The sequence below is a fragment of the Mycobacterium nebraskense genome (assembly GCF_002102255.1).
GTDB lineage: Bacteria > Actinomycetota > Actinomycetes > Mycobacteriales > Mycobacteriaceae > Mycobacterium > Mycobacterium nebraskense.
On record NZ_LQPH01000037.1, the window covers coordinates 1 to 55,941 of the forward strand.

Consider the following 55,941-nt stretch of genomic DNA (forward strand, 5'->3'; position numbering starts at 1 on the left):
CGTCTGGCGGGGGCGCAGCGGCGGGCGGGGGAGCCAGCGGTGCCGGCTGACCGTTGATCCCGGGCGCATCGAGCGGAGCGTCCAGGCCGGCCGGCGCCGGAACCTCGCGCGGCGTCGGGCCCGACAGGGGGCCACCGCACACAGGCCACGCGCCGCGGCCCTGAGTGGCCAGCACGCGCTCGGCGACGGCGATCTGCTGGTCCCTGGTGGCCAATTCGGCGGACGGGGCGTACTGGCCGCCGCCGTGCGAGGCCCAGGTGCTCGAGCTGAATTGCACGCCGCCGTGGTAGCCGTTGCCGGTGTTGATTCCCCAGTTGCCGCCCGACTCGCAACGGGCTACCTGGTCCCATTCGCCGTCGGTGGCCGCGGCCGCTTGGGCGGCCAGGGCGATGCTGCCGCCACCGAGGACCGCGCCGGTGACGGCGATCTTGGCGACGCTGATGTTTGACGTGCTGGGCTTACGGTGACGTCCAGTCATAGGCCGTAAAAAATCCTCTCTCGTCACGCGCCTGCGAGGTCAGCTGTCGGGTTCGGGTTGGAGAGGCCACCCGGCCGTCATCGAACCACTGCGTATCCGCTGTGAAACGACGTCGGCTTCACCCCAAGGGGCCGCACGCGGCCCCAGTCCGATCACGGTGGACCGGTGGGTCCCCCGTCTCCATCCACGGAGGTCGGTGGGCCCCTGCCTATTGGATGGAGCTCGGCGCGATAGGGAGGGGAGGTCCGCCAATTCGGTTGTCTTGGCGAGCCTTCGGAGAAACCTAGCGGTTTATGTTGGTCCCGTCACGTTCTGCGAAACCCGGCGTTTCCCTCGCGGCCATCTGCGAAAAGGCGTGGAACACGCGGCATTCACGCAGGTCATAGCACCCGATATCGGAGCGTGATTGCGTCGTTATCATTCCGTTACGTGAGATATTTCACAGTTTCAGCCGCCGGCAAAGGGGGGTAGAACGTCGATCGTGTTGCCGGTGCGTAAAGGTGCGGTCTCGTCGCGCACCGCGACCCCGTCACACAGGTAGGAACATCTGCCCAACACCGTGGCGAGTCGAGAGCCCCGTGCGGCGATGCGGTCGACCAGCTCGGCCACCGTGGTGCCGGGGCGCACCACCACCGTCTCCGACTCCGCTCCTGCCGCCGCCCGCGCGGCCGCGAAGTAGCGCACCGTCACCTGAATCCCGTCCTGTTGGACGGAGGCCTGGCTCATGGGGCTAGCCACCGATCGCGCTCATCGGACGGTCGGGCTGGATGAAGCTCGGGTCGTTGATGCCGTGACCGGCCGGCTTGCCCCACATCGCGATGCGCCATGCGGTTTCGATCGCGTCGTCGGACGCGCCGGTGCGCAGCAGGGTCCGAAGGTCGGTCTCCTCGACCGAAAACAGGCAGCTGCGGACTTGGCCGTCGGCGGTTAGGCGCGTGCGATCACAGGCCGAACAGAAAGCGTGCGAGACCGACGCGATGACACCGAACTTGCCGCTCGGCGTGCCCGGGCCCGTGTCGACCAGCCAGAGCTCGGCGGGCGCCGATCCGCGCGGCGCCGGGTCCGGACGTAGCCGGAAGTGGGGGCGCAGGGTGTCGAGCACATCGTCGGCACTCAGCGCCGTGCCCCGGCGCCATTGGTGCCCGGCATCCAGCGGCATCTGCTCGATGACCCGCAATTGGTGACCGTGTTCGAGGCAGAACCGCAGCAGCTCGACGACGTCCTCGCGCCCGGTGACGGGGTCGAGCACGGCGTTCACCTTGACCGGCGTCAAGCCCGCGTCGTGGGCGGCGGCCAAGCCGGCGAGCACGTCGTCGAGCCGGTCCCGGCGCGTGATCGCCGCGAAGTGGTCGCGATCCACGCTGTCCATGGACACGTTGACACGGTTCAGCCCTGCCTGGGCGAGGGCGGCGGCGCGCCGCGCCAGTCCGATGCCATTGGTGGTCAGCGAGATCTCCGGACGCGGCCGCAGGCCCGCCGCCGCCGCGACCACCTCTTCGAGGTGCCGCGCCAGCAGGGGCTCGCCACCGGTGAACCGCACGCTGGTGACACCCAGCCGGGTGACGGCGATGTGCATCAGCCGTGCCAGCTCATCGGGACGGAGCAGTTGCTCGCCGGGCAGCCAATCCAACCCCTCGGCGGGCATGCAGTAATTGCACCGCAGGTTGCAGCGGTCGGTCAGTGAGACGCGCAGGTCTGTGGCGACCCGCCCGTAGGTGTCCACCAAGGGGCCCGTTGTCGGCGCGTTCTGCGAGGCGCCGCCGTCGGTGCGGCCCGGCACCGTCGGCAGACCCAGCGCGGTCAGCGTCATGCGGCCATCCCTGAGTAGTGCGACGGCGAACTGACCGGAACGATCTCCTTGCCCAGCGGCATCAACGACACCGGGATGAGTTTGAGGTTGGCCAGCGCCAACGGGATGCCGACGATGGTGATCGCCATCGCCAGCGCGCTGACTAGGTGACCGATCGCGAGCCAGATCCCGAACAGCAGCACCCAGATGATATTTCCGATGAGGGCGCCCGTCCCGGCAGTCGGCTTGTCGACGATCGTGCGGCCGAACGGCCACAACGCGTACGAGGCGATGCGCAGCGACGCGAAGCCAAAGGGGATGGTGATGATCAGCAAGAAGCTGATGAGCGCCGCGACCACGTATCCGGCGGCCATCCACAGGCCGCCGAACACGAGCCAGATGATGTTCAGGATCAGGCGCATATCTCCTCCACCGATGTTGCCCAGCGTACCGAGTAGGGAATAACGGGGGTGCTCGTTAGGCAAGCATCCGAGTAGGATCAAGGACCAAACGGCGTCCTGCGCAGGCGGGACGCCTATTGTGTTGGCCATTCTATTGATCCGTTAGACAAGCAGGTGAGACCAGTGCCGACCGGCAAGGTTAAGTGGTACGACGCCGACAAGGGGTTTGGCTTCCTGTCGCAAGAGGACGGCGAAGACGTGTACGTCCGCTCGTCGGCGTTGCCCGCTGGGGTCGAGGGGCTCAAAGCCGGCCAGCGCGTGGAGTTCGGCATCGCCTCCGGGCGGCGCGGGCCTCAGGCGCTGAGCCTCAAGCTGATTGAGCCACCGCCCAGCCTCACCAAGGCGCGCCGCGAGACGCCCGCCGAGCACAAGCACAGCCCCGACGAGCTGCACGGCATGGTCGAGGACATGATCACGTTGCTGGAGAGCGCCGTGCAGCCCGAGTTGCGCAAGGGGCGCTACCCGGACCGCAAGACGGCTCGACGGGTTTCCGAGGTCGTTCGGGCGGTCGCCCGCGAGCTCGACGCCTAGTTCGTCGGCACACCCGGCGCCCGTCGGGCCACTTGCGCGGTGAAGGTGAGGAAGTGCCGGTCACGGGGTACTCCCACCTCGCCACAGTCGTCGAGCAAGGAGGCTGCGATGGCACAGCAAGCGCACGTCACCGAGGAGCAAGCCAGGGCACTCGCCGAGGAGTCTCGCGAAACCGGTTGGGATAAACCGTCGTTCGCAAAGGAGCTTTTTCTCGGTCGTTTTCCGTTGGAGCTCATCCACCCGTTTCCCAAACCCTCGGCCGCCGACGAGGTGCGCACCCGCGCGTTTCTCGACAAATTGCGCGAATTCCTTCGCGGCGTTGATGGCAGCGTCATCGAACGCGACGCGCAAATTCCCGATGAATATGTGAAGGGTCTGGCCGAACTCGGCTGTTTCGGCATGAAAATTCCATCGGAATACGGCGGCCTGAACATGTCGCAAGTGGCCTACAACCGGGCTCTGATGATGATTTCCTCCGTTCATCCCAGCCTCGGCGCGCTGCTGTCGGCGCATCAGTCGATCGGCGTGCCGGAGCCGCTCAAACTCGCCGGAACCCCGGAGCAGAAGCAGAAGTTCTTGCCCCGGTGTGCCGCGGGCGCCATATCGGCGTTTCTGCTGACGGAACCCGACGTGGGCTCCGATCCGGCCCGACTGGCCTCGACGGCAACACCCGTCGAAGACGGGACGGCCTACGAACTCGACGGCGTGAAGTTGTGGACGACCAACGGCGTGGTCGCCGAATTGCTGGTCGTCATGGCCCGGGTGCCCCGTAGCGATGGGCACCGCGGCGGCATCAGCGCCTTCGTCGTCGAGGCCGATTCGCCCGGGATCACCGTGGAGCGTCGCAACAAATTCATGGGGCTGCGCGGCATCGAGAACGGGGTGACCAGGCTGCACCGCGTCCGGGTGCCCAACGAAAACCTGATCGGCCGCGAGGGCGACGGTTTGAAGATAGCGCTGACCACGCTCAACGCCGGGCGGCTGTCGATTCCCGCGATCGCGACGGGTTCATCGAAGTGGGGGCTGAAGGTGGCGCGCGAGTGGTCCGGGGAGCGTGTGCAGTGGGGCAAGCCGCTGGCCGAGCACGAAGCGGTGGCCCGCAAGATCTCGTTCATCGCCGCGACCAACTATGCGCTCGACGCGGTGCTCGAGCTGTCCGGGCAGATGGCCGACGAAGGGCGCAACGACATCCGGATCGAGGCGGCGTTGGCAAAGCTTTGGTCCAGCGAGATGGCCTGCATCATCGCCGACGAGGTCATGCAGATCCGCGGTGGTCGGGGCTATGAGACGGCGGAGTCCCTGGCCGCGCGCGGCGAACGCGCGGTGCCGGTCGAACAGGTATCGCGTGACCTGCGGATCAATCGCATCTTCGAAGGATCCAGCGAGATCATGAGGCTGCTGATCGCCCGAGAGGCGGTCGATGCCCACCTGTCTGCGGCCGGTGACCTCGCGAAGCCTGACGCTGGTTTGCGGCAGAAGGCCGCCGCGGCGATCGGTGCAAGCGGATTCTACGCAAAGTGGTTGCCGCAACTCGTTTTTGGAGAAGGTCAGCGGCCCAGGGCTTACAGCGAATTCGGCCTGCTGGCCTCACACCTGCGGTTGGTCGAACGCTCCAGCCGCAAGCTGGCCCGCAACACCTTCTACGGGATGGCGCGCTGGCAGGCCAAGCTGGAGCAGCGCCAGGGATTCCTCGGGCGCATCGTCGACATCGGCGCCGAGCTGTTCGCGATGTCCGCGACCTGTGTGCGGGCCGAGGCCCAGCGCGCAGCGGACCCGACGGCCGGTCAACAGGTCTACGAGTTGGCCGATACGTTCTGCCGGCAAGCATCCCTGCGGGTCGAGGCGCTGTTCGAAGCGTTGTGGACCAATACCGACAGCTGCGATGTCCGGCTGACCCGCGAGGTGATGCGGGGCCGTTACGTCTGGCTCGAGGGTGGGATCATCGACCAGTCGGAGGGCACCGGACCGTGGATCTCCCACTGGGAGCAGGGCGCGTCGACCGAGACCAACCTGGCTCGGCGCTTTCTGAGTTCCTAGCCGATGCTGAGCGAAGTATGGGAGATATGGCCACCTATGTTGCCGGGACGGGTGAATTCACTCGCGACACCAACTACATCACCACCCGCATCACCGCGGACGGGCGAGACGGCTATCCCGTAGAGCCCGGCCGGTATCGGCTGATTGTCGCCCGAGCGTGCCCCTGGGCCAACCGCGCCATCATCGTGCGACGACTGCTGGGGTTGGAACACGTTCTCTCCATTGGGTTTTGCGGGCCCACCCATGACGAACGCAGTTGGACGTTCGATCTGGATCCGGGGGGCGTCGACCCTGTGCTGCAGATCCCGCGGCTTCAGGACGCGTACTTCAAACGGTTCCCCGGCTACCCGAAAGGCATCACGGTTCCGGCGCTTGTCGATGTCCCCTCCGGCGCGGTCGTCACCAATGATTTCGCGCAGATGACCCAGGACTTCTCGACGGAATGGACCGCCTACCATCGCGCCGGTGCGCCCGAGCTATACCCCGAGCGACTGCGCGCCGAGATCGACGAGGTGAACAAGCGGGTCTACACCGAGATTAACAACGGGGTGTATCGGTGCGGCTTCGCCGGCTCGCAACAGGCGTACGAGGCGGCCTACGATCGGCTGTTCGCAGCCTTGGACTGGGTGAGCGACCGCCTGGCCAATCAGCGATATCTGGTGGGCGACACCGTAACCGAGGCCGACGTACGGCTGTTCACCACGCTGGCCCGCTTCGACCCGGTCTACCACGGGCATTTCAAGTGCAACCGAAGCAAGCTGAGCGAGATGCCGGTGTTGTGGGCGTATGCGCGTGACCTGTTCCAGACGCCGGGGTTCGGCGACACCGTCGACTTCGTCCAGATCAAGCAGCACTACTACATCGTGCACGCCGACATCAACCCCACCGGCATCGTGCCCAAGGGACCCGACCTGACGGGCTGGCTGTCACCGCATGGCCGGGAGGCGTTGGGCGGCAAGCCTTTCGGAGAGGGGACACCTCCCGGTCCGCCGGTCGAAGGGGAGCGCGTGCCCGCCGGGCACGGCGCCTAATCTCTTCGTGCCCGCATCGGGCCGGCGCGCTCAATAGGTAAGGCGCACTGACCATTCCGCGTGCGGGACATCGCGCAGTTCGCCGCCGGGGTCCATCACGAGCGTCAGCAACTGCACGACTATCCCGACCATGCGTCCACGGTGTGGGTCGACCGGGGGGATGGTGACCGCGAACCGGGTGTTGGGCCGAAAGATGGTGCTGGTGGTGTTGGTCGGGTCCTCGTACACCTGCAGCAGCCGCCACGGTGCCCGGTAGATTGCGTCGGGCACCGAGAGCTGCACCGGATAGCGCTCGCTGACCTTCAGCTCGCCCTGGGCTTGGGGCGTGTCACAGTCGTCGAGGTTGAGCACGCTGCAGTACAGGTAGGGTCCCACCCTCGCGAGGTGGCCGTGCGAGTACGCGCTGATCTCGGGGCGCTGCGGACCGGACGGGCGCACCAGCAGCCAGGTGCCGACCCCGACGGCCACGCACAACAGCATCATCAAGCCCGCGAGCAGCAGGGCCACACCGCGTTTCACTCGGGCACCACCGCCGGCCTGCCGCGACGCGTGCCCTCCTGCTCGACCATCACGGGCCGGTTACCTCCGAGGCCGGGGATCAGCGAGTTCCCTTGGAAGCTGACGAGCGTCTGCGCCAACCCGAGAATTAGTAGGGCCGTGACCGCGGTGAAGCCGACCCACAGGTCGGTGTAGACCAAGACGCCCACCGCGCCACCCAGCACCCAGGCCAGCTGCAGTGTCGACTCCGAGCGTCCGAATCCCGAGGCGCGTGATTCCTCGGGCAGATCGTCCTGCAACGAGGCGTCCAGCGAGGCCTTCGCGATAGCACTGGAGCCCGCCGTGACCAGGGTGGCAATCACGGCCGCCACGAGGGTGCCCGCCACCGAGGCCGCCAACGCGACCGCCGAGACCGCCAGCGTGCAGCGCACCACCAGCACGGCCGGCCGGCCGAGCTGCAGGCGTGCGGCGGCGAAGTTGCCGGCGAAGTTGCCGATGCCGGCCGCCGCGCCGATCATTCCGAGCATGCCCAGCTGAACCCAACCGTTGGCTTGGTGCGCCTTGGCGACAAACGCCGGGTACAAGAACAGGAAGCCGACCATGACCTTGATGGTGCAGTTGCCCCACAACGAGGTAATGATGTTGCGGCCCAGCGGTTGTCGCAGCGTTCCACCGACCTTCTTGACTGCTTGTGGCCAATGTCGCCGCAGTGGTTCGCTGTCCTGGCGGTAGCTCAAGGTCGCCGGCACCTCGCCCGCCGTCACCTCGACCCAGCGCGGGATCCGCATCGACAGTGAGGCACCGACGATCGTGACCGCGATGACGACGAACAACGCGCCGGGCAGCTTGAACAGGTGGGTGCAGACGAACTCGACGCCCGCCGCGATGGCCCCGCCGGCGATGGTGCCGCCGAGCAGACCGAACACGGTCAGCCGGGAGTTCACCCGCACCAGGTCGATGGTCGGCGGCATGACCCGCGGCGTCACGGCGCTGCGCAGCACGCTGAAGGACTTGGAGAACACCATCATGGCCAGCGCGCACGGGTAGAGCACCCACGACGGGTAGCTCCCGGTGGCGCCGTCGTAGTTCATGATCAGCACCAGCGCCAGTGCCGTCCGCAAAACGAACGATGCGGCGAGGGCGACCCGCCGGCCGTGCTGCAACCGGTCCAGCGCCGGGCCGATGAGCGGCGCGATGACCGCGAACGGCGCGATGGTGATGAGCAGATACAACGCCACCCGGCCCTTGCTCTCTCCGGTTGCCGCGGCAAAGAACAATGTGTTGGCCAGCGCCACGGCCATCGCGGCGTCCACCGCGAAGTTCGCCACCACCGGCCACGTCAGCGCCGTCAGACCGGACTTGTCGGCGCCGTCGGCGGTGGCGGCGCGTTGCACCATCCAATACATCCGCGAGCCCATCTCGCGGCTTCGCTGTGCGGCGGCGCGGGTGACGGTGATCCGTTCACCGGCGGCGGCACTAGGCGGGGGTGCGCTGTCGCTTCGATCCGGCTCCGACTGCTGGCCGATGGGCGGTAGGTAGCGATTGGCGCTCGGCATCGGCGGTGGCCGGCGCGGCCGGCGGTTGGCGGCATCATCGGCGGGGTAATTGGCCGTGCCCGGATGTTGATTGGTAGCTCCATTACGGGGCCGGCGACCCGGAGTGGAGGCCACGCGGCCCGGATCGTCACGCCACCGTCCAGACACGTTCCGATTCTCCCCTATGCCGACGACATGCGTCTGCAGGTAACGGGGCGTGGCTCGCCAACCTAGTATTGGAACCGCAATGCAGGAAGGGGACATCGTGACCGGGCCCATCGAGGAATCCGCCGTGGCGATCGTGGCCGACTGGCCAGAGGGGCTGGCGGCCGTGCTCACGGGCGCAATGGAGCAGGCCAGGGCCGCCGTCGTGGAGTTCAGCGGCGCGGAGGCGGTCGGCGATTACCTGGGCGTCAGCTACGAGGATCCGGCCGCCGCCACTCACCGGTTCCTGGCGCATTTGCCCGGTTATCAGGGCTGGCAATGGGCCGTCGTCGTCGCCGCGCATCCCGGCGCCGACCACGCCACCGTCAGCGAAGTGGTGCTGATCCCGGGTCCGACGGCGTTGCTGGCGCCCGAGTGGGTCCCGTGGGATCGGCGGGTGCGGCCGGGGGACTTGAGCCCCGGAGACCTGCTGGCCCCGGCCGCAGACGATCCGCGGTTGGTTCCCGGCTATGCAGCCAGCGGTGACGCACAGGTCGACGAGACCGCCGATGAAGTCGGACTGGGCCGCCGCTGGGTGATGAGCGCCTGGGGCCGCGCGGAGGCAGCCGAGCGATGGCACACCGGAGAGCACGGTCCCGACTCGCCGATGGCGCGCTCGACCAAACGGGTGTGCCGCGACTGCGGGTTCTTCCTCCCGTTGGCGGGATCGCTCGGCGCGATGTTCGGCGTCTGCGGCAACGAACTGTCGGCCGACGGGCAGATCGTCGACAAGCAGTACGGTTGCGGCGCGCATTCGGATACCCAGGCGCAGGCGGGTACCGGTTCGCCCATGTACGAGCCATACGACGATGGCGTGCTCGACGTCGTGGAGGCGCCGCCTGAGCCGGCCGAGACATCCGAGGCGCAGCCGGAGGCTCCCGAGTCGCCGACCGAGCCACCCGAATCCCACACCCAGGACGTCCAGCCAGACGGCAGCCCGGAGGAGTCGGCATCAGCGCCCGAGACGCCGGAGCCGCGGTCAGAGGTGCCGCAGTCAGAAGCGCCGGAGTCGCAGCCCGAGCAGCTCGAGGCGGATTAGCCCTTTTCGGCGGCGGCCTTGATCTTGGCCAACGAGGTGTTCATTCCCTCGAGCAATTCGCGTTCGAAGTTGGTGGTCCCACCCAAGAGCGCATTCACCGTCAGGTTCGAGACCGCGGTCACGCCGTTCTCGGCGTGACGGCTTTCAATCAGCCGGGTGCCCTCGCCGGTGGGTTGGAGCTCGTAACTCCAGATCGTGTGGTTGGCGTCGACTCGGAACGCAAGCTTGGTCTCGGGGATGACCTCGACGACCGTGGACGTGGTCGGCCAGAACATTCGGTTACGGCGATTGATGTTGATGCTGCGCATGCCCTGGCGCAGCGGACCGAAGGTCTTCATCCAACGGCATTGTGGGCTCCATTCCGGCATCCGCCGAAGATCGGATATCAACCCCCACACCGTGGAAACCGGTGCGTCGATATCGATTTGCGCTTGCAGTAGTGGAGCTACCATCGGTCCTCCCGGGTCCGTGATGGGTGCGAAACCTAGCCGTGGTCGAGATAGTTTTCGAGTCCGTCTTGCGCGCCGCGTGCGCCTCGACGGGCCTCCGCGAGTTGTAACACGAAGATGCTCGTGCCGAGCACTCCCACTCCGAGCCCCGCCAGGGTCACCGGGCGCCAGCACTGGAGGGCCGGCACGAGAAATGCGGCGGCCGCCGCGACCAGCCAGCCGAGCGCGCCAAGGGCGATGAAGGGCCACGCGTTGAGCAGTGCGGGCGGCAGCGGCGGCGCCTCGCGGTTCTGGCCGGGTTCGACAGACATCGCGATTAACATAGCCGCCGGTGCGGTCCGCCGGTACACCCACGTGCGCGGCGGGGACCAACCGAAAAGGCCTGGGCAGCCGGGTTTACGCGCCCACGCAAGCGGTTCGGCGATATTCGGGGCGCACAGCGCTGCGGATGAGCCCGTCGTTCACCGGTTCGTATCCCTATTCCTTGAGGTTCCGTGTAACCTCGCGCCATGCCTGACAGCGATGCGCGGCTGGCCAGCGACCTGTCGCTGGCGGTCATGCGGCTGGCCCGCCAACTCCGGTTCCGAAACCCGTCATCGCCGGTGTCGTTGTCCCAGCTGTCGGCGCTGGCCACGCTGGCCAACGAGGGCCCGATGACGCCCGGCGCGCTCGCGATCCGCGAACGGGTCCGTCCGCCGTCGATGACCCGCGTGATTGCCTCACTGGCCGACATGGGCCTGGTGGACCGTGCCCCGCATCCGATCGACGGCCGGCAGGTGCTGGTCTCGGTTTCCCAATCCGGTGCCGAGTTGGTCAAGGCGACCCGGCGCGCCCGTCAGGAGTGGCTGGCCAAACGGCTGGCGACGCTCGACAGCGAGCAACGTGACACCCTGCGCAACGCGGCCGACTTGATGTTGGCCTTGGTCGACGAAGGCCCGTGAGCGACGGAACCGATGGCCTGAACGTTCAGGACGTTGACGATCCCGAGGACCCGCGGCTCGACGATTTCCGCGACCTCAACAGTGTCGATCGTCGTCCTGATCTGCCCTCCGGCAAAGGCCTGGTGATCGCGGAAGGCGTGCTGGTCGTCCAGCGCATGCTGGCCTCCCGATTCACCCCGCATGCCCTGCTGGGGACCGAGCGCCGGCTCGCCGAGCTCGCCGACGACCTGGCGGGCAGCGCCGTGCCGTTCTACCGGGCCTCCGCCGACGTGATGGCGCAAGTGGTGGGCTTTCACCTCAATCGTGGCGTGCTGGCGGCCGCCCGCAGGGTGCCGGAACCCAGCGTGGCCGAGCTGGTCGAGCGCGCCCGGACCGTCGCGGTGCTCGAGGGCGTCAACGATCACGAGAACCTGGGCTCGATCTTTCGCAACGCGGCCGGGCTGGGCGTGGACGCGGTGGTGTTCGGCAGCGGCTGCGCCGACCCGCTGTACCGTCGCGCCGTGCGGGTCTCCATGGGCCACGCCTTGCTGGTCCCGTACGCCCGAGCGACGGACTGGCCCGCCGAGCTGGCAGTGCTGAAAGAGAACGGATTTCGGCTGCTGGCGATGACCCCGCACAGCAAGGCCTGCGCCCTGCCGGAGGCCATGGCGGCCGTGCGTGACGAACGCGTCGCGGTGGTGGTGGGCGCCGAGGGACCGGGCCTCACGCCGGCGACGCTGCGCGCGAGCGACGTGCGTGTGCGCATCCCGATGTCGCGCGGCACCGACTCGCTCAATGTCGCCACTGCGGCCGCTTTGGCGTTCTACGAACGGGCTAGGCTCGGCTCGTGACCGACGATTCCGTGCCCTGGGCAACGGGTTTGACGGTCGCCGGGTTCGTCGCCGCAGTCACCGGCGCCGCCATTGTGGTGCTCAGTCTGGGACTGATCCGGGTGCATCCACTGCTGGCGGTCGGGCTCAACGTCGTCGCGGCCGGCGGGCTGGCGCCGACGCTGTGGGGTTGGCGGCACAAGCTGGTGCTGCGCTGGTTCCTACTGGGCGCGGGAATCGGGGTCGCGGGAGCGTGGCTGACGCTGCTCGCGCTGACGGTGGCGCGGTAGCGGCTAGCGCTGTCCGCCCGAGCGCACGCCGAGCAGCACGTCCTCCCAAGCCGGAATGACCGGCTTACCCCGTCGGGTGTGCACCGGTTGCTCTTGCGGAGCGGGCTGCTCTTGCGCAGCGGGGGCGGCGGGCTTCACCGGCTCCTCGAAGTCGACGTGGGACACCCGCGCGAGCGGCCGCAGCGGACGCTCGAAGTTCGGGTCGATCAGCTCCTTGGCCCCATCATCGATTGCGGCGACCGTTCCGCCGTGCGCGCCGGGTGCGAAACAGAAGTGCGCGATGTTGTCGGAGCGGCCAGCCTTCCACGCAAGCTGCACTGTCCAGCGGCTGTCTTCGTTGCGCCAGGCATCCCAGCTGAGCCTGTCGGGTTCCAGACCGCGCGTCACCAGGGCGGCGCTCACGGTTTCCAGCAGGGTGAGCACCGCGGGGCCATCCGCGAGCACCGGATGCGCGGCCGTTGCCAGCTCCGCGGCGCGAGCACGTTCCAGCAGCACCGGGTGAGCGAACCGGCGGACCCGCGAGATGTCGGAGCCCGACGCCGCGGCCACTTGCTCGACGGAGGCGCCGGCCCGGATCTTGGCCTGAATCTCTTTGGGGCTCAGCATGTTGGTGACCTGGATGTCGAGCTGCGGTTGCTCCGGCGGCGCGGCGTCGCCGCGCACGGCGGCCTTCAGCTGATCGTCGACCGCGAGCTTGAACGGTTCGCCAGGATCGTCGGCCTCACAGATGATGTGTTTGCCGTCGGCATCGACCCCTACCATTTTGAGTTCCCGCATGGTTTCTCCTCGCAGGCTCCGTGCAGGTCGACGGACCCGTCTCGTGCGCACTCTAGTGCAGCTAACGCCCACAACCTGTGCTGACACGCTGGGCGGTTGCGTGCTGATTGCGAGACGGTTACAGCCGCTCGACGACCCAGTCGACGCATTGCGTCAGGGCGCTGACGTCGTCGGGGTCGACCGCCGGGAACATCCCGACCCGCAATTGGTTGCGGCCGAGTTTGCGGTACGGCTCGACGTCGACGATGCCGTTTGCCCGCAAAATCTTTGCGACGGCCGCGGCGTCGACGTCGTCGACGAAATCGATGGTGCCGACCACCTGGGAACGCAAGGCGGGGTCGGCGACGAACGGCGTGGTGTACGGCCGCTCCTGGGCCCAGGAGTACAACCGCTGCGACGAGTCGGCCGTGCGCTTGACGGCCCAGTCCAGTCCGCCGTTGCCCAGCATCCAGTCGATCTGCTCGGCCATCAGCGCCAGGGTGCCGATCGCCGGGGTGTTGTACGTCTGGTTCTTCAGGCTGTTGTCCACCGCGATGGGCAGCGACAGGAAGTCGGGAACCCAGCGGCCGGACCCGGCGATGGACTCGACCCGCGCCAGCGCTGCCGGGCTCATGATGGCCAGCCACAGGCCGCCATCGCTGGCGAAATTCTTCTGTGGCGAGAAGTAGTAGGCATCGGTCTCGGTGATCTCGACCGGAAGGCCACCGGCGCCCGAGGTGGCGTCGATGACGACCAGCGCGTCGCCCGAGTCGGCGGGACGGCGGATGGGCACCGCCACCCCGGTCGACGTCTCGTTGTGCGCCCAGGCGATCACATCGACCGAGGGATCGCTCTGCGGCTCGGGTGCGCTGCCGGCATCCGCCTTGATGACGATGGGATCGCCGATGAAGGGGTTGTTGGCGACCGCCGAGGCGAACTTCGCGCTGAACTCGCCGAAGGACAGGTGCAGCGAGCGCTTGTCGATCAACCCGAACGCCGCGGCGTCCCAGAACGCCGTCGCGCCGCCGTTGCCGAGGATGACCTCGTAACCGTCTGGCACCGAGAACAGCTCGGCCACCCCCGACCGGACTCGGCCAACGAGATTCTTGACGGGCGCCTGGCGGTGCGACGTGCCGAACAGCGAGGCCGCGGTGGTCGTCAGCGCCTGCAACTGTTCGGGCCGGACCTTGGAAGGGCCGCATCCGAAGCGGCCGTCGCGGGGTTTGATGTCAGCGGGAACCTCGAGCGAGTCAGCCATGCCCATCAGGGTAGTGAGCGCATGTGACCGGCGGCGCGGCGGTCCGATTGCCGGCGCCCGGGCCCCGTGCAAAACGCCTGGCCGCGCCGCGCGCGGTGTTTGACCCGCTGTGAGGCAGGGCACACCAAAACCCTGACCACTGGTCAGCCCACAGGACCCGCAAGGGGTCTAGAAGATATCCGGTACCTGCGGTACTGTCTGGACACAGCACGTCCAAATGTAAACCTCTTTGGGGAGGCGTGGATATGGCCAGGACACGTATGGTTCGGCGCTGGCGCCGCAACATGGAAGTGCGCGACGACACCGAATACGTCGACATGCTCGCTACCCTGTCCGAGGGGTCGGTGCGGCGAAACTTCAACCCCTACACCGACATCGACTGGGACTCAGCGGAATTCGCCGTCACTGAGAACGATCCTCGATGGATCCTGCCGACGACCGATCCGTTGGGGCGCCACCCCTGGTACCTGGCGCAGTCCGACGAACGCAAGATCAAGATCGGCATGTGGCGCCAGGCCAACGTCGCCAAGGTCGGGCTGCACTTCGAATCGATCCTGATCCGCGGCCTGATGAACTACACGTTCTGGGTGCCGAACGGATCCCCCGAATACCGGTACTGCTTGCACGAATCGGTCGAAGAGTGCAACCACACCATGATGTTTCAGGAGATGGTCAACCGCGTCGGCGCCGATGTCCCCGGCATGCCGCGGCTGCTTAGGTGGCTCTCGCCGTTGGTTCCGCTGGTGGCCGGCCCCTTGCCGGTGGCGTTCTTCATCGGGGTGCTCGCCGGGGAGGAGCCGATCGACCACACGCAGAAAAACGTTCTCCGCGAGGGCAAGTCGTTACACCCGATCATGGAGCGGGTGATGGCCATTCACGTGGCTGAGGAAGCGCGCCACATTTCCTTTGCCCACGAGTTCCTGCGCAGGCGCGTGCCGCAATTGACGCGCCGACAGCGGTTTTGGACGGCGCTGTACCTGCCGCTGACAATGAAGGCCTTGTGCCGGGCAATCGTGGTGCCGCCCAAGGCGTTCTGGCAGGAGTTCGATATCCCGCGCGAGGTGAAGAAGGAGCTCTTCTTCCGGTCGCCGGAATCGCGAAAGTGGCTGAGCGACATGTTCGGTGACGTCCGGATGCTGGCCCACGACACCGGCCTGATGGAGACGCGCTCCGCGCGCCTCATGTGGCGGGTCTGCAAAATCGACGGCAAGCCGTCGCGCTACCGCAGCGAGCCGCAGCGCCAGCAGTTGGCCGCGTAGGACCGCACGGGTAATCGTCTATGCCGCACGTTATTACCCAGTCGTGCTGTAACGACGGGTCCTGCGTCTTCGCGTGTCCGGTGAACTGCATTCACCCCACGCCAGACGAGCCCGGCTTCGCCACCTCGGAGATGCTCTACATCGATCCGGTGGCCTGTGTGGACTGCGGCGCGTGCGTGAGCGCGTGCCCCGTCGGCGCGATCGCGCCGGACACCCGGCTGGACGCCAAGCAGCTGCCGTTCGTCGAGATCAACGCATCCTTCTACCCGGAGCGGCCCGAGGGTGAGAAGTTGCCGCCGACGTCGAAGCTGGCCCCGGTGATTCCGGCTGCCCAGGTGCGTGCCCGCCGCCAGCCGCTGACCGTGGCAATCGTGGGGTCCGGGCCGGCTGCGATGTATGCCGCCGACGAACTGCTCACCCAGCATGGCGTGCGGGTCAACGTCTTTGAGAAGCTGCCCACCCCCTACGGGCTGGTGCGCGCCGGTGTGGCGCCCGATCACCAGAACACCAAACGGGTCACCCGGCTGTTCGACCGAGTCGCCGGTGATCGCCGCTTCCGGTTCTACCTCAACGTTGAGGTCGGCAGGCACCTGAGTCACGCCGATCTTCTGGCTCACCACCACGCCGTGGTGTACGCCGTCGGGGCCCCTGACGACCGTCGCCTGGACATCCAGGGCATGGGCCTGCCTGGCACCGGAACCGCTACCGAATTGGTTGCCTGGATCAACGGGCACCCCGACTTGGCGGATCTGCCAGTCGATCTCAGCCACGAGCGGGTGGTGATCGTCGGCAACGGAAACGTCGCCCTCGACGTGGCCCGTGTGCTCACCGCGAATCCTGACGACCTGGCCCGCACCGACATCTCCGATCGTGCGTTGGCGGCGCTTCGCGCTTCCGCGGTCCGCGAAGTGGTGGTCGCCGCCCGGCGCGGCCCCGCCCAGTCGGCGTTCACGCTGCCCGAACTGATCGGGCTCACGGAGTCGTCCGACGTTGTGCTCAGCGCGGCCGACCAGGAGCTGGTGGCGGCCGATCTCGCGACCGGGACGGACCATGTGACGAAGCGCAAGCTGGAAGTCCTGAACAATCTCCGTGACGATTCGGCGCCGGCCCAAGAGCTCGGGCGTCCCCGAATCCGGCTGGCCTATCAGCTCACCCCGAAGCGCGTACTGGGTGATCAACGCGCCACCGGCGTGGAGTTCGCCGTCACCGGCACCGACGAGCTCCGCCAACAGGACGCGGGCCTGGTGCTGACGTCAATTGGCTACCGCGGCAAACCGATTCGCGATCTGCCGTTTGACCAGTCGGCGGCCGTTGTTCCCAACGACAGCGGTCGTGTCGTTGATCCCGGCTCCGGCGCACCGGTTGGCGGAGCGTATGTCGCGGGCTGGATCAAGCGGGGTCCGAGCGGGTTCATCGGCACGAACAAATCGTGTTCCTTGCAGACCGTTGGGGCCCTGGTAGCCGACTTCAACGCCGGCAGGCTGAGCGATCCGGTGGCCGACGCAGAGGCGCTGGCCAAGTTGGTACAGGCCCGGCAGCCCGACGCCGTCGATGCCCGCGGCTGGCGAGCCATCAACGCCGCCGAGATCGCGCGCGGCGGCGCCGACGGCCGGCCGCGGAGCAAATTCACTGAGGTCGCCGACATGCTCGCCGCCGCCGCCGCCGCCGAGCCGGCGCCACCGCCGCGGCGCCGGCTGCTGGACCGGCTGCTTGGCTAGCTGGTGCCCTGCCCGGACATCGCGGCCTGGATCTCGTCGTAGCCGACCTCGCGGACCGGCTGCCCCAACGACCAGTGGTGGCCGAACGGGTCGGCGACCACGCCGTAGCGGTCACCCCAGAACTGATCGTCCAACGGAGCGACCACGGTGGCGCCCGCGTCCAGCGCCCGCTGGAATTTGGCGTCGACGTCGGTGACGGTCAGGTGGATGGTGACCGGGGTGCCGCCCAATGACTTGGGCGTCATCGACTTGCCACCACACATCTCGGGGAAATCGTCGTTGAGCATGACCAAAAAGCCGTTGATGCGCACCGCGGCGTGGACGAGTTTTCCGTCTGGACGAGGCACGCGCCCCAGCTCTTCAGCGCTGAAAGCCTTGACGTAGAAGTCGATTGCGGCGGCGGCGTCGTCCACCACCAGGTGGGGGGACAGGGCGGGTTCGATGTTGAGCGCCATTGTGATTCTCCTTGCTGTCGGTTCCCAGGCCGGCCCGGGACGGGCAGGCTCGCGAGTTATGACCGCGCCCGCGACGCAAACTCATCGCGGCGACACTCATTCAATCGCCGGGCACCGACAACCCGGTCCGCCTCAGGCGTTGGTGAGGCTGCGGTCCCAACCTTCGACCGATTCCGGGCTGCGCGGGGCCGGCCCCACATAGATGGCCGACGGGCGCACCAGCTTGCCGAGCCGTTTCTGCTCGAGGATGTGCGCGCACCAGCCCGCGGTGCGCCCGCAGGTGAACATCGCCGGCATCATGTTGGCCGGTACCTGCGCGAAGTCCAGGATCACCGCTGCCCAGAACTCGACGTTGGTCTCGATGGCGCGGTCCGGGCGGCGCTCGCGCAACTCGGTCAGGGCGGCCTGCTCCAGCGCGACCGCAACCTCGTGGCGCGGCGCGCCCAGCCGCTCGGCGGTCGCGCGCAGCACCCGCGCCCGCGGGTCCTCCGCGCGGTAGACCCGGTGTCCGAAGCCCATCAGCTTGTCGCCGCTATCCAAGATCCTCTTGACCAGGCCGCGGGCGTCGCCGGTGCGCTCGACCTCTTCGATCATCGGCAGGACCCGCGCCGGCGCTCCGCCGTGCAGCGGCCCGCTCATGGCCCCGATCGCCCCGGACAACGCTGCGGCCACGTCGGCGCCGGTCGAGGCGATCACCCGCGCGGTGAACGTGGAGGCGTTCATGCCGTGTTCGGCGGCCGAGACCCAGTAGGCGTCAATCGCCTCGACGTGCCGCGGGTCCGGCTCGCCCTGCCAGCGCGTCATGAAACGGGCTGTGACAGTTGAGCATTCGTCGATGACGCGCTGAGGTACCGCGGGCTGGTAGATGCCACGCGCCGACTGCGCGACGTAGGACAGCGCCATCACCGATGCCCGGGCCAGTTGGTCGCGGGCGGTGGCGTCGTCGGTGTCGAGCAGGGGCCGGTAGCCCCAGATCGGCGCCAGCATCGCCAGGCCCGCCTGCACGTCGACGCGCACGTCGCCGGTGTGGATGGGTAGCGGGAAGGGCTCGGCGGGGGGCAAACCGTGGCCGAACTTGCCGTCGACCAGCAGGCCCCACACGTCGCCGAAGGTGACCTGCTGATTCACCAGGTCTTGTATGTCGACGCCGCGGTAGCGCAGCGCACCGCCGTCTTTATCCGGTTCGGCGATCTCGGTGGTGAAGGCCACCACACCTTCGAGGCCGGGGACAAAGTCTTCGGGGACCACAGTCATACGAAAATTCTCGCACCCCACCTTCGGGCCGACGCTACCGGCCGGTAGGCAGCCCCGGTAGCGTTGGCGCGATGGCAGGACCAGACAGTGAGCACCTGCAGCGGATGCGTGTGGAATACGGATCGGCGGAAAAGGACGGCAGTCCCGATCTCGACGCGGATTGGCTCGACGACGGTTGGGTTGCCTTGCTGCGCAAATGGATCGACGATGCCGAGCGGTCCGGCGTCGCCGAGCCCAACGCCATGGTGCTGGCCACCGTGGCCGACGGCTGGCCAACGAGCCGATCGGTGTTGTGCAAGAGCGTGGACGAGTCCGGGATCACATTTTTCACCAACTATGACTCGGCCAAGGGCGCCGACCTGGCGGCGACGCCGTACGCGTCGGTGACGTTTCCCTGGTACCAGCTGGGGCGGCAGGTCCACCTCCGCGGGCCGGTGAGCAAGGTCACCCCGGAGGTCACCGAGGACTACTGGTCCAAACGGCCGCGCGGCTCGCAGCTGGGCGCGTGGGCATCGCACCAGTCCCGCCCGATCGCGTCGCGCGCGGTGCTGCTCGACCAGCTGGCAGAGGTGAGCGCGCGCTTCGCCGACCGGGAGCAGGTTCCACTGCCACCGGGCTGGGGCGGCTATCTGCTTGCTCCGGAGTCGGTCGAATTTTGGCAGGGCCGGGAGAACCGGTTGCATAACCGGATCCGGGTCACCGGCGCTCTGGTCGAGCGCCTCCAGCCCTAGCCCGCTCCGAGGGTCGGTACGACGCAACCGACCCGACCCCGGGCAGGCACGCGAACGCGACAACGACTACCTTCACCTATAAGCACCAAGTCAGGGCAGCCATACCAGCCAGAGCGCAAAGGGGTTCTCGTGGCCGACACCGACGACACCGCAACTCTGAAGTACCCGGGGGGCGAGATCAATCTGGAGATCGTTCGCGCCACCGAAGGTGCTGACGGGATTGCGCTCGGTTCCCTGTTGTCCAAAACCGGGCACACCACGTTCGACAACGGCTTCGTCAACACCGCCGCGTGCAAGAGCTCCATCACCTACATCGACGGCGACGCCGGAATTCTGCGTTACCGCGGCTACCCGATCGAGCAGCTCGCCGAGAAGTCGACCTTCATCGAGGTGAGCTACCTACTGATCTACGGCGAGCTGCCCAACAAGGACCAGCTCGCGGAATTCACCAAGCGGATCCAGCTGCACACCATGCTGCACGAGGACCTGAAGCGCTTCTTCGACGGTTTCCCGCGTAATGCGCACCCCATGCCGGTGTTGTCCAGCGTGGTGAACGCGTTGAGCGCCTACTATCCCGACGCGCTCGACCCGATGGACAACAACCAGGTCGAGCTGTCGACCATCCGCCTGCTCGCAAAATTGCCCACCATCGCCGCGTACGCCTACAAGAAGTCCGTCGGCCAGCCGTTCCTCTACCCGGACAACAAGCTGTCGTTGGTGGAGAACTTCCTGCGGATGACGTTCGGGTTGCCGGCCGAGCCCTATCAGGCCGATCCCGAGGTGGTCCGGGCGCTGGACATGCTGCTCATCCTGCACGCCGACCACGAGCAGAACTGCTCGACGTCGACGGTGCGGCTGGTCGGGTCGTCGCGCGCCAACCTGTTCACCTCGATCTCCGGCGGCATCAACGCGCTGTGGGGGCCGCTGCACGGCGGCGCCAACCAGGCGGTGCTCGAGATGCTCGACCAGATCCGCGAAAGTGGCGATGACGTCAGCGAGTTCGTCCGCAAGGTGAAGAACCGCGAAGAGGGCGTCAAGCTGATGGGCTTCGGCCACCGCGTCTACAAGAACTACGACCCGCGCGCCCGGATCGTCAAGGAACAGGCCGACAAGATCCTGGCGAAGCTCGGCGGCGACCCGCTACTGGACATCGCCAAGGAACTGGAAGAGGCGGCGCTGACCGACGACTACTTCATCGAGCGCAAGCTGTACCCGAACGTCGACTTCTACACGGGGCTGATCTACCGGGCCCTCGGCTTCCCGGTCCGGATGTTCACCGTGCTGTTCGCGTTGGGCCGGCTGCCCGGCTGGGTTGCGCACTGGCGCGAGATGCACGACGAGGGTGACAGCAAGATCGGCCGTCCGCGCCAGATCTACACCGGTTACACCGAGCGCGACTACACCACCATCGACGCTCGGTAGTGGCGATCGCGAGCGCGGCGTAGCCGGGTGAAGCGGGTCGCCACCATCACGTAGTGGCGATCGCGAGCGCGGCGTAGCCGGGTGAAGCGGGTCGCCAGCATCAGGTAGTGGCGATCGCGAGCGCGGCGTAGCCGGGTGAAGCGGGTCGCCACCGTCAGGTAGTCACAGCGTGGCCAGCACCGCCATGGCGGCGTTGTGCCCGCCGACGCCCGACACCGCACCGCCGCGGCGGGCGCCGGAGCCGCACAGCATGATCCGCTCGTGCTCGGTGGCCACCCCCCATTGCCGCGCCGGGGTGTCCAGCGGGTCGTCGTCGTCCGCGAACGGCCACGACAGTCCGCCGTGGAAGATGTTGCCGGCAGTCATCCGCAGTGTGCGATGCAAGTCAAGGGTGGTCGTCGTCTCGATGCAGGGGCGGTCCTTTGCGTCGCTCATCAATACTTCCTGAATCGGCTCGGCCAGAACGGAATTCAGTGACGCCAGTACCGACTGGGTCAGCCGGTCACGCAGGGCGCCGGAGTAGGTGCCGTCGTACAGCGAGTGCGGGGTGTGCAGGCCGAACACCGTCATCGTGTGGGCGCCCGACGCGCGCAGGTCGGCCGACAAGATGGTCGGGTCGGTCAGCGAATGGCAATAGGCTTCGCAGGGCAGCGGATTCGGGATATGCCCGGTGGCCGCGCGCGAATACCCGCTGTCCAGTTGGGTCCAGGTCTCGTTCACATGGAACGTCCCGGCGAAGGCCTGTTCGGGTGTAACGCCGTCGTCGCGCAACCGAGGCAGGCGCCGCAGCACCATGTTCACCTTGACTTGTGCGCCCTGGGCGGGGGTCGGCGGTCGTTCGCCGAGCAGGCCGGCCAGTACCGTCGGTGTGACTCCCGCAAGGACGAACCGGGCCCGGATCAGCCGCTCCTTGTCGCCGGTGCGGTATCGCACCACGCCGTCGGGCTCGACGGCGTAAACCTCTGCGCCGGTGATGATTTGGGCACCGTGGCCGACGGCGGCTGCCGCCAGGGCATCGGTCAGCGCGCCCATCCCGCCGACGGGGACATCCCAGTCCCCGGTCCCACCGCCGAGCACGTGATACAGGAAGCAGACATTCTGGATCAGCGACGGGTCACCGAGGCGCGCGAACGTTCCGATCAGCGCGTCGGTCGCGATCACGCCGCGGACCACGTCGTTGCCGACGGCGGAAGTGATGGCATGGCCGATAGGCTCGTCGACCAAGGCGCGCCACGCGCCCGCCGCCTCGTGATCACCGCCTTTCAGGACGTGCCGCCGGGCCTGCTCGCGGGTGCGCAGCGGTTCGAGCAGCGTCGGCCAGAGCCGTTCGGTCACCAGCCTGCAGCGTTGATAGAAGGCGGCGAACCCGTGCTCATCGGGGCCGGCGCCGATCGCGGCGAACGTCTCACCGGCCGACCCGATCAATAGCCCCCTGCGGCCGTCGGTGCCAGGGTCGGGCGTGTACGAGGAATACCGCCGCCGGGCCAGCCGCACCGCGGCGCCCAGGTCGTCGACGATGCGGGGCGGTAACAAGCTGACCAGGTAGGAGTACCGCGACAGCCGAACCCCCAGACCGTCGAAGGCCTCCGCAGAGACGGCGGCTCCGCCGATGTGTCCCAGCCGCTCCAGCAACCGCACCCGAAGACCGGCTCGAGCCAGGTAAGCCGCCGCGACCAGGGCGTTGTGACCGCCACCTACGACGACGACGTCGACATCTGCCGCGTGTTGGCTCAGCTCAGGTAACCCTCGACCTCGTCGGGAGGACGCACCTCGGCCTCGCGCGGGTCCCCGCCGCTTTCACGCAGCGCCCGACGCTGCCGCAGCAGGTCCCAACACTGGTCGAGCTCGACCTCGAGGCGCCGCAGGCGATCATGCTCGTCCGATTCGGAGATGTCGCGCTGTTGCAGCTGTGCCCGCAGGGCTTTCTCCTCGGCGACCAGATCGCGGATGCGTGCCAGGGTTTCGTTGTCGGTCGGTTTCTTGCCGTCGGCCATCGCTCCAGTGTGCCCGACCCGGCAAAGGCCGACTCCGCAGACGCCAGAGGCGCTAGCTCGGCCCGGGGAGGCGCAGCACCAGCCGCGCGCCGCCCAGCGGGCTGCTTTCCAGTGCAGCGGTCCCGCCGTGCAGGTGGGCCTGTTGGGCCACCAACGCCAGCCCCAGCCCCGACCCCGAATGCGAGGCGGTCGACCCGCGGGAGAACCGCTCGAACACCACGTTGCGTTCGTCTTCGGGCACGCCGCTGCCGTTGTCGTCGATGGCGATTTCGACCCCGGCGCGCGAGCTGACCGCCGAGAGCCGGACCCGGGTCGCGCCACCATGCTTGACGGCATTGGCGATCGCGTTGTCCACCGCCAGGCGCAGTCCGGCCGGCAATCCGACGATGATGCACGTCGGGGATGGCACCAGTGACACGTCGAGGTCGGGGTAGATCCGCATCGCGTCGTGGGCGGCGCGGTCGAGCAGCTCGGTGATGTCGACGGGCACGTGATCGTCGGATGTCGACAGTTCGCCCTGGGCCAACCGCTCGAGGGCGCTCAGGGTGGCCTCGATCCGCGACTGGGTGCGGATGACGTCGTTGATCACCTCTTTGCGTTGGTCGTCGGGCATGTCCAGGGTGGACAGCACCTCGAGGTTGGTGCGCATCGCGGTCAAGGGAGTGCGCAGCTCGTGCGACGACACGGCGGCGAAGTCGCGGGCCGAAGCCAGCGCCTCCTTGGTCCGGTTCTGCTCGTTCCAGATGCGCTGCAGCATGCCCCGCATGGCTTCGGCGATCTCGACGGCCTCAGTGGCGCCGTGCACTTCCACCCGCGGTGCCTCGTCGCCGGCGTCGATCGATCGGGTCTGCTGCGCAAGCTGTTTGAACGGGCGCACCGCGAACGCGGCCAGCAACCAGGCGAATACGGCCGCCGCGCCGATGGCGAAGCCACAGATCAGCAGCACCCGCCGGTGCAGGTTGTTGGTTTCGGCGAGGGTCGCGTCATAGGTTGCGCCCACGGCCAGCGAGGTGGGCTCCGGTGCGGGAATCTCCACCGTCCGCACCCGGTAGCGCACGCCTTTGACGTAAGCGTCGGCGTAGTCGACGTCCAGCTTGGGCAGCGTCACGTTGGAGTTCGACTTGACCTGGTCGCCGCGGCGGACCGTCATGATGGCGTCGTTGTCGTTGGGGGAGCGCGGAATTTCGCCGAGACCGCGCGGCAGGAAAGGGATCGCGAAGCCGGCGGCCTCGTCGAGGCGGCGGTCCAGCCGCTCCTTGCGGTCGTTGGTGATGCCCACCCAGACGACGATGCCGACGATGAGCACGGGGATCGCCGCGCCGATGACCGTCGCGACCACAACCCGGGCGCGTAGCGACGGCGTACGGGTCAGGATTCGGGACAGAAAATTCATTGGTCGCTCGACCTGGTTACTGCATGCGCAGCACGAACCCTACTCCGCGGACGGTGTGCAGCAGCCGGGGACCGCCATTGGCCTCCAGCTTGCGGCGCAGATACCCGATGAACACGTCGACGACGTTGGTGTCGGCGGCGAAGTCGTAACCCCACACCAGTTCCAGCAGTTGCGCGCGGGACAGCACCGCGGTCTTGTGCTCGGCCAACACCGCCAGCAGGTCGAACTCCCGCTTGGTGAGGTCGACGTCGACGCCGTTGACGCGGGCGCGCCGGCCGGGGATGTCCACCTCCAGCGGGCCCACCGTGATGGTTTCGGAGGAGGAGGTCGCGGTCGCGCCACGGCGGCGCAGCAGCGCCTTCACCCGCGCGACAAGCTCGGCCAACACGAACGGTTTGACCAAGTAATCGTCGGCACCGGCCTCGAGCCCGGCGACCCGGTCGTCGACCGAGCTGCGGGCGGACAGCACGCAGACCGGGACGTCGTTGTCCATCGCCCTGAGCGCCGTGACGACGCTGACGCCGTCCAGCACGGGCATGTTGATGTCGAGCACGATCGCGTCCGGCCGGGTCTCGGTGGCGCTGCGCAAGGCTTCCGCGCCGTCGACCGCGGTCGACACCTCGAATCCGGACAGCCGCAGGCCGCGTTCCAGCGAGGCGAGCACATCAGAGTCGTCGTCGACGACCAAGACGCGGGGCGAGGTCCCACCAGTGTCCATGCCGCCCATCTTGCCTGATTGTTGATCGCGGCGGTGCGCTGGCTGGGCCGCTGATGTCCAAAAGGTTACGTTTTCGACGCTGCGCCGCAACTACTCGTTGATATCGACGTGCCAGTGACGAAATCTGTTGGCGAGCTTCGGTATTCGCTCCCTGGGTGACGGGTGTCTAGTTGGGGGCGAGGTCAGCGGCCGAGCGATTTATGTTGGCGCCGTGGGAGTTTCGATCACTCCGCTGAGAGCCCGCTCAGCTGCACCGCTAGCTGCCGTCGCACCGCCGGAACCCCTGCGGCCAGGCGCATTCCGGTGTTGCGCAGTGGGCGCAACGGGCGCGGCAGCGTCGCCACCCGGGTCAGCCGACCCGTCAGTTTCAGCACCCGCTCGGCGCGTCGGCGCTGCGCGGTGCTGTAGGCATCCAGCGCGGCGTCCGAGCCGCCCGCCAGGACCTCGGCGAGCGCCCCGGCCAGCGCCACCGCGTCGGTGATCCCGAGGTTCATGCCCTGGCCCCCGGCCGGGCTGTGCACATGGGCAGCGTCACCGGCCAGCAACAACCGGCCGGCCCGGTAGCTGTCCGCGACGCGGTGATGGATGTGGAACCGCGACCCCCACACCAGCTCGGTGACGATCGTTTGCCGCGGCCCGAAGCCCCGGGCGTCCAACAGCGCCTGCACAAACTCTGCCGACGGCAGCTGCGGCGCGTCGGTGGTCGGCGCGACGACGCGGAAGATGTCACCGGGCAGCGGCGCCAGCACCGTCAGGCCGTCTTTGGCGTAGAACAGGATCACCTCGTTGCGGGGCGCTTCACCGGTCACTCGCACGTCGGCGAGCGCGAAGGACTCGGCGAATTCCCCACCGGCGAAGCCGATTCCGGCTTGCGCGCGAACCGTGCTATGCATGCCGTCGGTCCCGACGGCGTAGCCGGCGCTGATCGTGTCGCCGTCGTCGAACGTGGCCGTGACGCCGTTCGCGTCCTGGGTAATTGCGCCCAGCGCCTTGGGACGGACCACGTCACCGCCGAGTTCGTGGAGTCGCTCGAGCAGCAGCCGCTCGGTGTCGGCCTGGGACAGCATCAGGGTGTACGGATGTTCCGTCGGTAGCTCGCTGAAGTCGACGGGGATCAAAATGCGCCGGCCCTGCCGCATGGTGAATCGCGGCGCGATCAGGCCGGCCTTGACCATTCGCCGGGCCACGTCGAGCTCCTCGAGCACCTCGAGGGTGCGGGCGTTGACGGCGGCGGCTCGGGACGTGTTTGCGCCCGCCGCCAATTTGTCGACCACCGCCACCCGAATCCCGCGGCTGATCAGTGCGGCGGCGAGCGTGAGGCCGGTGGGGCCTGCGCCTACCACCAGGACATCGGTGTCTTTCATGGCCCGCTCCTCTCCCTAGTGAGTTAGTCAACGCTTGTTGGCATAACCCAATGCTGGCGCGTCGATGGCGCTATGTCAACAGTTGTTGGCCTACACTTGTTGGCATGAGACGGTCGTCGGACGAGACCAAGGCGGTGATCCTGGCGGCGGCCCGCGAGCGGTTCGGCGCGGTCGGATTTCAGGGCGCGACGATTCGGGCCATTGCCGCCGACGCAGGGATCGATCCCGCGATGGTCATGCGGTACTACGGGAGCAAAGACAAGCTGTTCGCGGCGGCGGCCGAGTTCGACTTGCGGTTTCCCGACTTCGCGACGGGTGACCCGGCGCAGGTCGGGCGGTCGCTGGTTCGGCACTTTCTCGAACGCTGGGAGGGCGACGAGGCGCTGGTGATCTTGCTGCGGTCCAGCGCCACCAACGGCGAAGCGGCGCAACGGATGCAGGAGATTTTCGTAACCCAGATCCGGCCGCTGGTGGCCTCCTTCGTACCGCAGTCAGATGCCGGTGTGCGGGCCGGACTGATCGCAACCCAGATCCTGGGGATGGCGTTGTGCCGGTTCGTTTTACGGCTGCCCCCGGTCGTTGAGATGAGCCGAGACGAGATCGTCGACTGGCTCGGCCCGACCATTCAGCGCTACCTCGGGCTGCCGGAAGGATGACTCGCGAGACCTAAACCACGTTTGGCGGCGTGTCGTCGCAACGGGTTATGTGTCGCGAGTCGTGGGTGTCTCGCTGGGCAATCCAATGCGGCGGTAGCGCTGCAATCGGCTGGCCAGCCGCTCGCCGGCGGGTAGCGCGCGCAGCCCGTGCACCTCGGCGGCGATGGCGCGGGAGAGTCGCTCGCAGAACTCGACCGGCTCGTCGGCGGCGTCGGGATGTTCCGGCACGACGGCGTCGACAATGCCCGACGCCAGTAGATCGGTCGACCGGATACCTTGCACCGCAGCAAGTTCGGAGGCGTGGGCGGTGTCGCGGAAGACGATCGCACTGGCGCCTTCGGGCGGGAGCGGCGCCAGCCAGCCGTGCAACGCGGACAACACCCGATCGGCGGGCACCATCGCCAACGCCGGCCCGCCGCTGCCCTGACCAAGCAGCACCGACACCGTCGGGGTATCGAGAGTCACCAGCTCGGCCAGGCACTGGGCGATCTGGCCCGCCAGCCCGCCCTGCTCGGCCTCGGCCGACAGCGCGGGACCGGCGGTGTCGATCACCAGCACCAGCGGCAGGCGCAGCTCGGCGGCCAGTGCCATACCGCGCCGAGCCTCGCGCAGCGACGCGGGCCCCACCATCCCGCCCGTCACCCGCTGCTGCCCGAGCACCACCGCGGGCTGACCGGCGAAGCGCGCGAGCGCCAACAGCGTCGTCGCCGCTTCTCCCTGCCCGGTGCCCGACAGCAACACCCGATCGGTGGCGCCGTGGCGCAACAGCAGCCCGACACCCGGCCGGTCCGGGCGACGGGACGCCACCACCGAGTCCCACGCCGGCACGTCGGGTATCGGTTCGGGCGGCGGCGCCGCCGGCAGGGGCCCGGGTGGGTCGGCGATGACGGTCAGCGCGCGGTCCAGCGTCCGGCGCAGCTGGCCAACCGCGACGACGCCGTCGATCACGCCGTGGCGCTGCAGGTTCTCCGCCGTCTGGACGCCTTCGGGGAACGGTTCGCCGTAGAGCAGCTGGTACACCCGGGGCCCCAGGAAGCCGATCAGGGCCCCCGGCTCGGCGACCGTGACGTGCCCCAGCGAACCCCACGACGCGAACACCCCGCCGGTGGTCGGGTTGCGCAGGTAGACCAGGTACGGCAGGTGGGCCTGCTTGTGCAGGCGGACGGCGGCGGCGATCTTCACCATCTGCAGAAAGGCGACCGTGCCCTCCTGCATGCGGGTGCCGCCGGAGCTCGGCGAGGCCAGCAGCGGTAGGCCCTCGGCGGTCGCCCGCTGCACCGCGGCGGTGATCCGTTCGGCCGCCGCCACCCCGATCGAGCCGCCGAGGAAGCCGAACTCGCAAACCACGACCGCCACTCTGCGCCCGAAGATGCGGCCTTCACCGGTCAGCACCGATTCGTCCAGACCGGTGGCCGCCCGCGCGTCGGCCAGTTCCCGCGAATACGCCTGGCTGACCGGCACGGCGAGCGGCTCGCTGTCCCAGCGGATGAAGGAACCCTCGTCCAGCACCGCGTCGCGCAGCTGAGCAGCCGTGATACGACTCACGACACGAGGCTATATAGGGTGGCTGCCATGATCGGTGTTACCCAGGCCGAAGCCGTGCTGACCATTGAGCTGCAGCGGCCCGAGCGCCGCAATGCCCTCAATTCACAGCTCGTTGAGGAGCTGCGGGAAGCCTTCCAAAAGGCGAGCGACGGCTCCGTCCGGGCCATCGTGCTGACTGGCCAGGGCACGGCGTTCTGCGCGGGCGCTGACCTGAGCGGCGACGCGTTCGCCGCCGACTATCCCGACCGGCTCATCGAGCTGCACAAGGTGATGGACACAACGCTGATCCCGGTCATCGGTGCCATCAACGGGCCCGCCATCGGCGCGGGCCTGCAGCTGGCCATGCAATGCGATCTGCGGGTCGTCGCACCGGAGGCGTTCTTCCAGTTCCCGACGTCGAAATATGGCCTCGCGCTTGATAACTGGAGTATCCGTCGGCTGTCTTCGCTGGTCGGTCATGGGCGGGCCCGCGCGATGCTGCTGGCGGCGGAGAAGCTGACCGCCGACGTGGCGCTGCAGACCGGGATGGCCAACCGCATCGGGACACTGGCCGACGCCCAGGCCTGGGCCGCCGAGATCGCCGGCCTGGCACCGCTGGCGATCCAGCACGCCAAGCGGGTGCTGAACGACGACGGTGCCATCGAGGAGGCCGGGCCGATGCACAAGGAGCTCTTCGACAAAGCGTGGGGGAGCCAGGACGTCATAGAAGCCCAGGTCGCCCGCATCGAGAAGCGGCCGCCTAAGTTCCAGGGGGCCTGACCGTCATGTTGCGGGGGGCGCTGCGGCTGGTCGCCGGTACGGCGTCGCTGGCGGCCGGCAGCTGGTTGGTGCGGGCGCTGCATGGCGCACCGGCAGCCCTCGGCGCCCACCCCGCTGCGATCAGGGCGGTGGCGCAGGGGTCACCGAACTACCGAGACGGCGTATTCGTCAACCTCGACCCCGCCTCCAATTTCACGATGGATCGCGAAGAACTGCGGCTGATCGCGTGGGAGCTGATCGGTAACCGGGGGGTGAGCAGGCCGGCTGCACCGATCCCGTTGGCCGCGCCGGCGACCTCCGATGGTGATCCCGGCCGGCTGGCCGTCAGCTGGTTCGGTCACTCGACGGCGCTGCTGGAGATCGACGGTTACCGGGTGCTCACCGACCCGGTGTGGAGCGACCGGTGCTCACCGTCGGACATCGTCGGACCGCAGCGGCTGCATCCGCCGCCGGTGCAACTGGAAGGGCTGCCCGCCGTCGACGTGGTGGTGATCAGCCATGACCACTATGACCACCTCGATATCGACACGGTGATGGGCTTGGCCCGCACGCAGCGGGCCCCGTTCTTCGTGCCGCTCGGTGTCGGCGCCCACCTGCGCGCGTGGGGAATACCGGAGCACCGCATCGTCGAGCTCGACTGGCATCAGAGCGCCCTCGTCGACCAACTCACCGTGACTTGCATGCCTGCGCGGCACTTTTCGGGCCGCTTCCTGGACCGCAACACCACGCTGTGGGCGTCGTGGGCGTTCACCGGGCCGAACCATCGCGCGTATTTCGGGGGAGACACCGGATACACCAAGAGCTTCGAGCGGATCGGCGCCGACCACGGGCCGTTCGACCTGACCCTGCTGCCCATCGGCGCCTACAACACCGCATGGCCGGACGTCCACATGAACCCCGAGGAGGCGGTCCGGGCGCATCTGGACCTCACCGACGATGGACTGCTCGTGCCGATCCACTGGGGCACGTTCCGGCTGGCCCCCCACCCCTGGGCTGAGCCGGTTGAGCGCCTGCTCACCGCCGCGGGACCGGAACAGGTCAAAGTGGCGGTTCCCGCCCCGGGCCAGCGCATCGATCCCGCCGCGCCGGCGAAATCCAACCCCTGGTGGCGGCTTTGATTCGGAGGCCCGGCAACCTCCCCACGCTACAGTTCCGCCATGACGAAACGCGCGGCCGCGGCCGCTGTCACGGTGCTGCTCGGCATGACCGGATGTGGACCCGCGCAACCGGTATCCAGCCCGCCCGCACTTTCTGACGCACCGCCCAACGAGGTGTCCGGTCTCGCGATCCCCGCCGGCCGCATCGACGACGCCGTCGCAAAGGTCGACGGCCTCGTCGGCGACTTGATGAAGAACACCGGCGTCCCGGGAATGGCAGTGGCCGTCGTTCACGGTGGAAAAGTGCTGTACGCCAAGGGATTCGGCGTCAAGGATGTGAGTAAGGGGCAGGGACAAGACAACAAGGTGGACGCCGACACGGTCTTCCAGTTGGCCTCGGTGTCCAAATCGGTGGGCTCTACGGTGGTCGCGCACGAAGTCAGCGACAACGTGGTCGCCTGGGACACCACGGTGGCGTCCAAGCTGCCCTGGTTCACGTTGAGCGATCCCTACGTCACCAGCCATGCGACCGTCGCCGATCTGTATTCGCACCGTTCCGGGCTGCCCGACCACGCCGGTGACAAACTTGAAGACCTGGGCTACGACCGTCGACAGACCCTCGAACGGCTGAAGTACCTGCCGCTGGCCCCGTTTCGAATCAGCTACGCCTACACCAACTACGGAGTGACCGCCGCCGCCGAGGCGGTGGCCGCCGCGGCGGGCAAGTCATGGGAGGACCTGTCCGACGAGGCGCTCTACCGCCCCCTGGGAATGACGTCGACCAGCTCGCGCTTCGCCGACTTCATCGCAAGGCCCAATCATGCGGTCAACCACATCAAGATCGCCGACAAGTGGGAGGCCCGCTTTCAGCGGGACCCCGATGCTCAGTCGCCCGCGGGTGGGGTGAGTTCATCGGTCAACGACATGGCCCGCTGGCTGACGATGTTGCTGGGCAACGGAACTTACAACGGTCAGCGGATCACATCGCCGGAAGCCTTGCTGCCCGCGACCAGTCCGCAGATGGTTTCGGCGCCCGCGAAGACGCCCAAGGCGCGCTCCGGGTTCTACGGATACGGCTTCAACGCCTCGGTTGATTCCTCGGGGCGCACCGAATACAGCCATTCCGGGGCTTTCGATCTGGGAGCGGCGACAAACTTCGTGGTGATGCCCGCGGAGGACTTGGGCATCGTCGCGCTGACGAATGGCGCGCCCTACGGCATTCCGGAAACGCTGACCGCCGAATTCATGGATCTCGTTCAATACGGCCAAATCCGCGAGGATTGGGGAGCGCTGTACAAGAAGGCAATCGGCTGGCTGAACAATCCGGAAGGGTCGTTGGTCGGCAAGCAGCCACCGGCCAACCCCGCCCCGGCCAGACCGCTCAGCGACTACGCCGGCGTCTACGCCAGCGACTACTGGGGCCCGGCCGTCGTCACCGAACACGACGGCGCCCTGCAACTGGCGATGGGGCCGAAGAACCGGATGGTCACCCTGACGCACTGGGACGGTGACACCTTCACCTTCCCATTGACCAACGAAAACGCCCCGCCCGGAACGCTTTCCAAAGCGGTGTTCTCCGGCAACACACTCAACCTGGAGTACTACGACTCGGACAAGCTGGGAACGTTTACCCGATGATTGCCGGCCTGACCGATGCCGAGGTGGCGCAGCGGGTCGCCGACGGCAAGAGCAACGCGGTCCGGGAACGCGCCACCCGCAGCATCACGGACATCGTCCGGGCCAACGTCTTCACCCGTATCAACGCGATCCTGGGGGTGTTGCTGCTGATCGTGCTGGCGACGGGCTCGCTGATCAACGGAATGTTCGGCCTGCTCATCGTCGCCAACAGCGTCGTCGGCATGGTCCAGGAAATCCGGGCCAAGCAGACGCTGGACACTCTGGCCATCGTCGGGCAGGCGAAACCGTTGGTGCGCAGGAAATCCGGGACCCGTACCCTGCTGCCCGCCGAGGTGGTGCTCGACGACATCATCGAACTCGGACCTGGCGACCAAGTCGTCGTCGACGGCCAGATCGTCGAAGAGGCGAACCTGGAGGTCGATGAGTCGCTGCTGACCGGGGAGGCTGATCCGATTGGCAAGGCCACCGGCGACGCGGTGATGTCGGGCAGCTTCGTGGTCGCCGGAGCGGGCGCCTACCGCGCCACGAAGGTCGGGCCGGAGGCCTACGCCGCCAAGCTCGCCGAGGAGGCCAGCAAGTTCACCTTGGTCAAATCCGAACTGCGCAACGGCATTAACCGGATCCTGCAGTTCATCACCTACCTGTTGGTGCCGGCCGGCCTGCTGACGATCTATACCCAGATGTTCACCACCCATGCGAGCTGGCGGCAGTCCGTGCTGCGGACGGTCGGCGCGCTGGTGCCGATGGTGCCCGAAGGCCTGGTCCTGCTGACGTCGGTCGCGTTTGCCGTCGGGGTGATCCGGCTCGGCCAGCGCCGCTGCCTGGTGCAGGAGCTGCCCGCCATCGAGGGGCTCGCCCGGGTCGACGTGGTCTGCGCGGACAAGACGGGCACCCTGACCGAAAACGGCATGCGCGTCGCAGGGGTCGAGGGGCTTGGTGAATCCCAGGAGCGAGATCAGGTCGCGGACGCACTCGCGGCGTTGGCCGCCGCCGACCCGCGCCCCAACGCCAGCATGCAGGCGATCGCCGAGACCTATCAACGGCCACCCGACTGGATCGTTACGGCGACTGCGCCTTTCAAGTCCGCCACCAAGTGGAGCGGGGTGTCCTACGCTGACCATGGGAATTGGGTGATCGGGGCGCCGGATGTGCTGCTCGATCCGGCATCGGCGGCGGCCGAGCAGGCCGAACGGATCGGCGCGCAGGGGTTGCGGGTGCTGCTCGTCGGCACCGGCGACGTGGCCGTCGACCATCCGGACGCGCCGGGCTGCGTCACCCCCGTCGCGCTGGTGGTTCTCGAGCAGAGGGTGCGCCCGGACGCCGCGGAGACGTTGGATTATTTTGCTGAGCAAGGCGTTTCGGTCAAGGTGATTTCCGGCGACAACGCGGTGTCGGTCGGTGCCGTGGCCGACAAGCTCGGGCTGCGCGGTGAGACGGTGGACGCGCGCCGCCTACCGTCGGAACCCGCGCAATTGGCCGACACGCTGGACACGTACACCACGTTCGGGCGGGTGCGGCCCGACCAGAAGCGGGCGATGGTGCACGCCCTGCAATCGCACGGACACACCGTCGCGATGACCGGTGACGGCGTCAACGACGTGCTGGCCCTCAAGGATGCCGACATCGGCGTCGCGATGGGCGCCGGCAGCCCGGCATCGCGAGCGGTCGCACAGATCGTGTTGCTGGACAACAGGTTTGCCACCCTGCCGTATGTCGTCGGTGAGGGCCGGCGGGTGATCGGCAACGTCGAGCGCGTCGCCAACCTGTTCTTGACCAAGACCGTCTACTCGGTGCTGCTGGCGCTGCTGGTCGGGATCGAATGCCTGTTCTCCAAAGCGCTCAAAGCCGATCCCTTGCTGTACCCGTTTCAGCCCATCCACGTCACCGTCGCGGCGTGGTTCACCATCGGAATCCCGTCGTTCATCCTGTCGCTCGCCCCCAACAACGAACGCGCCTACCCGGGCTTCGTGCGGCGGGTGCTGACTTCGGCGCTGCCGTCCGGGCTGATCGTCGGCACCGCGACGTTCGCGTCTTACCTGGTGGCGTACCACGGCCGGCACGCGACGTTCCAGCAACAGGAGCAGGCATCGACCGCGGCCCTGATCACGCTGCTGATGACGGCGCTGTGGGTCCTCGCGGTGGTGGCGCGCCCCTACCAGTGGTGGCGGGTCGCGCTGGTCGTCGGCTCCGGCCTGGCCTACGTGGTGATCTTCAGCATTCCGCTGGCCCGCAAGACGTTCCTGCTCGATCCGTCGGATGTCGTGGTGACGTCGACCGCCGTGGGGATCGGTGTACTCGGCGCCGCCGCCGTCGAGGCGATGTGGTGGATTCGGGCCCGGATGCTGGGCGTACAGCCGAGGTTGTGGCACTAACCACCCCGACGCCCCCAAGTACGGTTCCACCGGGCAAGTAGGATTTCGGCGGGGAAAGGACGGGTACATGGGATTCCTGGACAAAGCCAAAGACCTGCTGTCGCAGAACGCCGACAAGGTCGAGACGGCGATCGACAAGGCCGGCGAATTCGTCGACGACAAGACACAGGGCAAGTACTCGGACACCATTCACAAAGTGCAAGAAGAGGCCAAGAAGGCGGCCGAGGCCGCGGCAAAAGGCGATAACCAGAACTGAGCTCATGGCGAAACTCTCCGGATCCATCGACGTCCCGCTGCCACCCGAGGTGGCCTGGAAGCATGCCTCCGACCTGTCCCGGTTCAAGGACTGGCTGACCATCCACCGGGTGTGGCGCAGCAAACTGCCCGACGACATCGACAAGGGCACGGTCGTGGAGTCGATCGTCGAAGTCAAGGGCATGTACAACCGCATCAAGTGGACGGTCGTGCGGTACAAGCCGCCGGAGGGCATGACGCTCAACGGCGATGGCGTCGGCGGCGTCAAGGTCAAGCTGATGGCCAAAGTTCAGGCGGCGGAAGAGGGCTCCATCGTCAGCTTCGACGTCCACCTCGGTGGCCCGGCGCTGTTCGGGCCGATCGGCATGATCGTCGCTGCGGCGCTGCGGGGCGACATCAACACGTCGCTGCACAACTTCGTCACGGTGTTCACCAGGCCCGACCCCGGCATGAACGGAGCCGGCGGCGGTCATCGCTGACGTTCGGGGGCGATGAGTTTTCTCGGCCGCGGCGGTCTATAGGTCTGAACCCCGGTTTCGGGGGCGGACTACGAGGAGGTCAACGTGCCCATCCGTGACGACGCGCCGCTTGGCGCCCCCTGCTGGATCGACCTGACGACGTCGGACCTCGACGGTGCCCGGGACTTCTATGGCCGGGTTTTCGGCTGGACGTTCGAGTCCGCCGGGCCGGACTATGGCGGATACGTCAACGCCGCCAAGGACGGCCGAAGCGTCGCCGGCCTGATGGCTAATCGGCCCGAATCTCAGTCTCCGGACAATTGGGCCACCTACTTCCGGACCGCCGACGTCGAGGCGACGATGTCGGCGGTCACGGCGGCGGAGGGTTCAGTGTGCATGGGACCGATGGAGGTGCCCGCCAAGGGATTCATGGGCCTGTGCGCCGACCGGTCGGGCGCCGTCTTCGGGCTCTGGCAGCCACTGGAGCACCACGGCTTTGAGATCGTCGGGGAGGCCGGCTCACCGGTGTGGCATCAACTGACCACCCGCGACCATCGTGCCGCGGTGGACTTCTACCGTGAGGTCTTCGGCTGGCGCACCGAGCAGACGGCCGACACCGACGAGTTCCGCTACACCACAGCATGTTCGGCGACCAGCAATTGCTCGGTGTGATGGACGGTTCCACGTGCCTGCCCGACGGCGTCCCGTCGAACTGGACCGTCTTCTTCGGGTCCGACGACGTCGATACGACCCTCCGGGTCATCGGGGAAAGCGGAGGCGCGGTGGTGCGTGACGCCGAGGGCACCCCGTACGGACGATTGGCCGCGGCGACCGATCCGACCGGCGTCATCTTCAACCTGTCGTCCCTGCAGCATTAGCGAACGGGCGCCACGCTAGCGTGACGTCCACGGGGCCGGTCCCCAGTCGGCTAATCTCGCTAGCATGACTCGCCGGCTGCGCCCTGGTTGGCTGGTGGCGCTTTTCGCGTTGGTGATTTCAGCCAGCGCGTGGCTGCCATGGCTGACGACGGCGGTCAACGGCGGGGGCTGGGCCAACGCGATCGGAGGCGCGCACGGGAACCTGGAACTCCCGCGGGGGTTCGGTGCGGGCCAGCTCATCGTGCTGCTGTCCTCGGCGCTGCTGGTGACCGGGGCGATGGTCGGCCGCGGCCTGTCGGTGCGGCTCGCTTCGCTTGGTGCGCTGGTGATTTCGCTGCTGATCGTCGCGCTCACGGCCTGGTACTACAAGCTCAACGTCAACCCGCCGGTATCGGCCCAGTACGGCCTTTATGTTGGTGCGGTAGCGGCGGTCTGTGCGGTGGTGTGTTCGATTGCGGCCGTCATCGCGGCCTTGGCTTCCGGCCGGTCCGGCCGCTGAGGTTTCAGTCCGTCGGGAATTCGTGCGTCCCCGAGGCGGAGCTGTCGCTCGGCTCGTTGACGCCGAATACGAAGGGCGCGAACACGATTTCGCGGCCGTCCGGGTCGCGGTAGGTGACCGCGTCCGTCGCCTCCCAGTACGGATGCTGTTCGACGGGTTCGATGCCCGCCGCTCGCAGGCGGGCGATCGCCGCGTGCTGCGCCTGTTGGTCCGGGAAGTACAGGCACAGCTGTTCGTGGTGGTCCACCGCGACGGGCTCGACGGATTCCACGATCTCCAGGGTCAGGTTCCAGCTGGGCAGGCCGAAGATCGCGCCGTTGCTGCCGTAACTCTCACCAAACGTCTCAAATAGGGGCAACCCCACCAGCTCGCGGTAAAACCGCACCGCTTCTTGAAAGTTCGACGAGCGGCGCGCGAAACGAAGGCCGCCGATCGACGCCAGCTGTATCGGCCAGTGCGTGGTGCGGCGGGGCTTGTCGGCGGCCATCACAGCCCAACGGCGCTTGCCGCCGACTCCGCGGTATCCCAGCGCCGCAGCTGTTCACCGGGCGCCCACGTCGAATGGGTGCCGCTGGAAATACGCTCCGGCAGTTGGAGTTTGCACACCGGGCCATCGCCCATGCGGCCGGCGTCGAAGACTACGCAATAGGAGGCGTCGGTGTTCATGTCGGTGGTGAGGGTGATCAGGTAGCCGTCGTCCTCACCGGTGGCACCGACTCGGGGCGCCATGGCCGTTTCGCTTCCGTAGACGCCTTCGCCGAAGGAGAATTCCTGCTGGCTTCCGGTGCGCAGGTCGTGTTTGACCAGCCCGTCGAACAAGAACCAGCCCGGCTTGCCGGTGGCGGCATAGGCGTAGCGGTAGTTGCCGGCAGCGTAATCCTGGTTGATGGTGCCGAACTCGGTGATGGACTCCGACAGCCGCTCCTCCCGCACGGCGCCGGTGGTCAGGTTGAAACGCCACCGGTGCAGCCGGGACTGCAGACGATCGAGCGCCAGGAAGCGGAACATCTTGTCCCACTTCGATCCACCGGTGTCAGCCGGGGAGGGATCGCCCTCGAAGAAGCCGTCCAGCACGATCTCGTCACCGTCCTCGTAGGCGTTGACGAAGTGCAGCACGAACGTCGGGTCCGCCTCGAACCATCGAATGTCGTCGGTTCCGCCGCGGCGGGGGAGGATCGCGAAGCGCGACGGAATATCGGGATAGAAGCGCGGCAGGTGCACGTCGTGCTCGAGCAGGGTGGGGTCCCAGAACAACGGAAAGTCGTTGAGAATCACATAGTTTTCGGTGAACGCCATATCGTGCGGTAGCCGGGGCCCGGGCAGCGGGATGTCGACATAGTGGACCAGCTCGCTGTCCTCGTCGACTACGCCGTACCGCATGTACGGGTCCCGCTTGCTGTAGTTGAAGAACAGCAGTTCACCGGTTTTGCTGTCGACCTTCGGATGCGCGGACACGCCCCAATCGGCCGGGAAGCGCCCGTTCCAGCTCTCCTTGCCCAGCGTTTCACCCGAGTACGGATTAACCCGGTACAGGTCGCCGCACTGGTAGAAGCTGGTCAGCGCGACGCCCCGGTGCACGATGACGTCGGTGCTCGACGCGTCCTTCATCCGGGTGCGAGCGCCCCAGCCGTCCTCGCGCTTGGCCAACTGCACCGGCTCGGTGAGCCCCGGCCAGAGCGGCTCGCCGGCTTCGTTCTCGGCCAGGAAGCCATCGGTGCGGATAAAGCGGTTGCGGTAGAAGGCTTTTCCATCACGGAAGCCAACCAAGTGCAGCATGCCATCCCCGTCGAATGGGTGATAGGCCTTCAGCGCCGGGTGCAGCGGGTTTTCGGTGTTGCGCAAGTAGATGCCATCCAGGTCGCGTGGTATCTCCCCTTCCACGGCGGTGAGGTCGTCGGCGTCCCACTCGGTGGTCTGGGGACGCCACGGTCCGGTCCGGTACGGGTGATCGTCGTCTTCGGGAAGTGTGGACAGGAACTTGCCGACGATCTCAACATCCATGTCACGCACCTTCTGCTGTGCTGACAACGAAACTCACGGTGGTGGCGGTGCTGCCGCCGAAATTGAGGGTGCCGAACGTCTTGGCCCCCTCGACCTGATACTCGCCGGCCGCCCCGCTGACCTGTTTAGCCGCGTCGAGCAGCATGCGCACGCCCGAGGCGCCGACCGGGTGGCCGCCGCCGATCAGCCCCCCACTGGGGTTGATCGGCAGCCGGCCGCCGATTTCGATCTCGCCGTTTTCGATGGCCTTCCATGACTCACCGGGGCCGGTCAACCCGATGTGGTCGATGGCCAGATACTCGCTGGGGGTGAAGCAATCGTGCACCTCGTAGCCGTCGAGGTGGTCGAGGGTCAGCCGAGCGCGCGCCAATGCGTCGTGCACCGCGGCCCGCACATGCGGCAGCACGTACGGGTCGTCCGCCGCGCGGTCCAGCTTCTGTCGCAGACCCAGCCCTACCGTGCGGTGCCCCCAACCCTCGATGCGGCCGATCGGGCGCGCGTCGGGATGCCCGCGCAGATAAGCGTCGCCGACCAGAATCAATCCCGCGGCGCCGTCGGTCATTTGGCTGCAGTCGAAGCGCCGCAACCGACCCTCGGTGATGGGGTTGGTCGCGTCGTCGTCCGTGATGGGGTCGGGGACCGTCCATGCGCGCGTCTGCGCGTTGGGGTTCCTCCGCGCGTTGGCGAAGTTCAGCTGCGCGATGGCCCGCAGGTGTGCGTTGTCCAAGCCGTAGCGCCGGTCGTACTCGTCGGCGACTTGAGCGAACATCGACGGCCACAGGTAACGCGCGTCGGCCCCCTCATGCCCTGTCCACGCGGCCGCACCGAGGTGCTGGGCAGCGGTGTCACCGGGCACCGTCTTCTCGAGCTCGATCCCCACCACCAGTGCGGTGTAATAGGAGCCCGACCGCAGATCGGCCATCGCCGACAGCGCCGCGATGCTGCCCGACGCGCACGCCGCCTCATGCCGGGAGGCGGGGGTGTCCCAGAGGTCGGCGCAGACCGTGGCCGGCATCGCCCCGAGGTGGCCCTGGCTGGCGAACATTTCACCGAAGGCATTCGCAACGTGGACCACTTCGATGTCGGCGGCGTTCACGTTGGCCGAGGCGAGCGTGCCCTCGACGACCTCGGCGGTCAGGGCGGCGAAGTCGCGGCCCTCTTTGGTGAGGTTGCGGGCGAAATCGGTTTGCCAGCCGCCCAGGATCCACACATTCGCCGAGCCATCCATACGCCGCACGGTACTCCTGGATGGCCTCGTCGTTGAGGTGTATCCGCGAGCGGTCGTGGTTAACCAGGTGACCAAAAAAGGGCGGCCCCGTCGGCTCTCGGGCTGAACCGACGGGACCTAGGCGGACGCGAAGGCCGGCCGACGCGTGCGCCTCTTAAGGAACATTGCCCCGTACGGCGGCAGACAAACATGCGGCTTGTGTGTGACAGTCGCCGCGCGCGGGTTTAGACGGCGCCCTCTACGAGCTCGGTGGGCCCGGGCCCCTCCGATACGACCCGCCGATTGCGGGCGTCGGCCAGGTCGATTGCCGCCAAGTCGATGCCCTTTGTCTCAGCGGCGGCGAGAACGGCTATGGCGCTTACCGCGGCGGTGGCCGCAAGGTACCAGGAGATGGGCACCGCGGATTTGTAGGTCTCGAGCAAGCGAACCGCGATGATCGGTGCGAGCGAGCCGGCCACGATCGAGGTGACCTGGTAGCCCAGGGACACCCCCGAATACCGCATCCGGGTGGGGAACATTTCGGCCATGGCCGCCGGTTGGACCGCGTACATGAGGCCGTGGATGACCAGGCCGATGACGATCGCCGACAAGATGATCGCATTGCGGCCGCTGTTCATCATCGGGAACGCGAAGAAGCCCCACGTGCAGGCGCTGATCGCACCGATGAAATAGATTGGGCGCCTGCCAAATCGGTCACTGAGATGCCCGGCCAGCGGAATGACCACGAAGTGCACGGCATGCGCGACCAGCAGCCACCACAGGATGGTCTTGGTGTCGGCGTGCACGTGGACTTTCAAATAGGTGATGGAGAAGGTGACGACAAGGTAGTACAGGGTGTTCTCGCCGAGCCGCATGCCCATGGCGGTGAAAACGCCACGTGGATAACGCTTTATCACCTCGACAACACCTATCCGGGTGGTATTGATCTGCTCGGACTGTTGCTGCGCTTCGTAGAAGATCGGTGCGTCCGTCACCTTGGTGCGGATGTAGTAACCGATCAAAACGACGACTGCGGACAGCCAGAAGCCGACGCGCCAGCCCCAGCTCAGGAATGCCGCATCCGAGAGCGTCGAGGTGAGAACCAGCAGCACCACGGTGGCCAACATGTTCCCGCCGGGCACGCCGGCCTGCGGCCAGCTGGCCCAAAAGCCGCGACTGGACTTTGGGCTGTGCTCGGCAACCAGCAGGATCGCCCCGCCCCACTCGCCGCCGACGGCGAAGCCCTGCACGAACCGCAGCATGACCAGCAACGCGGGGGCCCAGTAACCGATCTGGGGGTAGGTGGGTAGACAGCCCATCGCGAAGGTGGAGATGCCGACCAGTAGCAGGCTGAGCTGCAGCAGCTTTTTGCGGCCGTATCGGTCGCCGAGTTGGCCGAAGACGACGCCGCCGACCGGGCGGGCGGCAAAGCCCACGGCGTAGGTCACGAAGGCGGCGAGGATTGCGTCGAGTTCGTTACCGCCGCGGGGAAAGAACACCTTGCTGAAGACCAGGGTTGCCGCGGTGCCGTAGAGGAAGAATTCGTACCATTCCACGACCGTGCCGGCCATGGACGCGGCGACCACGCGGCGGAGATAAGCCTGGCTTCGGGACAGGTTGCCGCGCAGGTCGTTACGCAGACTCATCGGTCGCCCCTCCTTGGCGGGCCGCCCACCCCTCTCCGCCAGACCGCGGCGATGGTGGGTGTGTTGGCGGATGGCAGCGTACCTGGCTCGAGCGACCCGTGCACGGTGTCCCCGCCTGTGCTCCACGGGGGCTGGCCGCGGCCGATAGGCCCAGGCGCCCAGCCGTCACGGCGAACGGGCACACGCGGCCGTGGCCGCCTCACAGCGACAACTTGGGGTTCGTGGGCATCGCGGCGTTCGAAACCCGGCGAGCAAAGGCACCCTAGGCGCGAACTATCGGAAACGGGCCCAGTGCAAGGCGCCCATGCTGTTGCCTAGCCGGGGTAGAGCAAACCCGCGAGGCGCGGGATCGGGCTGGGTTTCGACACGATCACGGATACATACCTATCGTCGCATCACTAGTCACAACAGCCGCGCTGATCACTATCGTCACATGAGCCAACTGCGGACGTCCACGCGGTGTCCCGCTGCTCGAAAGGTGTTACATGTCGGCGATTCTTCGAAGTGTGTCGCTCTCGATGGCGTCGGCGGCCGCGGTCGGACTCGTCTACGTGGTCGGCCCCGCGCCGTCGGCCAATGCCACCCCGTGCGGGGCACCGGAAGCGAACGTGGAGCCGCCGGCCGCGCAGCCGGCGATGCCCGCACCCCAGCCGGTTGTCCAACCACCCACCGGTCGCAGGCCCACCCATACGAATGACCAGGCGCCGCTGCCCAGGCTGGGACCGCTGATCTCCTCTTTCCTCAAGCCGACGGTCCCTCGGGCTGCCCCGATGAGACCGCAAGCGGAGGTACTTCCGCCCGGGCCGAATCCTCCTGTTCCCGGCCTCCCGCAGCCGCCGAACGCTGGTCAGTTGCAGCCCAACGCCGCCCCGGTCCCGCCGCCGCAGCCGGCGCCGGCGCCACCGCCCTCGATCGCGGGGGCGCCGACGTCGCTCGTCGACTGGGTGACCGGACCCGACGGCCCGAACAAGACCCTGCAGCGTTTCAGCATCTCGGGTACCGACCTCGGGATCGCCTGGGACAACGGCGATCCCATGAACCGTCAGGTCCTGATGGCCTTTGGCGACACCTTCGGCTATTGCAAAGTCAAGGGCCAACAGTGGCGCTACAACACGCTCTTCCGCAGCTCGGACCATGATCTGTCGCACGGAATCCACATAGCGGATGGCATCCCCAACGACCGGTATTCCGGTTCGCCGGTGTGGGCGACGAGCCTTTCCAAGCAGGTCGTCAACACCATTCACAAGGCAGCGCACGAGACGGGCATCATTCCGACCGCCGGCATCTCGCTCGGCAGGACGCAGTACATGAGCTACATGTCCATCCGGCAGTGGGGCCGCGACGGCGAATGGTCGACGAACTACTCGGCGATCGCGCGGTCCAATGACAACGGCCAGAATTGGGGGATTTTTCCCACCTCGATCCGCACGGCCTCCGCGGACGTCATCCCGGGAGCCGGGTTCACCCCCGGCAATGAGAACTTCCAGATGGGTGCGTTCATGAAGGGCAACGACGGTTACCTCTATCAGTTCGGCACCCCGTCGGGACGCGGTGGTGCGGCATTCCTGTCCCGAGTCCCACCGGGTCAGTTGCCCGACCTCACCAAGTACCAGTACTGGAACGGCGACAACGGCGGCCGCTGGGTTCCCAACAACCCGGGTGCGGCGACGCCGATCTTCCCGGGCCCGGTCGGCGAAATGTCGGCCCAATACAACAGCTACCTCAAGCAATACCTGGTGCTCTACACCAACGGCGGCAGCAATGACGTGGTCGCGCGCACCGCGCCGGCCCCGCAGGGGCCGTGGAGCCCCGAGCAACCGCTCGTGTCGTCATTCCAGATGCCCGGCGGCATCTACGCGCCGATGATCCATCCCTGGTCGTCGGGCCGAGACCTGTACTTCAACCTGTCGCTGTGGTCGGCATACGACGTGATGCTGATGCACACCGTCTTGCCCTAATCGTGATCGTGTCGCACCCCGAATAGTCGGTAAACCAGGCGCACCCTGGATAAAGCGGGGGCGTAGTGAGAGAGGAGATCGGCGATGATCACCTTCGAGAACCCGGCAACGTCGACCGCCAGTAAGCCACGGCGGCCAGACATCGAGGTGCGCATCGAGGGCGTGCGCCGCAGGGACGGCGCCCTCAGGCTGGGCATCATGCTCGACGGGCGGATGGCGACATAGCCGAACGCGTCGGCGCCGGCTGCAATGGCCCGGGCAATATATAGGCGTGAGTTGGGCGAAGCGGGAAGCAAAGGCGCTCGCGGATACGACTCTGACAGGCGACGCGTTACTCGCCGAGCTGGAAGACTATGTCCGCGCGCATAATCCGCAACTGACGGACGTGCGGCTGGAGCGGGCAACCGCGACCGAGGAGTACGACACCGGCGCTCAACCGCCTCGACGCTGGTACGTAGTCGCCTACTTGGCTGACGACGGCGAAGGCTACGGGGTTAGACCGTGAGCCACGGCACCCGAATTAGTGCCCCCGGCAGGATTCGACCTGACGGATAGTTCCGGCGTGGCTGGTTTCTCTACGTGCGGTCTTTGCGCTTTACCTGTGGTTTCGGCGCTACCACAGCGGAACTCACGCACCGACTCGGGCACACCACACCGCAGATGGCATTGCGGTATCAGCACGTCGCCGAAGGCCGTGACGCCGAAATAGCCGAACGGCTGTCAAAACTCGTCAAGAGGGGCCGATGAACTCAGACGCGATCATCAACCAGTACAAGGCGTTCTCCGATACGGACCTACGTAAAGTCCTACTCGTCGAATACCGTTGCGCCCGAGGGTGTTTACTCCACACGTCTACGCATCCCCGGCCGGTCCACTGTATTACCGCCCCCCGGTGCGCATCTCAAAGAAGATGCAATTACGGACCGGCAGCGCGCTAGTGGGTATCGTGCCGGAGGCGGCCAGGCGATCTGGTGAGGGAGTTGTGGGTCTTGTCCCGAGCCCATGAGTTCGCCGGGCGATGAGCGCCGAGCGTGACGCGCTGGCCGCCGACATCGCGGTGTGCCGCCGCTGCCCCGACCTCAACCACCCTGGGCCGCACCGGCTCGCCCGGCTACGGGTCCGAGACCTCGCCGGTAATGATCGTCGGACAGTCCCTCTGCAAGTTGTGCATGAAGTACGGCGAGCCGTTCCGCGGCGGGTCCGGATGGTTCCCGACAAAACGTTCTTGGCCGTCCTCTACCAATGGCCACGTCCATGTCCGGGCCAATGTCCGGGTACTGGTCCACCATGGCCGGGCGGCGGAAAGGGAAACCGTCCAGGTGGGAATGGGCCTGGGACCCATGGGTCCCATGGATCCCACCAATCGTCAGTAGGCATACCCGCAGCCCAATCGTCGGAAGCCATACCCGCAGCCCAATCGTCAGTAGGCATACCCGCAGCCCAATCGTCGGTAGCCATACCCGGAGCCCAATCGTCGGTAGCCGCCCCCGCACACCAATCGTCGGTAGCCATACCCGCACCTAATGCACCGGTAAGCCCTATTACGCCGGTAACCGCAACCGCCGCCGCGGCAATCGTTAGCTTCACTTTCGCCCCTCCGAGGGGTCTCGACCGTTGCCTCCAATGTGTGCCTTTGGTCCGGCGACGAACAGGGACTTTCGACCTGCGAGCGCAGTGCCGTAATACCCGAGATTCCCGGCCAGCCACGGCTCGGCTAGCTGAGGGACTCGACTGGGCTCCGCTGGGATTAGAGGGGTGCTGCCGGAGGCCGCAATGGCAGTGCGCCGGTTTCCGATGCGTGGCGCCCCGGCGTCGGCGGTGGTGAGCCTCAGTTGCACGAATCTCGCACGGACTTGTATCTACGCTGGTCAGATAGTGCCCCTGTGCAGAGCCGGTTGATGGTTGACAGATTTATGTCGGTTGATCCTTGACACTCTGTGTTGTGGTTTAGGTGCCTGCGCTGGTGCGCATGGCCCGTTTGATTCGTACCTCGCCGTTGGTGCGGCGGGGGGCGGTTTTGACGAGGTTGTCGCCAATCCAAAACCGCAGGAGGTCGCCGTCGACGTGGACATCACAGCGTTGTCCGGCGTAGTAGCGGCCGATGCTGACTTGCTGCCAGGACACGCACACCACGCCGTTGGTGGTGACTCGACGGCTGATCCAGTCATCGCCGCTGCGGTCGGGACTGGCGTGGGCCACCGCGGAGGCGCCGGCCGCGACGGTGGTGCCCGCGGCGAACCGCTGGGCTGGTGTGGCCATCTTCAGTGATTGGTGCGGCCGGTTGGTGTTGTAGTCGTCGACCCACTCATCGAGGGCCTGCTGAGCCGTTTTCAGATTGGTGAAAGGCGTTCGGCTACTGAGGAACTCGGCGCGCAGGCTGCGGTGGAACCGCTCGATCTTGCCGGTGGTGGTGGGGCTTCTGGGTTGGGTCAACAGGTGCTCGATGCCGTGTTCACGGCAGATCGCCTCGAAAAGCACCTCGGTGGGCGGATGGTTGAACCGACCCGTGAACACCTTGCCGTTATCGGTCAGAATCTGCTCGGGCACCCCATAGGCCGCTAGGGCGCCGCGCAGACCGCCCGGGTGCGCTCGCGGGCCATCAACCGCGCACAGACACACATCCTGGAGTGGTCATCGATTCCCGTCAACGCCTTGGCGCTGGTGCCATCCGCCAAAGGAAAACCGCCCACCACATCCATCTGCCACAACTCCATCGGCGCTCCACGCTCCCAGCGTTTCCACTTCCGAGAGCGCCGATCCCGCACCGTCGGGTCGACCATCCCCGCCCGCAGCAGCGCCCGATACACCGCCGAGGCCGACGGCACCGGCGACACCTGCCGCTTGATCAATTCGAACACCAGCCGCCGCGGCCCCCAATACGGCCGCGACCGCCGCAGCTCCAACACCGCCGCTTCCACCGCTGCGGGCATCTGATGCGGACAACTCACCGGCCGATGCGACCGGTCCACCAACCCCTCGAGGCCCTCGGACTCATACCGGGCTAACCACGAGTGCAGCGTCTGACGCGACACTCCCACCTTCTGGGCGACCTGCGAAATCGACAACCCGTCACTGATCACCGCCAACACGGCCTGATACCGCTGCTCGGCCACGCTCAACTCCCTCATCGAAGGAGTGTCAAGGATCAGCCGAAACCACTGTCAAGCATCAGCCGAAACACTGTCAGGCATCACCCGGAACTGAAATGTCAAACATCAGCCGAGGTCATACATCATAAGAGTGCCCCCGGCAGGATTCGAACCTGCGACACCGGCTTTAGGAGAGCCGTGCTCTATCCCCTGAGCTACGAGGGCGAGGGACGTCTTTGAATGCCTGACTAAAACCTAGCTGGGCGGGGTTTCAGTGGCGTTCGCGGCGTCCTTGGTGCCATTCGGACGATTGGCCTGGTCGTGGTGATGTGGCGGGTGTGAGTGTAGCTGGTATGGCGATAACCACGTGACGCCTGGGCTCCGCGGCCAGCGACGGCGAGCCTCGTCGTGGTGGCTGGCGTTAAGCAGCTCGCTCTGCGGGGTGTCGTCGTCGGTATGGGTAGGCCGCTATTGCGTTGCGGCCCAAGACTGAATCCGAGCATGACGGTCAGCTGCCTAACAGCAGCGTTGGCGATCGTGCAGCCCCCGTAGGAGGTGTTGTCGGCGCGCTGCCGTTGTCGGCACGTGCCGCGTTAGGGTTGGCCATGGCCGTAAGCGAGGAACCGGTGACCGTCCTCGGTGAGGATGAGAGCTGGGAGCTGCTGTCCGGCGCGGCGTTGGGCCGATTGGTGACATGCGCGGGCTCGCGCCCCGAAATCTTTCCCGTTAACTTCGTCGCCCAGCGCCCCACCGTGCTGTTTCGGACCGCCGAAGGCACCAAGCTGTTGAGCGTGCTCATCGACAAACACGTGGCGTTCGAAGCCGACAGCCACTCACTGGAAGAAGGCTGGAGCGTCATAATCCAGGGCACCGCCGAAGTGTTGTCGAGCAGCGCGGAGATCACTGAGGCGGATCGTGCCGGGCTGCGGCCCTGGGTTGCAACGCTCAAACTTCGTTATGTTCGTATACACGCCGCAAGCATTAGTGGCCGACGATTCCGTTTCGGCCCCGAACCCGATCGCGACGACACCTTCGCCTGACCATCTCGAGTCCCACACGGCAATCATGGGCCTGCTGGTTGAACGACGTCCCCACCGGAATCCGCTCCGGTGAGGCCGCGCGTGATGGTGCGGCCGCGGAAGAAACCCGGGGCTATCGCCCACCAGACCACCATCAGGATCAATCCGAGCACCAGCGCGCCGATCCCGACCGCCGCGACGGCACCGAACCCGAGGATCGTGATGTTGTTGCCATCGTCATCGGTCAGCCAGTCGGGCCTGGCGTACTGGATGAGCCCGTAGATGAGAACGAGCAGTAAGCCCACGCCGCCCAGCAACGGGAAGACGCCGCGCATCACAAAATCCCGCACCGATGCCGTAAGGGTATGGCGGTAGTACCAGGCGCACGCAAACCCGGTAAGCCCGTAGTAGAACGCGATCATCAACCCGACCGATCCGATCAGCGCGGCCAGCAGGTTCTGGCTGATGAGCGTGAACAGGACGTAGAAGAGAATGGAGACTACGCCGACAGCGATCGTGGATGTGGTCGGTGTCAGGTAGCGACCGTGGGTCTTCGCGAACGAGTCAGGCAGCGCCTTGTACGTCCCCATCGACAGGGTGGTGCGCGTTGTCTTCAAGATCGTCGTCTGCGTCGACGCGGAGGCAGACGTCAGGATCGATGCCGCCAGGAACAGCAATGCAATCTTTCCGAGGACGCCGTTGCCGAACAATTCCGGGCCGATGGATGCAAAAACGTCTTTCGAGTTGTGCGGGTTGCCCAGTCCGATGCCCGCCGTCCCGACACCGGCGAACGCCACGGCCGACACGGTCACCAGGGTGAAGGTCGCCAGCAGCAGGAAAGTCGAGATGACGGCGGCGCGGCCCGGCGTGCGGCTGGGGTCGTTGGACTCCTCGTTGCACGACACAGCGGTGTCCCAGCCCCAGTACATGAAGATGGCCATGAGGATTGCTGGGGCGGTGGTCGTCCCGAAATCAAGACCGCCCGGCCAGAACCAGGACAGCGACGGATGCAGCGAAAAAGCTTGGGCGCTACGGGTATACGTCTTGACCAGCGCGACGATCGAAAAGGCAATCAGTACCACGATTTGAATGGACAGCAGAGCGTACAGCAGTCTGGCCGAGACCGCGATGCCGCGATAACAGACACACGTCATCACGACAATCCAGAAGACGCCCGCGACCGTCGACCAGAACCTGCTGTTGGCCAGGTCCGCGACCGAATGCCAACCCATCTCGCCGACGAGCCTGAACGAGTACTTCCCGGCGATATCGACCAGGTTGGCCATCACAATCACTTCTGCGGCGATGATGCCCCAGCCGCCGAGCCATCCGGCGACGGGTCCAAATGCCCGCGCCGCCCACTTGAACGTGGTGCCACAGTCCGGTTCGGCCTCGTTCAGTTCCCGGTAGGCGACGGCGATCAGGTACATCGGGATGAATGAAATGAGCACGACCGCCGGGGCTTTGACGCCGGAGAGCTGCCCACCACCACTGGCCACGATGAGACCCAAAGTCGCGGCAAGGCTGTAGGCGGGCGCCATTGACGCCAAGCCGACCACGACGCCGGAGAGCAGGCCGAGTGCGCCGGCCCTGAGGCCTTTGCTGTTGGCGGTCGTCGCCGCGGCATCGCCATCCGGACCGGCCGTGACCCCACCTTTGCTCATCGCACCCCTCTGCTTGGGCATTATCTAAGCGAAGACGTCGTTGAGGGTCACGGTTTGCAGGTTGCGGCTGTGGACGATGTCGAGCAGCTGGGGGAAACAGTGGGTGACGGTGGGGCGGTTGGCGTGGCCCAGCACAATTTGTTGGGGCCACAACGATTTTTGCGCCGCAGCGATCAGGCCGGCGTCGCTGATGGGCACGTCATCGCCCATGCTGCCGCTCCACAGCGTGATGGTGGCGTAGCCTTCATCGGCCGCTATCCGGTCGGTGGCGGGTGTGTGCCGCCCGTAGGGCGGCCGGAAATAGGGGGTTCCGTCAACCCCATAGGTGTTGCGTAAGAAATCAGCGTTGCGACGGATCTGGCTGGCGACTGCGGCTGAACTGATGCGGGTGATGTCGGGATGCGACCAGGTGTGGTTTCCCATCTGGATTTGACCGGAATCGACCATCGGCCGCAGTGCGGGTGCATTCACCGACCAGGAACTGTTGGCGCCGTTGACGAAGAACGTCAACCGGATCCCACTGTCGCGACAAAAGTCAGCGAACGCACCCACCACCTGTACGCTGACGCCGTCGTCGATAGTCAGCGCCAACCGGTTATCGTCCCCAGGCAGCCGGGTGAGCACACCGACAGGGTGCGGCACTTTCTGGGTCGGAAATCCTCGGGAAGCCGGGGACCGACTGGCCATCGCCAGCAAGACGATCGCGGTGCCGCACAGCACTGTGCGGCGATCCATGTTCTTCATGTGCCAACGCTATTGCCTGCGACAAAACAGGGGAAGATGCTTGAACTGACGCCAATGTCGCCGGGTGACAAGCGACCATCGCGCTGCGGCGATCATTGCCATCTGAGATCTTCGTCGAGTCGTTGGGCTCGTTCGTCGGGTTCAGCCGCGGGGCCGGTATCAATCGTGACCTCTTGCCAGTACGCCGGACTGTAGAGGTGAATATCGGTGCCGCTATTGACCTTCAGCACGCCGCCCGTGAGTACTTCATAGGTGGCGCCGTCCGGATATTCGTCATCCTCATCCTGGCCGTCAATTTGGATCCACATTTTCATGCTGAAAAATCCTCCGCGTCGGCCGATCGAATTCTTGAGGCTACCGCCGCGACGGCGCGCCGGGGAGTCGGCGGTCCTGGGAGCGACTACGGAAGTTCGTCGCCAAGGGGCGTCGCTGATGGCCGTCGGACTCGCCGGTTCAGTCAGTCTTCGTCCTCGATGATGTGCATGGCGGCTTCCTCGGCGGATGCTGCGCCTCCGCCAATTCCGACGTCTGTAGCGAACAACTCCTCGTCAGCATCTTCGCCAAATCCCATGTCCGGCGCGATAAGCCGGCCGGCTCGGGCGCCACCAACCTCACGCCGCTGGGGGAATTCGGACTCGCGCTCAGATGCATCGGAGCGTTGCTGCTCGGCTTCGTCGAGCAGGACATTTATGCGTGCTGCGGGATCCGGCTCTTCCTCCGCGAGCATCTGATCCATGCTCTCGGCCGGGCCGAATGCGCCGGGCCCGTAAAGCTGCTCGGGCGGTGAATACCCCTCGTCGAGCATGTCGTCCACACCGCGATCGATCAGGGTGTCCTCTTGCTGAAGCTGGTTCTCGTCCTCGACGCTGTATTCGCCTGCCGCAGGGCCGGACTCATAGTGTGGGCTCATAATTCTCCTGCCAGATTCTCGCCGTTACCGGCCGTGGTCATTGTTCGCTGCGAACGTGTTGCGTTGCATAGGTTAGGCGCTCGATCTCGTCGGCCGCGTCGGTCAGTGCCGCCGCGAGTTCACGCGCCGTCGGCGCGTCCAGCGCGTCCAGGTGGCGTGTCTGCACGCTGATCCACCGCCGTGTCGAGCCGTCGACCTGCTGCCGGCCGTAGATTTGAACGCGGACGCGCCCGACTCGGCGCGAGGTGCCCTCGAAGTCGCGGAACCAGTTGCTGTCGAGCTGCCAATCGAATGTGCGAACGGAACCATCGGGCGGCGCGACGGCGTCGAACGGCATCCCAGCGGTCACATTCTTGGCTGCCCACTGTCGTGCCATTTCCAGCAGCGTCTGCGGTTCGTCATGTTCGAGGCGCTCGAGCTGAGCGATCTGCGCAGCAGTGAGCCGGTCGGCCACGTCGCGCCAGGTTCGGGCGGTGTCGTCAGATGTGCTCATGGTAGACAGTCTGTGCCCCCGAGCCACCGATGGTGAGAGTCGAAAGTCATGTCTTTGAATCCGTTCGTTGATGAAAGCTGCTGTGGCACCGCGGTCACCGAGACTCAGCGCGGCGTCTGACAACCGCTGCGCCAAAGCCATTGCCGCACTATGGCTTCGGGGTGACATCTACCGGGCTCATATGGTCGATGAACCAGTCGCGGGCCAGGGCCGCGACCCGCTCGAGTGTCCCAGGTTCTTCGAAGAGATGGGTGGCGCCGGGCACGACGGTGAGGTCGCACTTGCCGGGGATTGCCGCTCGCGCCTGTCGATTCAATTCCAGCACCACGTCGTCATTGCCGCCCACTATGAGCAGCGTCGGCGCGTGGACCCTGGCCAAGAACGGACCTGCAAGATCCGGCCGCCCGCCGCGGGACACCACCGCCGCGACGTTTACGCGCGGGTCGGAGGCGGCGACCAGGGCCGCGCCCGCGCCGGTGCTGGCACCGAAGTAGCCGACCGGCAGCGCGGCCGTGTCTTGCTGGCGGCCCAGCCAGCCGGTGACGTCGACCAGCCGTCGCGCCAACAGCTCAATGTCGAACACGTTGGCGCGGTTTCGTTCCTCCGCCGGGGTGAGGAGGTCGAACAGCAGCGTGGCGAGACCGGCGCCGTTCAGCACGTCGGCCACGTAGCGGTTGCGGGGGCTGTGCCGGCTGCTCCCACTACCGTGTGCGAACACCACCACGCCGACTGGATGCTCGGGGATCGTCAGATGCCCTGCTACCGACACTGAACCGGCGCTGACCCTGACTTCCTCGTCGCGCAACGGCGGGTCGGCCGAGGCGGCATCGGCCGACGGCTCGCGAGAACCGTTTCGGGCGCGATCGAGGAGCGCGACCACTTCGTCGTCGGAAGTCTGGGTGAAGTTGCGGTAACCCTGGCCGACGGCGAAGAAGAACTCGGGACTGTGCAAGCAGACCACTTCGTCGGCGTACCCGGCGAATCTTGCAAAGACGTCGCTTCCGCCGATCGGAACGGCCAACACGACCCTGCTCGCGCCCTGGGCTCGGGCCACCTGGCAGGCGGCTTTCGCCGTCGCGCCGGTCGCGAGGCCGTCATCGACGATCACCGCGGTCCGTCCCGCCAGGGGGATCGGGTCATGCCCACTGCGGAACCTTTCCGAGCGACGAGCCAACTCGGCCCGCTGCTTCGTCTCGACGGCGGCCATTTCGTCGGCGGACAGGTGGGCTTCACGCACCACGGCGTCGTTGATCACTCGTGCCCCGCCCTCACCGATCGCACCGAAGGCCAATTCGGGCTGAAACGGGACCCCGAGCTTGCGTACCACCAATACATCGAGCGGGGCCTGCAGTGCCTTGGCGACCTCGAAGGCCACCGGCACCCCGCCGCGCGGTAGGCCCAGCACCACAACGTCTTGGCCGCGCAAGGATTCCAGGCTCTCGGCCAGATGTCGTCCGGCGTCAACACGATCGTCGAACAGCCTCGGGTCGCCGCGCAACGAAGCCAGCCGTTGCACCAGCGGCCTCCCGTAATCACCACCGCGGTCCATCTGTGCCATCTCCTGAGTGTGTCGCGACCCGCCGGCGCACCGAAGGGCCGGAAGGCCACTCCCGCGGGGACCAACGCCTCCTGACTGGCGACTTCCGGCCACCTAGCGTCGGCGCAGTGGAGACGGACCACTCACCGGGCTCCTCGCGTAACTCCGGCGCGGTGACGGTGCTATTGGGTGGTGACGTCATGCTCGGGCGAGGCGTCGATCAGATCCTGCCCCATCCCGGTGATCCGGAATTGCGCGAGCGGTATTTGCGCGATGCCGGGGGGTATGTCCGGCTGGCCGAGCGAGCCAATGGGCCGATTCCACGTCCGGTCGATTGGCGTTGGCCCTGGGGCGAGGTGCTGACGCTCCTCGACGAGGCCGCTCCGGACATTCGGCTGATCAACCTGGAGACAACGATCACCGGCTGTGGCGAATTCGCCGACGGCAAAGCGGTTTGCTATCGAATGCACCCGGACAACCTGCCGGCGCTGACGGCGTTGCGGCCGGACGTTTGCGCACTGGCCAACAACCACATTCTCGATTTCGGTTACCAGGGGCTGGCCGAGACCGTATCGGCCCTCGCTGGGGTGGGAATCCACGGCGTTGGAGCCGGCGCCGACTTGCTTACCGCACGCCAACCGGCGGTGGTCGACGTTCGCGACGAATACCGGGTAACGGTGGGCTCGGTGGCGATGCAGTCGGCAGGCGTTCCTGCGTCGTGGGCGGCGCACCACGATAAGCCCGGGGTGTGGCTGATTCGGGATGCCCCGGTGCGGGACGTCGCCGACGAGGTGGCGGCGGAGGTGCTGGCCCAGAAACGCGACGGCGATGTCGCCATCGTTTCGGTGCACTGGGGATCCAATTGGGGTTACGGGATAGGGCAAAGTGAAATCGCCTTCGCGCACCGGCTGATCGATGCCGGCGTCGACATCGTGCACGGTCACTCCTCGCACCACGCCAGGCCGATCGAGATCTACCGCGGCAGACCCATCCTGTATGGCTGCGGCGACGTCATCGACGACTACGAAGGCATCGGCGGGCACGAGTCATTCCGCGGCGAACTCAGGCTTCTCTATTTGACTCGGACGGATCCCGCCAACGGTGAACTGGTCTCGTTGACGATGATTCCGTTGCGCGTGCGCCAGATGCGACTCGAGCGTGCATCCCATAATGACGCCGCATGGCTCCGCTCAACGATCGAGCACGCCAGCCGCCGGTTTGGGATTCGTGTTGTTGCGCGGGCAGATGACTTTCTCGAGATCGACTTGGCCGGCAATCATCGCCGGATGATTGGGACCGGCTGAGCTCGCCGACGTCAGAGCGACGCTGCAGCGAGTCGATCAGCGCAGCTCCGCGATGACCTTCGCGAAGTTGCCGATGTGGTTGTCCTGGACGGTAATGAACGTCACGCCGTACTTCTCGCGGTACTCCGACAGCGTGTCGGCCATTTCACGGGGTGACCCGGTCAGCACGGAGTGCATGGCCAGGATTTCCTCGTCGGACAATCCCGGCGCGTACCTACGGGTCATCGTCAGGTCGGGCAGGCTCTGGCCCTCGGTGGGCACCGCCGTGATCGCGAGGTTCAATTCGAGCGCATCGAATCGGTCGCCGGCAGCGTTGCGGACGAACTCGACGCGTTCGGTCAGCGGGTCGTCGGCCTCTTTCACCCTCGAACCCGTCAGCCCGATGATGTCGGCGTGCTGGGCGGCGATGGTCAGCACCCGGTCGCCGTTGCCGGCTATGAGGATCGGTGTCGTCGGGTGATGTTCTTTCAGGTAGTTCGTCATGTGGTTGAGGTAGTCGACCCGGGCGCCGGCGCTGGGGTAGGGGAGCTCGGCGGCATCGAACTCTTCCTTGACGTAGCCAGTGCCGAGCCCGATCTCGAGACGGCCGTCACTGAGCTTGTCGAGGTCGCCCAGGTCCCGGCTGAGGAGGGCCGGCTTGTAGAAGGCGGCGTTGAGCACATACATGCTCAGCTTGAGCTTGTCGGTAACCATGGCGGCCGCCGTCAGTGCCGGAATAGGGGCCACTGCGCCGAGATGGTCTGGCACGCACAGAACATCGAATCCGATATCTTCCGCCTGCTTCACCTTGTCGACGAATGCTGCGCGCGATTTGATGAAGCGCATGCTCATTCCGAAGCGAAAATCCTTGGCCACCAACAACTCCATTCAACAGATCAGGACAATTACCAGGTACGAGCCGCGGCCACCAGGCCGTGCACAAGGGCGCTGGTGACCGGTGACAGGCCGTCGTCGCCGGGCAGCGGGCTGCGCGGGCTGATGCCGCGCACGCGGGGGGACAGCTCCAGCTGGGTCCCGCCGCCGCGCACGCGGTTCACTGGGTTGCCCGGATGTAGACCCCGCAGCTCCGGCGGGATGTCCTCGAGGTCGGTGATCACCCGATAGCCGGTCAACCGAATGTGCCGGGCCAGGTGCGTGGCCAAAGCGCGGTTGCGGCCGCCGGCCAGCAGTTGCGTGCTGCGCCCGATGCGGCCGTAGCCGTGTAGCGACACGGCAACGTCGACATGGTCGAGGAATTCGGCGAGCCGCGGCGACTCGGCCGGGTCGAACAATGCCGACGGTAGATGGTGCGGGTACTGGTCGGGATGACGCAGCACATACAGCGACGCGTTGGCGGCGTCGGCGGCGCGTTCGGCGATCACGTCGGTCATCTCTTCCAGCCCGCCGCCGTGGATGGCGAGAAAGCCGAAACGCGAACGCAATTGGCTGGCCTCGGTCACCCCGGGCTCGCTCAGCAACGCTGATAGCGATTGCGGTGCTGGCCCCGACGCCGACGCCGACGCCGACGTCCGCCGTGGCCAGCGGGAGGGATCCCAGCGCCGCAAGAAGTCGATCCAGCGCTGCGGCAACCCGTGCTGCACGGCGCCGTCGATGATCTTGGGCAGGTAGCCCGGTCGGGGCGGACCCGGTGTCACCCGATGATCGATGTAGACCCAGGCCGGCGACGGCCCGTCGTCGGTGTGCACGGTCAGCCGGTCGCGCCGGTAGCGGACCGGCACGCCCTCGGCGCTATCGAGGGTGGCCAGGTCGCCATCGGAGATCTGCCAGACCACGCCATGCACCTGATTACCGGCCCACG

General features: G+C 66.8%; 53 protein-coding genes, 1 tRNA gene, 5 pseudogenes and 1 riboswitch (1 of these 60 only partly in view). Of the genes and pseudogenes, 26 read left to right on the forward strand and 33 right to left on the reverse strand.

What is annotated here, in order from left to right; translation table 11 throughout:
* The 4 genes from AWC17_RS04130 to AWC17_RS04145 all read right to left on the reverse strand — a co-directional run.
* Positions 1 to 478 (reverse strand): transglycosylase family protein (locus AWC17_RS04130; RefSeq protein ID WP_141224476.1); only part of this gene is annotated, 478 nt, incomplete at its 3' end.
* Positions 479 to 490: 12 nt separating this feature from the next.
* Positions 491 to 687: riboswitch (cyclic di-AMP (ydaO/yuaA leader) on the reverse strand.
* Between the two features lie 238 nt (positions 688 to 925).
* Positions 926 to 1,204: a MoaD/ThiS family protein gene (locus AWC17_RS04135; protein ID WP_046184973.1), complete on the reverse strand. Its 279-nt coding sequence runs from the start codon at positions 1,202 to 1,204 to the stop codon at positions 926 to 928.
* A gap of 4 nt (positions 1,205 to 1,208) precedes the next feature.
* Positions 1,209 to 2,288, reverse strand: a complete 1,080-nt coding sequence (gene moaA / locus AWC17_RS04140) for a GTP 3',8-cyclase MoaA (RefSeq protein WP_046184972.1) — start codon at positions 2,286 to 2,288, stop codon at positions 1,209 to 1,211.
* Entirely contained in the window at positions 2,285 to 2,689 is a 405-nt protein-coding gene (locus AWC17_RS04145) for a YccF domain-containing protein (protein ID WP_046184971.1), read from the reverse strand. The genes moaA and AWC17_RS04145 overlap by 4 nt, the downstream gene beginning before the upstream one ends.
* A gap of 162 nt (positions 2,690 to 2,851) precedes the next feature.
* Between AWC17_RS04145 and AWC17_RS04150 the strand changes: the two genes are divergently transcribed.
* The 3 genes from AWC17_RS04150 (at position 2,852) to AWC17_RS04160 (ending at position 6,327) form a co-directional block, all read left to right on the forward strand.
* Complete coding sequence (locus tag AWC17_RS04150) at positions 2,852 to 3,259, forward strand: cold-shock protein (RefSeq protein WP_046184970.1); 408 nt, start codon at positions 2,852 to 2,854, stop codon at positions 3,257 to 3,259.
* Between the two features lie 108 nt (positions 3,260 to 3,367).
* Complete coding sequence (locus AWC17_RS04155) at positions 3,368 to 5,296, forward strand: acyl-CoA dehydrogenase family protein (protein WP_046184969.1); 1,929 nt, start codon at positions 3,368 to 3,370, stop codon at positions 5,294 to 5,296.
* Between the two features lie 26 nt (positions 5,297 to 5,322).
* Positions 5,323 to 6,327: a glutathione S-transferase family protein gene (locus AWC17_RS04160; protein ID WP_046184968.1), complete on the forward strand. Its 1,005-nt coding sequence runs from the start codon at positions 5,323 to 5,325 to the stop codon at positions 6,325 to 6,327.
* A gap of 30 nt (positions 6,328 to 6,357) precedes the next feature.
* Here AWC17_RS04160 and AWC17_RS04165 read toward each other — a convergent pair whose 3' ends face one another.
* The gene (locus AWC17_RS04165; protein WP_082123077.1) at positions 6,358 to 6,846 is read right to left on the reverse strand and encodes a DUF2771 domain-containing protein; all 489 of its coding nucleotides are present in this window, start codon (positions 6,844 to 6,846) and stop codon (positions 6,358 to 6,360) included.
* On the reverse strand, positions 6,843 to 8,495 hold the full coding sequence (locus AWC17_RS04170) for an MFS transporter (RefSeq protein WP_046184975.1): 1,653 nt from the start codon (positions 8,493 to 8,495) through the stop codon (positions 6,843 to 6,845). The genes AWC17_RS04165 and AWC17_RS04170 overlap by 4 nt, the downstream gene beginning before the upstream one ends.
* 130 nt (positions 8,496 to 8,625) lie before the next feature.
* On the opposite strand from AWC17_RS04170, the pseudogene AWC17_RS04175 reads away from it, so the two are divergent.
* A pseudogene (locus AWC17_RS04175) lies at positions 8,626 to 9,408 on the forward strand (DUF3027 domain-containing protein); the annotation flags it as partial.
* Between the two features lie 191 nt (positions 9,409 to 9,599).
* On the opposite strand, the gene AWC17_RS04180 reads toward AWC17_RS04175, so the two are convergent.
* Positions 9,600 to 10,055 (reverse strand): SRPBCC family protein, encoded by a 456-nt coding sequence (locus tag AWC17_RS04180; RefSeq protein ID WP_046184966.1) that lies wholly within the window; start codon positions 10,053 to 10,055, stop codon positions 9,600 to 9,602.
* 32 nt (positions 10,056 to 10,087) lie between these two features.
* Positions 10,088 to 10,363 (reverse strand): DUF2530 domain-containing protein, encoded by a 276-nt coding sequence (locus tag AWC17_RS04185; protein ID WP_046184965.1) that lies wholly within the window; start codon positions 10,361 to 10,363, stop codon positions 10,088 to 10,090.
* 198 nt (positions 10,364 to 10,561) lie between these two features.
* On the opposite strand from AWC17_RS04185, the gene AWC17_RS04190 reads away from it, so the two are divergent.
* The 3 genes from AWC17_RS04190 to AWC17_RS04200 are packed head-to-tail and all read left to right on the forward strand — an operon-like array spanning position 10,562 to position 12,092.
* Complete coding sequence (locus AWC17_RS04190; protein WP_046184964.1) at positions 10,562 to 10,993, forward strand: Rv0880 family HTH-type transcriptional regulator; 432 nt, start codon at positions 10,562 to 10,564, stop codon at positions 10,991 to 10,993.
* A complete protein-coding gene (locus tag AWC17_RS04195) occupies positions 10,990 to 11,823 on the forward strand; it encodes a TrmH family RNA methyltransferase (RefSeq protein WP_085164315.1) in 834 nt (277 codons plus the stop codon). The genes AWC17_RS04190 and AWC17_RS04195 overlap by 4 nt, the downstream gene beginning before the upstream one ends.
* On the forward strand, positions 11,820 to 12,092 hold the full coding sequence (locus AWC17_RS04200) for a DUF2537 domain-containing protein (RefSeq protein ID WP_046186513.1): 273 nt from the start codon (positions 11,820 to 11,822) through the stop codon (positions 12,090 to 12,092). Before AWC17_RS04195 ends, AWC17_RS04200 begins: the two co-directional genes overlap by 4 nt.
* A 3-nt stretch (positions 12,093 to 12,095) precedes the next feature.
* Here AWC17_RS04200 and sepH read toward each other — a convergent pair whose 3' ends face one another.
* A complete protein-coding gene (gene sepH / locus AWC17_RS04205) occupies positions 12,096 to 12,869 on the reverse strand; it encodes a septation protein SepH (protein WP_046186514.1) in 774 nt (257 codons plus the stop codon).
* A gap of 118 nt (positions 12,870 to 12,987) precedes the next feature.
* Positions 12,988 to 14,112, reverse strand: a complete 1,125-nt coding sequence (gene serC / locus AWC17_RS04210; protein WP_372517408.1) for a phosphoserine transaminase — start codon at positions 14,110 to 14,112, stop codon at positions 12,988 to 12,990.
* Positions 14,113 to 14,351: 239 nt separating this feature from the next.
* Here serC and AWC17_RS04215 point away from each other — a divergent pair, with 239 nt between their 5' ends.
* Positions 14,352 to 15,365, forward strand: a complete 1,014-nt coding sequence (locus tag AWC17_RS04215; RefSeq protein ID WP_046186515.1) for an AurF N-oxygenase family protein — start codon at positions 14,352 to 14,354, stop codon at positions 15,363 to 15,365.
* Between the two features lie 20 nt (positions 15,366 to 15,385).
* On the forward strand, positions 15,386 to 17,083 hold the full coding sequence (locus tag AWC17_RS04220) for an FAD-dependent oxidoreductase (RefSeq protein WP_085164317.1): 1,698 nt from the start codon (positions 15,386 to 15,388) through the stop codon (positions 17,081 to 17,083).
* Here AWC17_RS04220 and AWC17_RS04225 read toward each other — a convergent pair.
* Positions 17,080 to 17,538, reverse strand: coding sequence for a VOC family protein (locus AWC17_RS04225; protein WP_046184842.1), 459 nt, complete (start codon positions 17,536 to 17,538; stop codon positions 17,080 to 17,082). The two genes, AWC17_RS04220 and AWC17_RS04225, sit on opposite strands and share 4 nt — an antisense overlap.
* A gap of 132 nt (positions 17,539 to 17,670) precedes the next feature.
* Positions 17,671 to 18,792: a citrate synthase 2 gene (locus AWC17_RS04230; protein ID WP_046184841.1), complete on the reverse strand. Its 1,122-nt coding sequence runs from the start codon at positions 18,790 to 18,792 to the stop codon at positions 17,671 to 17,673.
* A gap of 71 nt (positions 18,793 to 18,863) precedes the next feature.
* On the opposite strand from AWC17_RS04230, the gene pdxH reads away from it, so the two are divergent.
* Both pdxH and AWC17_RS04240 read left to right on the forward strand, forming a co-directional pair.
* Positions 18,864 to 19,523, forward strand: a complete 660-nt coding sequence (gene pdxH / locus AWC17_RS04235; protein WP_046184840.1) for a pyridoxamine 5'-phosphate oxidase — start codon at positions 18,864 to 18,866, stop codon at positions 19,521 to 19,523.
* Between the two features lie 129 nt (positions 19,524 to 19,652).
* Positions 19,653 to 20,945: a citrate synthase gene (locus AWC17_RS04240; RefSeq protein ID WP_046184839.1), complete on the forward strand. Its 1,293-nt coding sequence runs from the start codon at positions 19,653 to 19,655 to the stop codon at positions 20,943 to 20,945.
* Here the strand turns inward: AWC17_RS04240 and AWC17_RS32500 are convergent.
* From AWC17_RS32500 to AWC17_RS04270, 6 genes are all read right to left on the reverse strand, one after another.
* Entirely contained in the window at positions 20,921 to 21,097 is a 177-nt protein-coding gene (locus AWC17_RS32500; RefSeq protein ID WP_156174165.1) for a hypothetical protein, read from the reverse strand. The genes AWC17_RS04240 and AWC17_RS32500 overlap by 25 nt on opposite strands.
* Before the next feature lie 10 nt (positions 21,098 to 21,107).
* Complete coding sequence (locus tag AWC17_RS04250) at positions 21,108 to 22,679, reverse strand: phytoene desaturase family protein (RefSeq protein WP_046184838.1); 1,572 nt, start codon at positions 22,677 to 22,679, stop codon at positions 21,108 to 21,110.
* A complete protein-coding gene (locus AWC17_RS04255) occupies positions 22,676 to 22,939 on the reverse strand; it encodes a DUF2630 family protein (RefSeq protein WP_046184837.1) in 264 nt (87 codons plus the stop codon). Before AWC17_RS04255 ends, AWC17_RS04250 begins: the two co-directional genes overlap by 4 nt.
* Positions 22,940 to 22,991: 52 nt before the next feature.
* Positions 22,992 to 24,332, reverse strand: coding sequence for a HAMP domain-containing sensor histidine kinase (locus AWC17_RS04260; protein ID WP_046184836.1), 1,341 nt, complete (start codon positions 24,330 to 24,332; stop codon positions 22,992 to 22,994).
* A 16-nt stretch (positions 24,333 to 24,348) separates the two neighbouring features.
* A complete protein-coding gene (prrA, locus tag AWC17_RS04265; protein WP_007168707.1) occupies positions 24,349 to 25,059 on the reverse strand; it encodes a two-component system response regulator PrrA in 711 nt (236 codons plus the stop codon).
* Positions 25,060 to 25,274: 215 nt separating this feature from the next.
* Positions 25,275 to 26,414 (reverse strand): FAD-dependent oxidoreductase, encoded by a 1,140-nt coding sequence (locus AWC17_RS04270; protein ID WP_046184835.1) that lies wholly within the window; start codon positions 26,412 to 26,414, stop codon positions 25,275 to 25,277.
* 104 nt (positions 26,415 to 26,518) lie between these two features.
* Here AWC17_RS04270 and AWC17_RS04275 point away from each other — a divergent pair, with 104 nt between their 5' ends.
* Entirely contained in the window at positions 26,519 to 27,070 is a 552-nt protein-coding gene (locus AWC17_RS04275) for a TetR/AcrR family transcriptional regulator (RefSeq protein WP_046184834.1), read from the forward strand.
* Between the two features lie 45 nt (positions 27,071 to 27,115).
* Here AWC17_RS04275 and AWC17_RS04280 read toward each other — a convergent pair whose 3' ends face one another.
* Positions 27,116 to 28,615 carry an acetyl-coenzyme A carboxylase carboxyl transferase subunits beta/alpha gene (locus tag AWC17_RS04280; protein WP_046184833.1) on the reverse strand — a complete coding sequence of 500 codons (1,500 nt, stop codon included), beginning with the start codon at positions 28,613 to 28,615 and terminating at the stop codon, positions 27,116 to 27,118.
* 27 nt (positions 28,616 to 28,642) lie between these two features.
* Here AWC17_RS04280 and AWC17_RS04285 point away from each other — a divergent pair, with 27 nt between their 5' ends.
* From AWC17_RS04285 to AWC17_RS04320, 8 genes and pseudogenes are all read left to right on the forward strand, one after another.
* Complete coding sequence (locus tag AWC17_RS04285; RefSeq protein WP_046184832.1) at positions 28,643 to 29,374, forward strand: enoyl-CoA hydratase; 732 nt, start codon at positions 28,643 to 28,645, stop codon at positions 29,372 to 29,374.
* A gap of 5 nt (positions 29,375 to 29,379) precedes the next feature.
* Positions 29,380 to 30,492, forward strand: coding sequence for an MBL fold metallo-hydrolase (locus AWC17_RS04290; protein ID WP_141224478.1), 1,113 nt, complete (start codon positions 29,380 to 29,382; stop codon positions 30,490 to 30,492).
* Positions 30,493 to 30,531: 39 nt separating this feature from the next.
* The gene (locus AWC17_RS04295; RefSeq protein WP_046182296.1) at positions 30,532 to 32,109 is read left to right on the forward strand and encodes a serine hydrolase; all 1,578 of its coding nucleotides are present in this window, start codon (positions 30,532 to 30,534) and stop codon (positions 32,107 to 32,109) included.
* Positions 32,106 to 34,481, forward strand: coding sequence for a cation-translocating P-type ATPase (locus AWC17_RS04300; protein ID WP_046182295.1), 2,376 nt, complete (start codon positions 32,106 to 32,108; stop codon positions 34,479 to 34,481). Before AWC17_RS04295 ends, AWC17_RS04300 begins: the two co-directional genes overlap by 4 nt.
* Positions 34,482 to 34,548: 67 nt before the next feature.
* Positions 34,549 to 34,737, forward strand: a complete 189-nt coding sequence (locus AWC17_RS04305) for an antitoxin (protein WP_046182294.1) — start codon at positions 34,549 to 34,551, stop codon at positions 34,735 to 34,737.
* Positions 34,738 to 34,741: 4 nt separating this feature from the next.
* Positions 34,742 to 35,215 carry a type II toxin-antitoxin system Rv0910 family toxin gene (locus tag AWC17_RS04310; protein ID WP_046182293.1) on the forward strand — a complete coding sequence of 158 codons (474 nt, stop codon included), beginning with the start codon at positions 34,742 to 34,744 and terminating at the stop codon, positions 35,213 to 35,215.
* Positions 35,216 to 35,299: 84 nt separating this feature from the next.
* Positions 35,300 to 36,072: pseudogene (locus tag AWC17_RS04315) on the forward strand (VOC family protein).
* 64 nt (positions 36,073 to 36,136) lie between these two features.
* On the forward strand, positions 36,137 to 36,571 hold the full coding sequence (locus AWC17_RS04320; protein ID WP_046182292.1) for a hypothetical protein: 435 nt from the start codon (positions 36,137 to 36,139) through the stop codon (positions 36,569 to 36,571).
* Between the two features lie 4 nt (positions 36,572 to 36,575).
* Here AWC17_RS04320 and AWC17_RS04325 read toward each other — a convergent pair whose 3' ends face one another.
* The 4 genes from AWC17_RS04325 to AWC17_RS04340 all read right to left on the reverse strand — a co-directional run bounded on the left by AWC17_RS04325 (position 36,576) and on the right by AWC17_RS04340 (position 41,425).
* Entirely contained in the window at positions 36,576 to 37,058 is a 483-nt protein-coding gene (locus AWC17_RS04325) for a VOC family protein (protein WP_046182291.1), read from the reverse strand.
* Positions 37,058 to 38,572: a carotenoid oxygenase family protein gene (locus AWC17_RS04330; RefSeq protein ID WP_046182290.1), complete on the reverse strand. Its 1,515-nt coding sequence runs from the start codon at positions 38,570 to 38,572 to the stop codon at positions 37,058 to 37,060. Before AWC17_RS04330 ends, AWC17_RS04325 begins: the two co-directional genes overlap by 1 nt.
* 1 nt (position 38,573) lies before the next feature.
* The gene (locus AWC17_RS04335; protein ID WP_046182289.1) at positions 38,574 to 39,800 is read right to left on the reverse strand and encodes an acetyl-CoA acetyltransferase; all 1,227 of its coding nucleotides are present in this window, start codon (positions 39,798 to 39,800) and stop codon (positions 38,574 to 38,576) included.
* A gap of 224 nt (positions 39,801 to 40,024) precedes the next feature.
* On the reverse strand, positions 40,025 to 41,425 hold the full coding sequence (locus tag AWC17_RS04340; protein ID WP_046182288.1) for an MFS transporter: 1,401 nt from the start codon (positions 41,423 to 41,425) through the stop codon (positions 40,025 to 40,027).
* A 485-nt stretch (positions 41,426 to 41,910) separates the two neighbouring features.
* Here AWC17_RS04340 and AWC17_RS04345 point away from each other — a divergent pair, with 485 nt between their 5' ends.
* The 4 genes and pseudogenes from AWC17_RS04345 to AWC17_RS33310 all read left to right on the forward strand — a co-directional run.
* Complete coding sequence (locus tag AWC17_RS04345) at positions 41,911 to 43,383, forward strand: DUF4185 domain-containing protein (protein ID WP_085164319.1); 1,473 nt, start codon at positions 41,911 to 41,913, stop codon at positions 43,381 to 43,383.
* 84 nt (positions 43,384 to 43,467) lie between these two features.
* Positions 43,468 to 43,608 (forward strand): hypothetical protein, encoded by a 141-nt coding sequence (locus AWC17_RS32505; protein WP_156174106.1) that lies wholly within the window; start codon positions 43,468 to 43,470, stop codon positions 43,606 to 43,608.
* A gap of 46 nt (positions 43,609 to 43,654) precedes the next feature.
* Positions 43,655 to 43,888, forward strand: a complete 234-nt coding sequence (locus AWC17_RS04350) for a hypothetical protein (RefSeq protein ID WP_046182285.1) — start codon at positions 43,655 to 43,657, stop codon at positions 43,886 to 43,888.
* Positions 43,889 to 43,992: 104 nt separating this feature from the next.
* Positions 43,993 to 44,130 (forward strand): annotated as a pseudogene (locus tag AWC17_RS33310) (site-specific integrase); the annotation flags it as partial.
* A 1,200-nt stretch (positions 44,131 to 45,330) separates the two neighbouring features.
* Here the strand turns inward: AWC17_RS33310 and AWC17_RS04355 are convergent.
* Positions 45,331 to 46,511, reverse strand: a pseudogene (locus AWC17_RS04355) (IS481 family transposase).
* 113 nt (positions 46,512 to 46,624) lie between these two features.
* Positions 46,625 to 46,697: transfer RNA gene (locus AWC17_RS04360), tRNA-Arg, on the reverse strand.
* 380 nt (positions 46,698 to 47,077) lie between these two features.
* Here AWC17_RS04360 and AWC17_RS04365 point away from each other — a divergent pair.
* Positions 47,078 to 47,512, forward strand: coding sequence for a pyridoxamine 5'-phosphate oxidase family protein (locus AWC17_RS04365; RefSeq protein ID WP_046182284.1), 435 nt, complete (start codon positions 47,078 to 47,080; stop codon positions 47,510 to 47,512).
* Positions 47,513 to 47,589: 77 nt separating this feature from the next.
* On the opposite strand, the pseudogene AWC17_RS04370 reads toward AWC17_RS04365, so the two are convergent.
* The 6 genes and pseudogenes from AWC17_RS04370 to AWC17_RS04395 form a co-directional block, all read right to left on the reverse strand.
* A pseudogene (locus AWC17_RS04370) lies at positions 47,590 to 49,155 on the reverse strand (APC family permease); the annotation flags it as partial.
* 24 nt (positions 49,156 to 49,179) lie between these two features.
* On the reverse strand, positions 49,180 to 49,899 hold the full coding sequence (locus AWC17_RS04375) for a polysaccharide deacetylase family protein (protein ID WP_047323918.1): 720 nt from the start codon (positions 49,897 to 49,899) through the stop codon (positions 49,180 to 49,182).
* A 92-nt stretch (positions 49,900 to 49,991) separates the two neighbouring features.
* On the reverse strand, positions 49,992 to 50,213 hold the full coding sequence (locus AWC17_RS04380) for a hypothetical protein (RefSeq protein WP_047323919.1): 222 nt from the start codon (positions 50,211 to 50,213) through the stop codon (positions 49,992 to 49,994).
* Between the two features lie 143 nt (positions 50,214 to 50,356).
* Entirely contained in the window at positions 50,357 to 50,809 is a 453-nt protein-coding gene (locus AWC17_RS04385) for a DUF5709 domain-containing protein (RefSeq protein WP_047323920.1), read from the reverse strand.
* 37 nt (positions 50,810 to 50,846) lie between these two features.
* Positions 50,847 to 51,302, reverse strand: coding sequence for a hypothetical protein (locus tag AWC17_RS04390; protein WP_046182279.1), 456 nt, complete (start codon positions 51,300 to 51,302; stop codon positions 50,847 to 50,849).
* A gap of 148 nt (positions 51,303 to 51,450) precedes the next feature.
* Complete coding sequence (locus AWC17_RS04395; protein WP_085164322.1) at positions 51,451 to 52,851, reverse strand: phosphoribosyltransferase family protein; 1,401 nt, start codon at positions 52,849 to 52,851, stop codon at positions 51,451 to 51,453.
* Between the two features lie 116 nt (positions 52,852 to 52,967).
* Here AWC17_RS04395 and AWC17_RS04400 point away from each other — a divergent pair, with 116 nt between their 5' ends.
* Positions 52,968 to 54,143, forward strand: a complete 1,176-nt coding sequence (locus AWC17_RS04400; protein WP_372517407.1) for a CapA family protein — start codon at positions 52,968 to 52,970, stop codon at positions 54,141 to 54,143.
* A gap of 36 nt (positions 54,144 to 54,179) precedes the next feature.
* Here AWC17_RS04400 and AWC17_RS04405 read toward each other — a convergent pair whose 3' ends face one another.
* Complete coding sequence (locus tag AWC17_RS04405; RefSeq protein WP_082122860.1) at positions 54,180 to 55,004, reverse strand: LLM class F420-dependent oxidoreductase; 825 nt, start codon at positions 55,002 to 55,004, stop codon at positions 54,180 to 54,182.
* Between the two features lie 23 nt (positions 55,005 to 55,027).
* Positions 55,028 to 55,941: the 3' portion of a poly-gamma-glutamate hydrolase family protein gene (locus AWC17_RS04410; RefSeq protein WP_046182277.1), read on the reverse strand. 154 nt of this gene lie beyond the right edge of the window; 914 of the gene's 1,068 nt are visible here — the last part of the coding sequence; its start codon lies beyond the right edge, outside the window — the gene reads right to left on this strand; the stop codon is at positions 55,028 to 55,030.

Bases quoted from the DNA above. Each gene is read 5' to 3' on its own strand.
- AWC17_RS04270 (WP_046184835.1), bottom strand. From the start codon at position 26,414: ATGAAAGACACCGATGTCCTGGTGGTAGGCGCAGGCCCCACCGGCCTC.
- AWC17_RS04395 (WP_085164322.1), bottom strand. From the start codon at position 52,851: ATGGACCGCGGTGGTGATTACGGGAGGCCGCTGGTGCAACGGCTGGCT.
- AWC17_RS04225 (WP_046184842.1), bottom strand. From the start codon at position 17,538: ATGGCGCTCAACATCGAACCCGCCCTGTCCCCCCACCTGGTGGTGGAC.
- AWC17_RS04330 (WP_046182290.1), bottom strand. From the start codon at position 38,572: ATGGATGTTGAGATCGTCGGCAAGTTCCTGTCCACACTTCCCGAAGAC.
- pdxH (WP_046184840.1), top strand. From the start codon at position 18,864: ATGGCAGGACCAGACAGTGAGCACCTGCAGCGGATGCGTGTGGAATAC.
- AWC17_RS04385 (WP_047323920.1), bottom strand. From the start codon at position 50,809: ATGAGCCCACACTATGAGTCCGGCCCTGCGGCAGGCGAATACAGCGTC.
- AWC17_RS04325 (WP_046182291.1), bottom strand. From the start codon at position 37,058: ATGGCCGCCGACAAGCCCCGCCGCACCACGCACTGGCCGATACAGCTG.
- AWC17_RS04300 (WP_046182295.1), top strand. From the start codon at position 32,106: ATGATTGCCGGCCTGACCGATGCCGAGGTGGCGCAGCGGGTCGCCGAC.
- AWC17_RS04185 (WP_046184965.1), bottom strand. From the start codon at position 10,363: ATGTCTGTCGAACCCGGCCAGAACCGCGAGGCGCCGCCGCTGCCGCCC.
- AWC17_RS04260 (WP_046184836.1), bottom strand. From the start codon at position 24,332: ATGAATTTTCTGTCCCGAATCCTGACCCGTACGCCGTCGCTACGCGCC.
- AWC17_RS04345 (WP_085164319.1), top strand. From the start codon at position 41,911: ATGTCGGCGATTCTTCGAAGTGTGTCGCTCTCGATGGCGTCGGCGGCC.
- AWC17_RS04365 (WP_046182284.1), top strand. From the start codon at position 47,078: ATGGCCGTAAGCGAGGAACCGGTGACCGTCCTCGGTGAGGATGAGAGC.
- AWC17_RS04375 (WP_047323918.1), bottom strand. From the start codon at position 49,899: ATGAAGAACATGGATCGCCGCACAGTGCTGTGCGGCACCGCGATCGTC.
- moaA (WP_046184972.1), bottom strand. From the start codon at position 2,288: ATGACGCTGACCGCGCTGGGTCTGCCGACGGTGCCGGGCCGCACCGAC.
- AWC17_RS04180 (WP_046184966.1), bottom strand. From the start codon at position 10,055: ATGGTAGCTCCACTACTGCAAGCGCAAATCGATATCGACGCACCGGTT.
- AWC17_RS04340 (WP_046182288.1), bottom strand. From the start codon at position 41,425: ATGAGTCTGCGTAACGACCTGCGCGGCAACCTGTCCCGAAGCCAGGCT.
- AWC17_RS04190 (WP_046184964.1), top strand. From the start codon at position 10,562: ATGCCTGACAGCGATGCGCGGCTGGCCAGCGACCTGTCGCTGGCGGTC.
- AWC17_RS04135 (WP_046184973.1), bottom strand. From the start codon at position 1,204: ATGAGCCAGGCCTCCGTCCAACAGGACGGGATTCAGGTGACGGTGCGC.
- AWC17_RS04320 (WP_046182292.1), top strand. From the start codon at position 36,137: ATGACTCGCCGGCTGCGCCCTGGTTGGCTGGTGGCGCTTTTCGCGTTG.
- AWC17_RS04295 (WP_046182296.1), top strand. From the start codon at position 30,532: ATGACGAAACGCGCGGCCGCGGCCGCTGTCACGGTGCTGCTCGGCATG.
- AWC17_RS32505 (WP_156174106.1), top strand. From the start codon at position 43,468: ATGATCACCTTCGAGAACCCGGCAACGTCGACCGCCAGTAAGCCACGG.
- serC (WP_372517408.1), bottom strand. From the start codon at position 14,112: ATGGGCATGGCTGACTCGCTCGAGGTTCCCGCTGACATCAAACCCCGC.
- AWC17_RS04290 (WP_141224478.1), top strand. From the start codon at position 29,380: ATGTTGCGGGGGGCGCTGCGGCTGGTCGCCGGTACGGCGTCGCTGGCG.
- AWC17_RS04160 (WP_046184968.1), top strand. From the start codon at position 5,323: ATGGCCACCTATGTTGCCGGGACGGGTGAATTCACTCGCGACACCAAC.
- AWC17_RS04275 (WP_046184834.1), top strand. From the start codon at position 26,519: ATGAGACGGTCGTCGGACGAGACCAAGGCGGTGATCCTGGCGGCGGCC.
- AWC17_RS04255 (WP_046184837.1), bottom strand. From the start codon at position 22,939: ATGGCCGACGGCAAGAAACCGACCGACAACGAAACCCTGGCACGCATC.
- AWC17_RS04335 (WP_046182289.1), bottom strand. From the start codon at position 39,800: ATGGATGGCTCGGCGAATGTGTGGATCCTGGGCGGCTGGCAAACCGAT.
- prrA (WP_007168707.1), bottom strand. From the start codon at position 25,059: ATGGGCGGCATGGACACTGGTGGGACCTCGCCCCGCGTCTTGGTCGTC.
- AWC17_RS04310 (WP_046182293.1), top strand. From the start codon at position 34,742: ATGGCGAAACTCTCCGGATCCATCGACGTCCCGCTGCCACCCGAGGTG.
- AWC17_RS04220 (WP_085164317.1), top strand. From the start codon at position 15,386: ATGCCGCACGTTATTACCCAGTCGTGCTGTAACGACGGGTCCTGCGTC.
- AWC17_RS04285 (WP_046184832.1), top strand. From the start codon at position 28,643: ATGATCGGTGTTACCCAGGCCGAAGCCGTGCTGACCATTGAGCTGCAG.
- AWC17_RS04380 (WP_047323919.1), bottom strand. From the start codon at position 50,213: ATGAAAATGTGGATCCAAATTGACGGCCAGGATGAGGATGACGAATAT.
- AWC17_RS04155 (WP_046184969.1), top strand. From the start codon at position 3,368: ATGGCACAGCAAGCGCACGTCACCGAGGAGCAAGCCAGGGCACTCGCC.
- AWC17_RS04230 (WP_046184841.1), bottom strand. From the start codon at position 18,792: ATGACTGTGGTCCCCGAAGACTTTGTCCCCGGCCTCGAAGGTGTGGTG.
- AWC17_RS04215 (WP_046186515.1), top strand. From the start codon at position 14,352: ATGGCCAGGACACGTATGGTTCGGCGCTGGCGCCGCAACATGGAAGTG.
- AWC17_RS04305 (WP_046182294.1), top strand. From the start codon at position 34,549: ATGGGATTCCTGGACAAAGCCAAAGACCTGCTGTCGCAGAACGCCGAC.
- AWC17_RS04390 (WP_046182279.1), bottom strand. From the start codon at position 51,302: ATGAGCACATCTGACGACACCGCCCGAACCTGGCGCGACGTGGCCGAC.
- AWC17_RS04145 (WP_046184971.1), bottom strand. From the start codon at position 2,689: ATGCGCCTGATCCTGAACATCATCTGGCTCGTGTTCGGCGGCCTGTGG.
- sepH (WP_046186514.1), bottom strand. From the start codon at position 12,869: ATGCGGGAACTCAAAATGGTAGGGGTCGATGCCGACGGCAAACACATC.